General features: G+C 66.8%; 45 protein-coding genes, 1 pseudogene and 1 riboswitch (1 of these 47 running past the window's edge). Of the genes and pseudogenes, 27 read left to right on the forward strand and 19 right to left on the reverse strand.

Annotation, left to right across the window (positions count from 1 at the left end; genetic code table 11):
* A protein-coding gene (locus HNO51_RS05825) for an ROK family protein (RefSeq protein WP_209538730.1) crosses the window boundary here: on the reverse strand, positions 1–258 show its start. The gene continues 948 nt to the left of window position 1, outside the view; 258 of the gene's 1206 nt are visible here — the first part of the coding sequence; its start codon is at positions 256–258; the stop codon falls past the left edge of the window.
* Positions 259–599: 341 nt separating this feature from the next.
* Between HNO51_RS05825 and HNO51_RS05830 the strand changes: the two genes are divergently transcribed.
* From HNO51_RS05830 to HNO51_RS05880, 11 genes are all read left to right on the forward strand, one after another.
* On the forward strand, positions 600–1370 hold the full coding sequence (locus HNO51_RS05830) for an SDR family NAD(P)-dependent oxidoreductase (RefSeq protein ID WP_209538731.1): 771 nt from the start codon (positions 600–602) through the stop codon (positions 1368–1370).
* Positions 1371–1432: 62 nt separating this feature from the next.
* A complete protein-coding gene (locus HNO51_RS05835) occupies positions 1433–2725 on the forward strand; it encodes an ABC transporter substrate-binding protein (RefSeq protein WP_209538732.1) in 1293 nt (430 codons plus the stop codon).
* A 79-nt stretch (positions 2726–2804) separates the two neighbouring features.
* A complete protein-coding gene (locus HNO51_RS05840; protein WP_209538733.1) occupies positions 2805–3737 on the forward strand; it encodes a carbohydrate ABC transporter permease in 933 nt (310 codons plus the stop codon).
* Positions 3734–4564 carry a carbohydrate ABC transporter permease gene (locus HNO51_RS05845; RefSeq protein WP_209538734.1) on the forward strand — a complete coding sequence of 277 codons (831 nt, stop codon included), beginning with the start codon at positions 3734–3736 and terminating at the stop codon, positions 4562–4564. Before HNO51_RS05840 ends, HNO51_RS05845 begins: the two co-directional genes overlap by 4 nt.
* 5 nt (positions 4565–4569) lie before the next feature.
* Positions 4570–6186 (forward strand): glycoside hydrolase family 43 protein, encoded by a 1617-nt coding sequence (locus HNO51_RS05850; RefSeq protein ID WP_209538735.1) that lies wholly within the window; start codon positions 4570–4572, stop codon positions 6184–6186.
* A gap of 97 nt (positions 6187–6283) precedes the next feature.
* A complete protein-coding gene (locus HNO51_RS05855; protein WP_209538736.1) occupies positions 6284–7324 on the forward strand; it encodes an ABC transporter ATP-binding protein in 1041 nt (346 codons plus the stop codon).
* Between the two features lie 17 nt (positions 7325–7341).
* Positions 7342–8217 (forward strand): aldose 1-epimerase, encoded by an 876-nt coding sequence (locus HNO51_RS05860; protein ID WP_209538737.1) that lies wholly within the window; start codon positions 7342–7344, stop codon positions 8215–8217.
* 107 nt (positions 8218–8324) lie between these two features.
* Positions 8325–9647, forward strand: a complete 1323-nt coding sequence (gene lamB / locus HNO51_RS05865) for a maltoporin (protein WP_209538738.1) — start codon at positions 8325–8327, stop codon at positions 9645–9647.
* 80 nt (positions 9648–9727) lie between these two features.
* Entirely contained in the window at positions 9728–11131 is a 1404-nt protein-coding gene (locus tag HNO51_RS05870; RefSeq protein ID WP_209538739.1) for a sugar porter family MFS transporter, read from the forward strand.
* Positions 11132–11220: 89 nt separating this feature from the next.
* Positions 11221–13020 (forward strand): IlvD/Edd family dehydratase, encoded by a 1800-nt coding sequence (locus tag HNO51_RS05875; protein WP_209539176.1) that lies wholly within the window; start codon positions 11221–11223, stop codon positions 13018–13020.
* A gap of 34 nt (positions 13021–13054) precedes the next feature.
* Positions 13055–13951 (forward strand): SMP-30/gluconolactonase/LRE family protein, encoded by an 897-nt coding sequence (locus HNO51_RS05880; RefSeq protein ID WP_209538740.1) that lies wholly within the window; start codon positions 13055–13057, stop codon positions 13949–13951.
* On the opposite strand, the gene argE is transcribed toward HNO51_RS05880, so the two are convergent.
* Positions 13948–15102, reverse strand: coding sequence for an acetylornithine deacetylase (gene argE, locus HNO51_RS05885; RefSeq protein ID WP_209538741.1), 1155 nt, complete (start codon positions 15100–15102; stop codon positions 13948–13950). The genes HNO51_RS05880 and argE overlap by 4 nt on opposite strands.
* Before the next feature lie 232 nt (positions 15103–15334).
* Here argE and katG point away from each other — a divergent pair, with 232 nt between their 5' ends.
* A complete protein-coding gene (gene katG / locus HNO51_RS05890; RefSeq protein WP_209538742.1) occupies positions 15335–17560 on the forward strand; it encodes a catalase/peroxidase HPI in 2226 nt (741 codons plus the stop codon).
* A gap of 171 nt (positions 17561–17731) precedes the next feature.
* Here katG and HNO51_RS05895 read toward each other — a convergent pair whose 3' ends face one another.
* The 3 genes from HNO51_RS05895 to HNO51_RS05905 form a co-directional block, all read right to left on the reverse strand.
* Complete coding sequence (locus tag HNO51_RS05895) at positions 17732–18100, reverse strand: YciI family protein (RefSeq protein ID WP_197450109.1); 369 nt, start codon at positions 18098–18100, stop codon at positions 17732–17734.
* An 85-nt stretch (positions 18101–18185) separates the two neighbouring features.
* Positions 18186–21488 carry an AAA family ATPase gene (locus tag HNO51_RS05900; protein ID WP_209538743.1) on the reverse strand — a complete coding sequence of 1101 codons (3303 nt, stop codon included), beginning with the start codon at positions 21486–21488 and terminating at the stop codon, positions 18186–18188.
* Positions 21485–22777, reverse strand: coding sequence for an exonuclease SbcCD subunit D C-terminal domain-containing protein (locus HNO51_RS05905; RefSeq protein ID WP_209538744.1), 1293 nt, complete (start codon positions 22775–22777; stop codon positions 21485–21487). The genes HNO51_RS05900 and HNO51_RS05905 overlap by 4 nt, the downstream gene beginning before the upstream one ends.
* Positions 22778–22847: 70 nt before the next feature.
* On the opposite strand from HNO51_RS05905, the gene nfi reads away from it, so the two are divergent.
* Together nfi and HNO51_RS05915 are read left to right on the forward strand one after the other, a co-directional pair.
* Positions 22848–23549, forward strand: coding sequence for a deoxyribonuclease V (gene nfi / locus HNO51_RS05910; protein ID WP_197450112.1), 702 nt, complete (start codon positions 22848–22850; stop codon positions 23547–23549).
* Positions 23550–23607: 58 nt separating this feature from the next.
* Positions 23608–24171: a DUF1415 domain-containing protein gene (locus HNO51_RS05915; RefSeq protein WP_209538745.1), complete on the forward strand. Its 564-nt coding sequence runs from the start codon at positions 23608–23610 to the stop codon at positions 24169–24171.
* On the opposite strand, the gene HNO51_RS05920 is transcribed toward HNO51_RS05915, so the two are convergent.
* Entirely contained in the window at positions 24168–25055 is an 888-nt protein-coding gene (locus HNO51_RS05920; protein ID WP_197450114.1) for an aldo/keto reductase, read from the reverse strand. The two genes, HNO51_RS05915 and HNO51_RS05920, sit on opposite strands and share 4 nt — an antisense overlap.
* A 147-nt stretch (positions 25056–25202) precedes the next feature.
* On the opposite strand from HNO51_RS05920, the gene HNO51_RS05925 reads away from it, so the two are divergent.
* Entirely contained in the window at positions 25203–25634 is a 432-nt protein-coding gene (locus HNO51_RS05925) for an OsmC family protein (RefSeq protein WP_197450115.1), read from the forward strand.
* A gap of 52 nt (positions 25635–25686) precedes the next feature.
* Here HNO51_RS05925 and HNO51_RS05930 read toward each other — a convergent pair.
* Together HNO51_RS05930 and HNO51_RS05935 are read right to left on the reverse strand one after the other, a co-directional pair.
* Positions 25687–26365, reverse strand: a pseudogene (locus tag HNO51_RS05930) (gamma-glutamyl-gamma-aminobutyrate hydrolase family protein).
* Positions 26362–27381, reverse strand: a complete 1020-nt coding sequence (locus tag HNO51_RS05935) for an amidoligase family protein (protein ID WP_197450117.1) — start codon at positions 27379–27381, stop codon at positions 26362–26364. The pseudogene HNO51_RS05930 and the gene HNO51_RS05935 overlap by 4 nt, the downstream one beginning before the upstream one ends.
* Positions 27382–27510: 129 nt before the next feature.
* On the opposite strand from HNO51_RS05935, the gene HNO51_RS05940 reads away from it, so the two are divergent.
* The 3 genes from HNO51_RS05940 (at position 27511) to HNO51_RS05950 (ending at position 32339) form a co-directional block, all read left to right on the forward strand.
* Complete coding sequence (locus HNO51_RS05940; protein WP_209538746.1) at positions 27511–29853, forward strand: mechanosensitive ion channel family protein; 2343 nt, start codon at positions 27511–27513, stop codon at positions 29851–29853.
* A gap of 125 nt (positions 29854–29978) precedes the next feature.
* Positions 29979–31487, forward strand: coding sequence for a hypothetical protein (locus tag HNO51_RS05945; RefSeq protein WP_209538747.1), 1509 nt, complete (start codon positions 29979–29981; stop codon positions 31485–31487).
* Between the two features lie 156 nt (positions 31488–31643).
* On the forward strand, positions 31644–32339 hold the full coding sequence (locus tag HNO51_RS05950; protein ID WP_197450120.1) for a CBS domain-containing protein: 696 nt from the start codon (positions 31644–31646) through the stop codon (positions 32337–32339).
* 76 nt (positions 32340–32415) lie between these two features.
* Here HNO51_RS05950 and HNO51_RS05955 read toward each other — a convergent pair whose 3' ends face one another.
* Together HNO51_RS05955 and HNO51_RS05960 are read right to left on the reverse strand one after the other, a co-directional pair.
* Entirely contained in the window at positions 32416–33540 is a 1125-nt protein-coding gene (locus HNO51_RS05955; protein ID WP_197450121.1) for an aminotransferase class V-fold PLP-dependent enzyme, read from the reverse strand.
* Between the two features lie 190 nt (positions 33541–33730).
* Positions 33731–34333, reverse strand: a complete 603-nt coding sequence (locus HNO51_RS05960) for a class I SAM-dependent methyltransferase (RefSeq protein WP_197450122.1) — start codon at positions 34331–34333, stop codon at positions 33731–33733.
* 290 nt (positions 34334–34623) lie between these two features.
* Between HNO51_RS05960 and HNO51_RS05965 the strand changes: the two genes are divergently transcribed.
* The 5 genes from HNO51_RS05965 (at position 34624) to thiO (ending at position 40356) form a co-directional block, all read left to right on the forward strand.
* Positions 34624–35745: an ABC transporter ATP-binding protein gene (locus HNO51_RS05965; RefSeq protein ID WP_209538748.1), complete on the forward strand. Its 1122-nt coding sequence runs from the start codon at positions 34624–34626 to the stop codon at positions 35743–35745.
* A 69-nt stretch (positions 35746–35814) separates the two neighbouring features.
* Positions 35815–36876, forward strand: a complete 1062-nt coding sequence (locus tag HNO51_RS05970; protein WP_209538749.1) for an ABC transporter substrate-binding protein — start codon at positions 35815–35817, stop codon at positions 36874–36876.
* A gap of 96 nt (positions 36877–36972) precedes the next feature.
* Positions 36973–38238 (forward strand): ABC transporter permease, encoded by a 1266-nt coding sequence (locus HNO51_RS05975; RefSeq protein WP_197450125.1) that lies wholly within the window; start codon positions 36973–36975, stop codon positions 38236–38238.
* Between the two features lie 3 nt (positions 38239–38241).
* Complete coding sequence (locus tag HNO51_RS05980) at positions 38242–39066, forward strand: ABC transporter permease (protein ID WP_197450126.1); 825 nt, start codon at positions 38242–38244, stop codon at positions 39064–39066.
* Positions 39067–39171: 105 nt separating this feature from the next.
* Positions 39172–40356 (forward strand): glycine oxidase ThiO, encoded by a 1185-nt coding sequence (thiO, locus tag HNO51_RS05985; protein WP_197450127.1) that lies wholly within the window; start codon positions 39172–39174, stop codon positions 40354–40356.
* On the opposite strand, the gene pta is transcribed toward thiO, so the two are convergent.
* A complete protein-coding gene (gene pta / locus HNO51_RS05990) occupies positions 40282–42456 on the reverse strand; it encodes a phosphate acetyltransferase (protein ID WP_209538750.1) in 2175 nt (724 codons plus the stop codon). The genes thiO and pta overlap by 75 nt on opposite strands.
* Positions 42453–43631 (reverse strand): acetate/propionate family kinase, encoded by a 1179-nt coding sequence (locus HNO51_RS05995; RefSeq protein ID WP_197450129.1) that lies wholly within the window; start codon positions 43629–43631, stop codon positions 42453–42455. The genes pta and HNO51_RS05995 overlap by 4 nt, the downstream gene beginning before the upstream one ends.
* Before the next feature lie 160 nt (positions 43632–43791).
* Between HNO51_RS05995 and HNO51_RS06000 the strand changes: the two genes are divergently transcribed.
* Positions 43792–44721, forward strand: a complete 930-nt coding sequence (locus tag HNO51_RS06000) for an EamA family transporter (protein WP_197450130.1) — start codon at positions 43792–43794, stop codon at positions 44719–44721.
* Between the two features lie 112 nt (positions 44722–44833).
* Positions 44834–45337 carry a porin family protein gene (locus HNO51_RS06005; RefSeq protein ID WP_197450131.1) on the forward strand — a complete coding sequence of 168 codons (504 nt, stop codon included), beginning with the start codon at positions 44834–44836 and terminating at the stop codon, positions 45335–45337.
* 61 nt (positions 45338–45398) lie between these two features.
* On the opposite strand, the gene HNO51_RS06010 is transcribed toward HNO51_RS06005, so the two are convergent.
* The 7 genes from HNO51_RS06010 to HNO51_RS06040 form a co-directional block, all read right to left on the reverse strand.
* Positions 45399–46661, reverse strand: a complete 1263-nt coding sequence (locus HNO51_RS06010; protein ID WP_209538751.1) for a PDDEXK family nuclease — start codon at positions 46659–46661, stop codon at positions 45399–45401.
* Between the two features lie 135 nt (positions 46662–46796).
* Positions 46797–48686: a phosphomethylpyrimidine synthase ThiC gene (thiC, locus tag HNO51_RS06015; RefSeq protein WP_209538752.1), complete on the reverse strand. Its 1890-nt coding sequence runs from the start codon at positions 48684–48686 to the stop codon at positions 46797–46799.
* A gap of 39 nt (positions 48687–48725) precedes the next feature.
* The gene (gene tenA / locus HNO51_RS06020) at positions 48726–49394 is read right to left on the reverse strand and encodes a thiaminase II (RefSeq protein ID WP_197450134.1); all 669 of its coding nucleotides are present in this window, start codon (positions 49392–49394) and stop codon (positions 48726–48728) included.
* 79 nt (positions 49395–49473) lie between these two features.
* Positions 49474–49605: riboswitch (TPP riboswitch) on the reverse strand.
* A 52-nt stretch (positions 49606–49657) separates the two neighbouring features.
* Complete coding sequence (locus tag HNO51_RS06025; RefSeq protein WP_209538753.1) at positions 49658–53023, reverse strand: hypothetical protein; 3366 nt, start codon at positions 53021–53023, stop codon at positions 49658–49660.
* A gap of 60 nt (positions 53024–53083) precedes the next feature.
* Positions 53084–54013: a lysophospholipid acyltransferase family protein gene (locus HNO51_RS06030; protein WP_197450136.1), complete on the reverse strand. Its 930-nt coding sequence runs from the start codon at positions 54011–54013 to the stop codon at positions 53084–53086.
* A 3-nt stretch (positions 54014–54016) separates the two neighbouring features.
* Complete coding sequence (locus HNO51_RS06035) at positions 54017–54391, reverse strand: DUF4870 family protein (protein WP_197450137.1); 375 nt, start codon at positions 54389–54391, stop codon at positions 54017–54019.
* A 67-nt stretch (positions 54392–54458) separates the two neighbouring features.
* Positions 54459–54851, reverse strand: coding sequence for a VOC family protein (locus HNO51_RS06040; protein ID WP_197450138.1), 393 nt, complete (start codon positions 54849–54851; stop codon positions 54459–54461).
* Between the two features lie 67 nt (positions 54852–54918).
* Here HNO51_RS06040 and HNO51_RS06045 point away from each other — a divergent pair, with 67 nt between their 5' ends.
* Complete coding sequence (locus tag HNO51_RS06045) at positions 54919–55563, forward strand: class I SAM-dependent methyltransferase (protein ID WP_197450139.1); 645 nt, start codon at positions 54919–54921, stop codon at positions 55561–55563.
* Between the two features lie 130 nt (positions 55564–55693).
* Complete coding sequence (locus tag HNO51_RS06050) at positions 55694–57133, forward strand: YfcC family protein (RefSeq protein ID WP_197450140.1); 1440 nt, start codon at positions 55694–55696, stop codon at positions 57131–57133.
* Positions 57134–57189: the final 56 nt, after the last annotated feature.

Consider the following 57189-nt stretch of genomic DNA (forward strand, 5'->3'; position numbering starts at 1 on the left):
CTCCTCGTTGAGGTGCAAGGCGCGGCCCGGGCGGCCGCCACTGCTCTTCTGCAGTTCGCCCTCGCGCAGCCAGCCCTGGTGCAGCAGCGACTGCACGCCGGCGCCCACGGTGGCCTTGGTCAACTGGGCCTGGGTGGCAATGTCGGCGCGGGTCAGCCCCGGGGTGCGGCGCACCAGCTCGAGGATGGCACTGCGATTGAGCCGCTTGAGAAAATGGAGGTCGCCCGCCTTGTGCTGCTGCTGGTAGCTGGTTGACATAGATGAACGAGGCCTTGCAGTCCGCACACCGAAGGGCGCAGCGGAGGAAAACGGATGAAGCCGGACGCCTTGATGTCGTGCCCCGATAATGCCATTCGGCGATGGGGCGCGCGAGGGCTTCGCCTCGGCATTCCTGGCATCTGTGTCGAGAGTTGGTTCCAAGCCTAAACGAATTGCTCTGCCTCGGCCACGCCGGAAGTACGTCCCTGGTTCTGGCGACAAAGGCAGATGAAGATGATTTAGAAGGAAAAAGCGGCGCCATCGACTAACGTCTCATTGTCGCATTCTGATGAGGTGTCCACTCTCTAGTTAGTAAATAGAAAAAACTAAGTGGAGAAGGCATGAACAACGACGCGGCGCGTTATCCCAGTCTCGATCAGCGAGTGGTCTTCATTACCGGTGGCGGTAGCGGCATCGGTGCGGCGCTGACCCGGGCATTTCATCTGCAGGGGGCCCGAGTCGCTTTTGTCGACATCGACGATGCCGCCAGCCAGGCGCTGGTGGAGGCGCTGCAGGCGGAGACGGGAAGGGCGCCGCGCTATCGCCGCTGCGACATTCGCGATGTCGAGGCCCTGCAGTCGGCCATTGCCGAGGTGGGCCGCGAGCTCGGCCCCATCCATACCCTGGTCAACAACGCCGCCAACGACGATCGCCACACCTGGCAGGAGGTCGATGTGGCCTACTGGGACGAGCGCATGTCGCTCAACCTGCGGCCAATGTTCTTCGCCGCCCAAGCGGCAGCACACCAGATGATCGAGGCCGGCGGCGGCAGCATCGTCAACTTCGGCTCGATCAGTGTGCAGATGGCCATTGCCGACCTTTCTGCCTACGTCACGGCCAAGGCCGCCGTGCACGGGCTGACCCGCAGCCTGGCACGTGACCTCGGAGGCTACAACATCCGCGTCAATACCTTGGTGCCCGGTTCGGTGCTAACCGAGCGCCAGTTGGAAAAGTGGATCGGCCCCGAGGAAGAAGCATCGATCCAGGCTCACCAGTGCCTGAAATTGCGACTCGAACCGCAGCATATCGCTCCTCCCGTGCTGTTCCTGGCCAGCGCCGAGAGCGCGGCGATTACCGGGCAGGAGCTCGTCGTCGACGGCGGCTGGGGTTGAGCCGCGAACATTTACTCAACTGAGGTGCATTCATGCGCTTACAACACAACAAGGAGCTCGCCATGCACACTTACCAATACCAACTGCCCGGGTCGCTGCGCGCCAAGCGCTGGTTGGCGGCGGCGGTAGCTTTTTCCACCGGCTTGGCGGCATGCGCCGCAGCGGCCGACACCACCGTGCGTGTCCTGCGCGTCGAGATCAGCGATGTCGAGAAACAGTACTACGACGATGTCGTCGCCGAATACGAAGCGCAGAACCCGGACGTCGAGGTGGTGTTCGAGTACATCGCCAACGAGGCCTACAAGACGCGCCTGCCGACCCTGCTGCAGTCCGACCAGCGCCCCGACATCTTCTACAGCTGGGGCGGCGAAGGGCTGCGCGACCAGGTCGAGGCGGGTTTCGTGCGCGACCTCACCGAGGCGATGCAGGACGGTTGGCAGGATCTCTATCCCGAGTCGGCCGTGCGCGCCTTTACCCTTGACGATCGCGTCTACGGCGCGCCGCTTTATGCCACTGTGGTGGGCTTCTGGGCCAACACCGCGCTGACCGAACAGGCCGGGGTCGACATCGAGGCCATCGAGACCTGGGAAGACCTGGAGCAGGCCGTGGTCGCCCTGCGTGAAAGCGGCATCACGCCCGCCGTGGTGGGCGGCAAGGATGGCTGGCCGATGCACTTCTACTGGGGCTATCTGGCCACGCGCCTGGCCGGCGGCGAGGGCATCGAGGCGGCCAAGCAGGGCGACAACGGCGGCTTCGAGGGCGAGCCCTTCGTACAGGCCGGCGAGCTGCTCCAGGCGTTCGTCGAGCTCGACCCCTTCCAGTCGGGTTTCATGTCGACCTCCTACGAGCGGGCCAGCGCCATGTTCGGTGATGGTGAGGCGGCCCTGCACCTGATGGGCGACTGGGACTACATCCCCTCCAAGGAACGCTCCGCGACGGGAGAGGGCGTGCCCGACGAGGATCTCGAATTCATTCGCTTTCCCCGCGTCGAGGGCGGGGAGGGCAACGACGACAGCTTCGGTGGCATGAACGGCTTCGCCGTGACCCGCGACGCCTCCGACGAAGCGGTGGACTTCCTGCGCTTCCTGCTCAACGAGGAGAACCAGCGCGAAGCCGCCCGGCTCGGCATCTTCGTGCCGGTGGCCAATGGCTCCGAGGAGGAGCTCGACACGCCCTATGCGCGCAAGGTCGCCGAGATCCTCAGCGAATCGAACTTCCACCAGGTGTTCCTCGACCAGGCGTTGGGCACCTCGGTTGGTGCCACGGTCAACGATATCAGCGGCGACCTGGCCCAGGGCGAGATCACGCCCGAGGAGGCGGCCGCCCAGGTCGAAGAAGCGTGGATGTTCCGCTGAAACGGTTCGCTGAAACATGCGTACGCCCGGTGCTGCACTCACGCCGCGCCGGGCCATATCCTCTGGAACGGTATATGCCATGACCACCATGACCCGACCCGCCGTGCACAAGAGAAGCAATGCCGACCGCTTGCGGCAAGGGTTGGCCAGCGGAAAGTTCACCGCCGTGCTGATCCTGCTGCCGCCGGCGCTGATCCTGTTCTCGCTGTTCGTCATCCTGCCGCTGGCCGATGCGGCCTACTACAGCGTCTTCTCGTGGAACGGCTACGGCACGCCGAGCAACTTCGTCGGCACCCAGAACTACACGCGCCTGCTCGACCATTCGGTGTTCCATACCGCGCTGTGGAATACCGCCAAGCTGATTCTCGTCTCACTGATCATCCAGATGCCGCTGGCCCTGGGCCTGGCCCTGCTGGTGTATCGCAAGACACCCACGAATACCCTGTTCCGCCTGGTGTTCTTCCTGCCCTACATTCTCGCCGAAGTCGCTGCGGGGCTGATCTGGAGCTTCGTCTTCGATGGCGACTACGGCATCACCGCCTTCATGTTCCAGGCCCTGGGGCAGGAGTCGGTCTATGTGCTGGCGGACCGGCAGTGGGCCTTCCCGGCAATCATGACGGTGATCGTGTGGAAGTACTTCGGCTTCCACATGATGATCTACATCGCCGCGCTGCAGAGCGTGCCCAAGGACCTGATCGAGGCGGCCAAGCTGGAGGGCGCCAAGCCGCGCCAGGTGGCGCTGTTCGTGCAGATACCGCTGATCAAGCACGCCATCGTGGTGAGCGGCTTCTTCGCCATCATCGGCTCGCTGCAGATCTTCGACATCATCATTCCCATGACCAACGGCGGGCCCTCGAACTCGACCCACACCATCGTCACCTATCTCTATACCTTCGGCCTGTCGCGACTCAACATCGGCTTCGGTAGCGCCGCCGCCGTGGTGTTGTTCGTGCTCGCCATCGGCATCGCGCTGTTCTACCAGCGCGCCACGGCGAAGGAGGAGCGGGCATGAGCGGCGCTACTACTACCCGCAACACGCTGCGTGTGATCGTGCTGATCCTGGTGGCCAGCCTGGTCATCGGCCCGCTGCTGGCTTCCTTCTTCGGCGGCTTCAAGAGCAACGCCGAGCTGCGCACCAACCCGCTGGGATTGCCGGATACCTGGAATGCGGAGAACTACGTCGCGATCTTTCTCGACGGCACCTTCTGGCGCTACCTGGGCAACTCGTTCCTCATCTCGTCGATGACGGTATTGCTGACCCTGGTGGTGGGCGCGGCGGCGGCCTACGTGTTCTCGCAGATTCGCTTCTTCGGCTCGAAGATGATCCTTTCCTACCTGCTGCTGGGGCTGATGTTTCCCTTCGCCGCGGCGATCCTGCCGCTGTTCATCAAGGTACGCGACCTGGGGCTGCTGGACACCTACTGGGCGGTGATCCTGCCGCAGACCGCCTTCGGCCTGTCGCTGGCGATCCTGCTGTTCAAGGCATTCTTCGACCAGCTGCCCCGCGAACTGTTCGAGGCCGCCTACGTCGACGGCTGCAGTTACCTGCGCTTCTTCTGGTCGTTCACCCTGCCGCTGTCGACGCCGATCCTGGCCACGGTGGGCGTGTTCGTCTTCGTGCAGAGCTGGAACAACTTCCTGCTGCCGCTGGTGGTGCTCAACGACCGCTCCATCTACACCTGGCCGCTCGGCATGATGCAGTTCCAGGGCGAGTACCTGACCCAGTGGAACATGATCCTGGCGTTCGTGACGCTGACCATCACGCCGGCGGTGATCTTCTTCCTCGCCGCGCAGAAATACATCGTGGCCGGGCTGACCGGCGGCTCCGTCAAGGGATGACACCGATGACCGATACCCTCCGCAACCCGATTCTCGCCGGCTTCAACCCCGACCCCTCGATCTGCCGGGTCGGCGAGGACTACTACATCGCCACCTCCACCTTCGAGTGGTACCCCGGCGTGCAGATCCACCATTCCCAGGATCTGGTCAACTGGCGGCTGGCGAGCCGGCCGCTGGCCCGCGCCGCCCAGCTCGACATGCGCGGCAACCCCGACTCCTGCGGCATCTGGGCGCCGTGCCTGTCTTACGCCGACGGTCAGTTCTGGCTGATCTACACCGACATGAAGCGCTACGAGGGCAACTTCAAGGACGGCCACAACTATCTGGTCACCGCGCCCGCCATCGAGGGGCCCTGGAGCGACCCGGTGTATCTCAACTCCAGCGGCTTCGACCCTTCGCTGTTTCACGATGACGACGGCCGCAAGTGGCTGGTCAACCTCAAGTGGGACTATCGCCAGCAGGAGGGAGGCGACCGCTTCGGCGGCATCCTGCTGCAGGAGTACGACGTCGAGCGCAGGCGGCTGGTCGGCCCGATCCGCAACATCTTCGCCGGCACCGAGATGAAGCTCACCGAGGGGCCGCACCTCTACCGCCGTGATGGCTGGTACCACCTGCTGGTAGCCGAGGGCGGCACAGGCTACGACCACGCCGTGACCATGGCGCGCTCCCGTGAGATCGCCGGCCCCTATGAGGTGCACCCGGACAACCCGGTGCTGACCACACGCCAAGACCCGGACAACCCGCTGCAGCGCGCCGGCCATGCCGATCTGGTCGATACGCCGGAGGGCGAGACCTATATGGTGCACCTGTGCAGTCGCCCACTGCCCGGTACGCGGCGCTCGCCGCTGGGGCGCGAGACGGCCATCCAGAAAGTCGAGTGGGGCGAAGATGGCTGGTTGCGTCTGGCCCAGGGCGGCAACACGCCTGCGCTGGAAGTGGCCGTCCCTGGTGCCGAGAACGGCGCGCTGCAGCAGGCCCCAGCCGAGGAGGAGCGCTACACCTTCGCGCCTGGTTTGCTGCCAGGGGACTTCCAGTGGCTACGCACGCCCGAACCCGAGCGGCTGTTCTCCCTGGACGCGCGGCCCGGCTACCTGCGCCTTTTCGGTCGCGAGTCGGTGGGCTCCTGGTTCGAGCAGGCCTTGGTGGCCCGGCGTCAGGACAGCTGGCACTGCAGCGCCGAGACCGAACTCGAGTTCGAGCCGGAGGACATCCAGCAGCTCGCCGGGCTGATCGCTTACTACAACCGCTTCAAGTTCCACTATCTCGCGGTGAGCCTGAACGATGAGGGTGACAAGGTGCTGAGCGTGATGAGCTGCCACGACGAGTGGCCCAGCGGGCGGCTCGACATCGCCGAGGCCGGCGTGACCCTCGAACCCGACCTGCCGGTGCGTCTCGGCCTCGACATTCGCGAGCGCGAGCTGCAGTTCCGCTTCGCCCAGGGCAGCGCCGGGTGGCAGCCGATCGGCCCGGTGCTGGACGCCGGGCTGCTCTCGGACGAAGGCAGCGGTCGCGCCCACGGCTACTTCACCGGCAACTTCCTGGGCATGGCGGCTCATGACATCAGCGGGCGCGCCGCGCCGGCGGACTTCGCCGCGTTCCGCTATCGCCGCAATGCCTGCTGAACCCGATTTTCGCCTACGACAAACACAACCGGCGCCAAGGGAACCGCTGAACAAATCGTAGGCATTTGTGCAGTGTTCCCCCAGACGAGAGCACACTATGGCTGACGTAACCCTGGTCGACATCGAGAAGACCTTCCGTGGCAAGACCACGGTGATCCCCAACCTCAACCTGCACATCGAGGACGGCTCCTTCACCGTGCTGGTGGGTCCCTCCGGCTGCGGCAAGTCGACGCTGCTGCGCATGATCGCCGGGCTCGAGACGGTGACCCGCGGCGCCATCTCCATCGGCGGGCGCGACGTCACCACCGCCGAGCCCAGCGAGCGCAACATCGCCATGGTGTTCCAGTCCTACGCGCTCTATCCGCACATGACGGTGGCGCACAACATCGATTTCGGCATGCGCCTGGCCAAGGTGCCCGCCGAGGAGCGCAAGGCCAAGGTGGCCGAGGCGGCGCGCCTGCTCAACCTGGAGGAGCTGCTCGAGCGCAAGCCGGCCGAACTCTCCGGCGGCCAACGCCAGCGCGTGGCCATCGGTCGCGCCATCGTGCGCAACCCCGGCGTGTTCCTGTTCGACGAGCCGCTCTCCAACCTCGATGCCGCACTGCGCAACCGCATGCGCGTGGAACTGGCCGAGCTGCACCAGCGCCTCGACGCCACCATGGTCTACGTCACCCATGACCAGGTCGAGGCGATGACCTTGGCCGACTGCATCGTGGTGATGAATGCCGGTCGCATCGAACAGGTGGGTACGCCGATGACGCTCTATCAGCGCCCCGAGACGCTGTTCGTCGCCGGCTTCATCGGCTCGCCCAAGATGAACCTGATCGAAGGTCGGGTCGCGGAGGCCTACGGCGCCACCACGCTCGGCATTCGCCCCGAGCATCTCGAGGTCAGCCGCGAGGCAGGGGAGTGGCAGAGCCGTGTGAGAGTGGTCGAGATGCTCGGCGCCGACGCCTTCGCCTATGTCGACAGCGACGCCACCGGCCCGCTGACCGTGCGCCTGCCCGGCGATGCCGAGGTTCGCAGCGGGGATGTGCTCTACCTGACGCCGCGCCATGAGTTGCTGCATGGCTACGACGCCGATGGCCAGCGCCTGCCGGAGGAGACCCTGGTCCGGTCCCAGGCCAGTATGGCCTGAGTAGGGAGCGAAACGTCATGACGATCACTCTCGACAGCGGAATCCTGCGACTCACGGTGAACCCTGACGTCGGTGGCGCCGTGGTGCGTTTGGACAGGCTGACCGAAGGCGGCCCCGAGCCGTTGATGCGCCCCGGCAGCGCTGGCGAACGCGATCCGAATCGGCTGGCCATGTACCCGCTGGTGCCATGGTCCAACCGAATCGGTGGGGGCGGTTTCCGCTGGCATGGGCAGGATTATCGGCTGGCAACCAACCTGCCCGGCGAGCCGCTGCCGATCCACGGCGACGGCTGGCAGCAGGTCTGGCAGGTGGAGTCTCAGGCGCAGCACGAACTGCGCTTGGCGCTGCGTTCGTGTGAACAGCCGCCTTTCGACTACCGGGCGGAGCTGACCTATCGCCTGGAGAGCGATGCACTCGAGGTGACTCTCTCCGTGACCCATCTGGGCGAGAGCCCAGCCCCCTACGGCCTGGGGCTGCACCCCTGGTTTCCGCGCAGCGCCGGGGCAAGAGTCGAGGCCGCCGCCGAGGGCGTGTGGGAGGTCGATGACGACCAACTGCCGACCGAGTGGCGCCGGCTCTTACCCAGTGAGCCCTGGGATTTTTCCCGCGGCGCGGCACTTCCCACAGGCAAGATCGACAATCTCTTCACCGGCTGGAACGGGCAGGCCGTGCTGCGCTGGCGCGACCGCGGCTTGGTGCTCGAGGTAAGCGCCGACACCTCGCGCTACCTGGTGTTCTCGCCGGGCGAGCAGGCCGACTTCTTCTGCTTCGAGCCGGTTTCCCACGAGGTCGACGCGCACCGCGGTGGCGACCCGCAGCGCCAAGGCCTGGTCGAGCTGGGCGCAGGGGAGTCTCTCTCGATGCGCTGCCGTTTCCGCTGTCTCGCCAGCTAAATCCACCTCGTTGATACCAAGGAGCCCATCACTTACCTCGATCACTTAGTTCAGAGTTATTACCAACAATAAGTAGCATCGATGCATCATTCACAAGGAGCACAATAATGAAAACGCCACGTCACGCAGCACATCCCTTGGCCCGTCTGGGGCTGATCGGGCTCGGTTGCCTCGCCTTCGGCACCGCCCAGGCGCAGGAAGACTTCCTCTCCGGCATCGACTTCACCGGCTATGCACGGTCCGGCATCGGCAATACCGCAGGCGGGGGCGATCAGGCCTGCTTCCGGGCCAATGGCGCCGGGGCCAAGTACCGCCTGGGCAACGAGTGCGAAACCTATGCCGAGCTGGGCTGGGGCGCCACGCTGTTTGAAGAGGGCGACAGGTCGTTCTACTTCAATAGCATGGTGGGTTATTTCACCAACCAGGTGAACGACTCCGAGGACACCGAGGTGTCCCTGCGCCAGCTGTACGTGCAGGGTCACAATGTGATCGATGGCCTGCCCGGCGCCAGCCTATGGGCGGGCAAGCGCTTCTATCGCCGCCACGACGTACACATCAACGACTTCTTCTATTGGGACTCCACCGGCCCCGGCGGCGGTATCGAGAACATCGACGTGGGCACCGGCAAGCTGCACCTGGCGTGGATGCGCGCCACGGGCACCGACGATACCGAGTACCCCGATGCCGACAATCGCATCTCCAACGACACCCTCGATATCCGTTGGTCCGACATTCCCGTCAACCGCGATGGCACGCTGGTGCTGGGCTACAACTACGGCCGCGCACAGCTGAGCGAAGCCCAGGAGGCCTACTACGGCGATAGCGAGGCCGAAAGGGGCCACATGTTCACCATCCAGCACGAGCAGAGCAACTGGTTCGGCGGCTCCAACAAGCTGGCGCTACAGTACGCCACCGACGGCATCATCAACGCCGGCAACGGTCAGGGGCGCATGAATGCCGGCGTCTCCCCGGACGTGCCCGGCGGTGAGATGTGGCGCGTCATCAACCACGGCAATGTGTGGCTCGCCCCCGACAGGTTCGATCTGCTGTATGCGGCCATCGTCGAGGAGAAGCGCTTCGACGACGACTCCGGGGCCACCTGGATCTCAGCGGGCCTACGTCCGACCTACTACTGGACGAACCACCTGAGCACGGCGCTGGAGCTCGGCCATGACTATGTCGATCCCGAGAACGGCGACGACAGCCGTCGCCTGACCAAGCTGACCCTGGCCCAGCAATGGTCCGCGGGGGTGGGCGGCTTCGCGCGCCCGGTCATCCGTGTCTTCGCCACCTATGCCGACTGGAACGGGGACGCCTTCCAGGCCGATCGCACCAGCCGCGCCATCGATGCGGGGGCGGCGGGGGATGCCATTGAAATCGACGACAACGACGGTCTCACCTTCGGCGTGCAGATGGACGTGTGGTGGTAGAGAGCGTTCGAGTAACCCTTCATCGCGGGGCTTCCTCGCCTTGGCGCCCGCTCGGGCGCCCTTTTTCCGGAGTACTCGTCATGCAACGCAAAATAATGAGTCGTTCGGCCTATATCTTCATGATCTGTTGTATCGCCGCCATCGGCGGCTTCCTGTTCGGCTTCGATAGCGGCGTGATCAACGGTACCGTCGACGGCCTGCAGGCCGCATTCGGCTCCGACAGCGTGGGTACCGGTTTCAACGTCGCCTCGATGCTGCTGGGCTGCGCTGTCGGCGCCTTCTTCGCCGGGCGCCTGGCGGACCGCTTCGGCCGCCGCACGCTGTTGATCGTGGCCGCCGTCTTCTTCCTCGTCAGCGCCTGGGGCTCGGGCATCGCTGCAGGCTCCCTGGAGTTCGTGATCTATCGTGTACTGGGCGGCATGGCGGTGGGTGCCGCTAGCGTGATGACACCGGCCTATATCAGTGAAGTGGCGCCTGCCGCCTATCGCGGCCGGCTAGCCACCATCCAGCAGGTGGCGATCATCTCGGGGCTGTTCGTGGCCTTTCTCAGCAACTACGTGCTGGCGCACCTGTCCGGCTCGGCGATGGTCGAGCTGTGGCTGGGCTTTGCCACCTGGCGCTGGATGTTCTGGATCGAGCTGTTGCCGGCGGCGGTGTTCCTGGTGGCGCTGCTGTTCATTCCCGAAAGCCCGCGCTACCTGATCAGCAGCGGCAAGCCGGGCGAGGCGCGGCGCGTGCTGGGTCTTGTCATGCCGGAAGGCGAAGTGAGCGCCAAGCTGACAGAGATCGACGCGACCCTGTCGCGTGATCACAAGCCGCGCCTGCGCGACGTGCTCGATCGCGCCACCGGCAAGGTGCACGGCATCGTCTGGGTAGGCATTGGGTTGGCGGTGTTCCAGCAGTTGGTGGGCATCAACGTGGTGTTCTACTACGGTGCGGTGCTGTGGCAGTCGGTGGGTTTCTCCGAAGGCGATGCGCTGCTGATCAACGTTATCTCGGGGGCGGTGAGCATCGGCGCCTGCCTGCTCGCCATCGCCTTGATCGACAAGATCGGGCGCAAGCCTCTGCTGTGGGCGGGCTCGGTAGGCATGGCGCTGACCCTGGCCAGCATGGCCTATGCCTTCTCCACGGCGAGCCTGGTCGACGGCAGCCTGCGCCTCGGTGACGACATGGGCGTCTTTGCGCTGCTCTCGGCCAATGCCTATGTGTTCTTCTTCAACGTCTCCTGGGGGCCGGTGATGTGGGTGATGCTGGGCGAGATGTTCCCCAACCAGATGCGCGGCTCGGGCCTGGCCATCGCGGGGTTGTTCCAGTGGCTGGCCAACTTCGGCATCACCATGACCTTCCCCATCATGCTGGCTTCGATCGGTCTGGCCGGCGCCTACGGCTTCTACGCCCTGTGCGCGGTGGTGTCGGTGTTTTTCGTGCTGCGACTGGTCAGGGAGACCCGGGGCAAGGAGCTCGAGGAGATGGCCTATGAATGACGCCACGGCCCCATGTCGTGTATCACTATGCCCACGACCAAGGACAATCCGGCCAAGACAAGACCGCCGACTCGCATGAGGATCGCGACATGACCGACCGCAAGATCACGCCCGACCAGCTGCGCTCGCGCTGGTGGTTCGACAATCCCGAATCGCCGGGCACCACGGCGCTGTGCATCGAGCGCTACATGAACTACGGCATCACCCTGGAGGAGCTCGCCAGCGGCAAGCCGATCATCGGCATCTGCCAGTCGGGCTCCGACCTGACGCCGTGCAACCGCCACCACATCGAGCTGGTCAAGCGGGTCAAGGACGGCATTCGTGCCGCCGGCGGGGTGCCGTTCGAGTTCCCGCTACACCCGATCCACGAAAACGCGCGGCGGCCCACCGCCGCGCTCGACCGCAACCTGGCCTACCTGGGCCTGGTCGAGGTGCTGCACGGCTACCCGCTCGACGGGGTGGTGCTCACCACCGGCTGCGACAAGACCACCCCGGCGAGCCTGATGGCCGCCGCGACGGTCAACATTCCCGCCATCGTGCTTTCCGGCGGGCCAATGCTCAACGGCTGGCGCGGGCCGGATCGGGTCGGCTCCGGCACCATCATCTGGGAGCTGCGCAAGCGGCTCGCGGCCGGCGACATCGACTATGCCGAGTTCCTCGCCCGGGCCACCGATTCGGCCCCATCGGTGGGGCACTGCAACACCATGGGCACCGCCTCGACCATGAACTCCATGGCCGAGGCGCTGGGCATGAGCCTGCCCGGCTCGGCGATGATCCCGGCGCCCTACAAGGAGCGCGCGATCGTGGCCTACGACACCGGCACGCGCATCGTCGACATGGTGTGGCAGGACCTGCGCCCCAGCGACATCCTAACCCGCGAGGCGTTCGAGAACGCCATCGTGGTGTGCTCGGCGCTGGGCGGCTCCTCCAACGCGCCGATCCATATCAACGCCATCGCCCGACACTCGGGCGTCGAGCTGACCAACGACGACTGGCAGGCGCTGGGCCATGCCATCCCGCTGCTGGCCAACGTGATGCCTGCCGGGGCCTATCTCTCCGAGGAGTTCCATCGCGCCGGCGGCGTGCCGGCGGTGGTCAACGAGCTGCTCGGCGCCGGCAAGCTGCATGGGGAGGCGCTCACCGTCAACGGCCGCACGCTGGCCGACAATGTGGCGGGCTGCGAGACCCAGGATCCCGAGGTGATCCGCCGCTACGACAACCCGCTGGTCGAGCAGGCCGGCTTCCTCAATCTCAAGGGCAACCTGTTCGACTCGGCGCTGATGAAGACCAGCGTGATTTCCGCCGACTTTCGTGCGCGCTTCCTCTCCAACCCCGATGATCCCAACGCCTTCGAGGGCAAGGTGGTGGTGTTCGACGGCTCGGAGGACTACCACGCGCGTATCGACGACCCGGCTCTCGGCATCGACGAACACACCATCCTGGTGATGCGCGGTGCCGGGCCGGTGGGGCATCCCGGCGGCGCCGAGGTGGTCAACATGCAGCCGCCCGAGGCGCTGATCAAGCGCGGCATCGAGTCGCTGCCGTGCCTGGGCGACGGGCGGCAGTCGGGCACCTCGGGCTCGCCGTCGATCCTCAACGCCGCCCCCGAGGCGGCCACCGGCGGTGGCCTGGCGCTGCTCGAGGATGGCGACCGCCTGCGCGTCGACCTGAATCGCGGCGAGGTGCGCCTGCTGATCGAGGACGCCGAGATACAGGCGCGACGCGAGCGGCTGGAGAAGCAGGGCGGCTACCGCTACCCCGACCACCAGACGCCATGGCAGGAGATCCAGCGCACCTTGGTGGAACCGCTCGACCGCGGCATGACGCTGGCGGGGGCTACCAAGTACCGCGACGTGGCACGCCAGAGCCCGCCGCGCGACAATCATTGAGGCGATGGATGACGTGACAGGCAAGGGAGGTCATATGCCAGAGGGCAGCATTGAAGTGGCGGTAAAGCTAGACATGAGCCTGGGCGAGAGCCCGGTATGGTCGGTGGAGCGCCAGACGCTCTACTGGGCCGATATCAATAACGGCCATGTCTACGCCTGGCAACCGCAGGTGGGCGGAACACCGACGCGCACCGAGCTGGGCGAGAAGGTGGGCTGCGTGGCGCTTGCCGATTCCGGGCTGGTGGCCGCCGCCGCGTCGGGCATCCTGCGCCTGCCCGAGAGCGGCGAGCCCGAGCGGCTGGTGGCCAACCCTGAGTGGAAGAAAGCGCAGCAGGCGGGGCAGGGCAACCGCTTCAACGACGGTCGCTGCGACGCTGCCGGGCGGCTGTGGGTGGGCACTATCGCCAGCGACGAGGCGAGCCCCACGGCGGCGCTCTACTGCCTCGACCGGGACGAGTTCACGCCGCGATTAACGGACATCCGCATCTCCAACGGCCTCGCCTTCAGCCCCGACCGGCGCTGGCTCTACCACACCGACTCGCCGAGCCGGCGCATCCTGCGCTACCCCTTCGACGTCGACAGCGGCACCCTGGGGGAGGGAGAGACCTGGGTCGACCTGGAGACGCTGGGGCTGCCCGGCGTGCCCGACGGCGCGGCGGTGGACAGCGAAGGTTGCTACTGGAGTGCGCTCTACGACGGCGGTCGCATCGTGCGCTTCTCGCCCGAGGGCGAACTGGTGGCGGAGCACCCGGTGCCGTGCCCGCACCCGACCATGGTGGCCTTCGGCGGGCCCGATCTGCGCACGCTCTACATCACCACCGCGACCCAGCACCTGGACGCCGAGGGCAAGGCGCGCTGGCCGCAGGCCGGCAGCCTGCTGCAGATGCGGACTGGCGTGGCGGGGCTTGCCGAGCCCGGCTTCGGCAGTTAACGGCTGGCCAGCCGTTGCCCCAGCGCCTGCATGAAGCGGCTGCCCGCCGCGAGCTGCTCGAGCTCGATGTATTCGTCGGGCTGGTGGGCCTGGCGAATGCTGCCGGGGCCGCAGATCACGGTGGGTAGCCCCACGCGCTGGAACTGACCGGCCTCGGTGGCGTAGGCCACCGCGCCGCTAGGCTGCTCGCCGAGCAGCTCGCGGCACAGGCCGAGCACCTCGGCGTTGTTGTCGTCGGCCAGCGCCGGCACGGTGAGGTTGAGCGCTTCGGTGACGATGCTCGTCTCGGGAGCGCGGCGCTGCATCTCGGCCTCGAGTTCGGCTGCGTAGTCGTTCACCCTGCCGAGCAGTTCCTCGACGCGGTCGCCGGGGAGGTGGCGGATCTCCCATTCGAAGGTGCACTCGCGGGCCATGATGTTGATCGCGGTGCCGCCGGCGATCTTGCCCACGTGCAGGCTGGAGTGGGCGACGTTGAAGGCCTCGTCGACACGGCCCTCGGCGCGCAGCTCGGCCATCACGTCCTCGATCTTCGTCACCAGCCGTGCGGCGACGTGGATCGCCGACACGCCCTGATCGACCTGGCTGGAGTGAGAGGCGCGGCCGGTCACCGTGGTGCGCAGGTTGGTGGCGCCCTTGTGCGCCACCACCGGCTGCATCAGGGTTGGCTCGCCGACGATCACCGCCGCCGGGCGGGGGTGGTCGGCCATCAGCCGCTCGATCATGCGCGGCGCGCCGATGCAGCCCACCTCCTCGTCGTAGGAGAAGGCCAGGTAGATCGGCTTGTCCAAGCCGCGCTCCAGCCACTCGGGCAGCTCGGCCAGGGCGCAGGCGATGAAACCCTTCATGTCGCAGGTGCCGCGCCCGTAGAGCTTGCCGTCGCCCTTGTCGACCAGGGTGAACGGGTCGGTGGACCAGGGCTGTCCGTCGACCGGCACCACGTCGGTGTGGCCCGACAGCACCACGCCGCCTTCCACCGCCGGCCCGATGCGCGCCAGCAGGTTGGCCTTCTTGCCGTCGTCGCTCTCCACCCGCCAGTGCTTCACGCCGTGCTCGTCGAGGTAGCCCTCGATGAAGGCGATCAGGTCGAGGTTGGAATCGCGCGACACGGTGGCAAAGCCTACCAGGCGTTCGAGCATCTCGGCGGCAGTCATGATTCTCTCCTTCGGGGGCATGCCTGAAGCCTAACACGCCTGCAGCTCGCAACGGATGGTCGTCTTCGGCCTGGCATGACGAAAGGCTGGCTCAATCGAATGTGGTGGTGTTATTGAAATTGGCTATTGCTGCGGTGTGGAAAATCAAGTCTCTCTCTTTCGATTGCGCTGATATACCTGTTCTCACGAGACAGCCACATTGCACGACAACACGTCACAAAGGGAGAGCGTCATGGACCAGAAAGTCGACAGCAGCGCAGGCAAGTGCCCCGTCATGCACGGGTCACGCACAAGACATGGGGACAAGGGCAACGCCACACACGACTGGTGGCCCAACCAGCTCAATCTGAACATTCTTCACCAGCATGCGCCCAAGTCCAACCCGCTGGGGGCGGATTTCGATTACGCCGAGGCGTTCAAGTCACTCGACCTTCCCGCCGTCAAGCAAGACCTCGAGGCGCTGATGACCGACTCCCAGGAGTGGTGGCCGGCCGACTATGGCCACTACGGTCCGCTGTTCATCCGCATGGCCTGGCACAGCGCCGGCAGCTACCGGGTGGGCGACGGCCGCGGCGGGGCGGGCACCGGCACTCAGCGCTTCGCGCCGCTCAACAGCTGGCCCGACAACGGCAACCTCGACAAGGCGCGCCGCCTGCTGTGGCCGATCAAGCGCAAGTACGGCAACAAGCTCTCCTGGGCCGATCTCTACATCCTGGCGGGCAACGTCGCCCTGGAATCCATGGGCTTCAAGACCTTCGGTTTCGCCGGTGGCCGCGAGGACGTCTACCAGCCGGAAGAGGACATCTACTGGGGCGCCGAGGACGAGTGGCTGGCCGACAGCGGCCATGCCAAGAGCCGCTATTCCGGTGAACGCGAGCTGGAGAACCCGCTGGCCGCGGTGCAGATGGGTCTCATCTACGTCAACCCGGAAGGACCGGACGGCAATCCGGATCCACTGGCGTCGGCCAGGGACATCCGCGACACCTTCGCTCGCATGGCGATGAACGACCACGAGACGGTGGCCCTGACCGCCGGCGGCCACACCTTCGGCAAGGCCCATGGCGCCGGCGATCCGGTCAACGTGGGGCCTGAGCCGGAGGCGGCGCCCATGGAGGAGATGGGCTTCGGATGGAAGAGCCGCTACAAGAGCGGCAAGGGCCGCGACACCATCACCAGCGGCCTCGAGGGCGCCTGGACCCCGACGCCGACGAAGTGGGACATGAGCTACTTCGACGTGCTGTTCGGCTACGAGTGGGAGCTCACCACCAGCCCGGCGGGCGCCAAGCAGTGGGTGCCCAAGAACCTGGCCGAGAAGGACATGGCGCCGGATGCCGAGGATGCCTCGAAGCGTGTGGGCATCATGATGTCCACCGCCGACATGGCGATGCGCGAGGACCCGGAGTACCGCAGGATCGCCGAGCACTTCCACAACCACCCGGACGAGTTTGCCGACGCCTTCGCCCGCGCCTGGTTCAAGCTGACCCACCGCGACATGGGCCCGAAGGCACGCTACCTCGGCCCGGAAGTGCCGACCGAGGAGCTGATCTGGCAGGACCCGGTGCCCGCCGTGGACCATGAGCTGATCGATGCCCGGGACATCGCCAGCCTCAAGAGCAAGATCCTCGGTTCCGGGCTGAGCGTCGCCGAGCTGGTCTACACCGCCTGGTCGTCCGCCTCCACCTTCCGCGGCTCCGACATGCGCGGCGGGGCCAACGGCGCGCGCATTCGCCTGGCGCCGCAGAAGGATTGGGAAGCCAACCAGCCCGAGCAGCTGGCCAAGGTGCTCAGGACGCTGGAGAGCATCCAGGGCGACTTCAATGCGCTCCAGTCCGGCGGCAAGCGGGTATCGCTGGCCGACCTGATCGTGCTGGGCGGTGCCGCCGCCATCGAGAAGGCGGCCAGGGACGCCGGCCATGCCATCGAAGTACCGTTCACGCCGGGCCGCACCGACGCCAGCGCCGAGCAGACCGACGCCGAGTCGTTCGAGTGGCTGCGCCCCGAGGCCGACGGCTTCCGCAACTACCGCCGCGCTCGCTTCACCGTCTCCGACGAGGAAATGCTGATCGACAAGGCGCAACTGCTGGGGCTCAGCGCACCGGAGATGACCGTGCTGCTGGGTGGGCTGCGGGTGCTCGAGGCCAACTACGGCGACTCGCGCCACGGCGTGTTTACCGATCGCCCCGGCACCCTGACCAACGACTTCTTCGTCAACCTGGTCGACATGGGCACCCGGTGGCAGCCGGCCACGGCGGAGGCCGACGTGTTCGAGGGACGCGACCGCAAGAGTGGCGAGCTGAAGTGGACCGGCACCCGGGTCGACCTGGTGTTCGGCTCCAACTCGCAGCTGCGCGCCATCAGCGAGATCTATGCCCAGGACGACGCCAAGGAGAAGTTCGTCAACGACTTCGTCGCCGCCTGGAACAAGGTGATGAACGTGGACCGCTTCGACCTGGCGTGAGCCAGGAAACGCACCGTAATGAGACAGTGGCGCCCCGGCAACGGGGCGTTCTTATTCGTTGACGAAACGCATTTTTTCGACACGTCATGCCAACATGTCGATGTGATAAACATGTCTCTCAAACATGTTTAAAAAATCCGTTTTTTTCGACACGTCCTCTGGATAACCCGCTCAGTAGCGGCTTTCGGGTCTCAATTCCTCCTCGACGGGCCTCACCTCGATGGTGCCAAGTCGCGCTGACGGCCAGCCGGCAGCAATCTCCAAGGCTTCCTCTTGTGACGCGACCTCGATCAGGAAGAAGCCGCCTAGCTGCTCCTTGGTCTCGGCAAAGGGCCCATCGGTCATGATGAGTTCGTCATCACGAATTCTCAGGGTGTGAGCCTTGGTGGCGCTCTGCAGGGCGTTGGTCAGGACCAGCTTGCCTTGTCTCTGCAGGTCGGCCACATACTCCAGGGTTTCCTGTAGTAGCTCATGCCACTGGGCCTCCGTCATTTCGCTGAATATTCGCTCTTCCTCATAGGCGAGACAGAGATACTTCATGAGAGACCCTCATGTTGGGAATGCTGTCCGGTAGAAGATGGCGCACGGGATGGGCCGGCGCAATGGGCCGTGAAGGGCGCGGACGTCAAAGGCTAACCAACCTGGCCCGGCTCGTGCCATTGCCCAGCGGTTCCACCTGGATCTGTACCGGAATGCGCTCGTGCATTTCCTGAACGTGGGAGATCACGCCGACGCGGCGGCCGAGGGCCTGCAGGCCGTCGAGAGCTTCCATGGCCAGTGCCAGTGACTGCGGGTCGAGGCTGCCGAAGCCTTCGTCGATGAACAGCGATTCGATGGTGAGCTCGCCCGAAGCCATGGAGGCGAGCCCCAGGGCCAGCGCCAGCGAGACGAGGAAGGTCTCGCCGCCCGAGAGCGAGTGCACCGAGCGGCGCTCGTCGCCCATGTCGTGGTCCACCACCAGCATGCCGAGTTCGCTGCCGCCGCGGGTCAGCCGGTAGCGTCGGCTGAGGCCGCCGAGGTGAGCGTTGGCGTGCTCCAGCAGCTGGTCGAGATTGTAGGCCTGAGCGATACGACGGAAGGTCTTGCCGTCGGCGGAGCCGATCAGCTCGCTGATACGCGCCCAGCGCGCATGCTCGGTGCGGGCCGTTTCCAGCTCGGCCTGGCCCTCCTGCTGGCGCGCGCGGCGGCGGTCGTCGTCGCGCAGGGCATGAACCGCGTCGTCACGCGCCTGCTGGGCGTGTTCCACCTTAGGCGCCAGGGCCTGCCGTTCGGCGACGAGTGCCTCCCGGCGATTGGCGATCTCCGCTTCGACCTCTTCACCCAGTAGCGCATCGTCGCTGTCGTCATTGGCCAGCGCCTGCCCGTGGCGATGCTCGAGCAGGGCGCGGCGCCGCTCGCCAAGGCTTGCCTCGGTGCGCTGGCATGCCTCGTCGGCCTCATTCAGTTCACGCTCCTCGCGCTCGGCTTCCGCCTCGGGCTGTGCCAGCAGCCGGGCCAGCGTGGCATCGTCCAGCTGTGGATGGGCCTGGCGCCAGTCGGCCAGCTCCCGCTCCAGCGAGGCGCCTTCCTGGACGAGCTGCTCGATGCGCTGGGCCTCGTGGATGGCCTGCTGGGAGAGCCGCGCCTGTTCCCGCTCGGCACCATGGCAGCGCTCGATGGCCTGTTCGCGCTGCTGACGGGCCGACTCCTGGCGCGCCTCCAGCTGCTGCTGCCAGGCATCGACGGAAGGCTGTTCACCGAGCAGGGCTTGGAGGGTAGCGGCCACCTCGCTGCGCTGGCGGCGCAAGGGAGGCAGCCGTTGTGCTTGCTTGTTCAGCTCCGCTTCGAGCGCGGCCCGCCTGGCCTCGAGCTGGGCGAGGGCGAGCTCGCCCTGGCGCAGGGCATCCTCGAGCGGGACCAGCTCGGCCTCGGCGCGGGTCAGCGCCTGGAGCGTGCGTTCGCCATGCTCACGCTCGCCATCGCACTCCCGGCGCTGGTATGCCAGCCAGGCGTTGCGTTCGGCGGCGTCGATGGCATTGAGTTCGGCGTGGAGCGGGTGCTCGATCAGGGCTTGCTGTGCCTGAGCCAGGCGACTATTGGCCTGCTGTAGTTCCTGGCGACAGCGGGCCAGCGCTGCCAGGACGGCGCGGTATTCGCCCTCGAGTTCGTTGCGTGCCAACTGGGCCTGCTCGAAGGCCTGCCTGGCCTCGGTCAGCTGCTGCTCTTCCTGCGCCTGTTGGGCGGCGAGCTGCGCTGCCTCGGGCGTGGCTGGGGGCTGATGGCGGAAGGGGTGGTCCAGCCCGCCGCAGACCGGGCAGGGCTCGCCTTCATGGAGTGTTTCACGCAGGCGTGCCACGCTCTCGCTGCGGGCGGCGCGGCTGCGTTCGACGAAGTCGCGCAGCGTGGTGTAGTGACGTTCCCGCTCGTCGAGCCGTTCCCGGGCGGCCTTGCCTTGGGTGACCAGTTCGGCCTGGCGCGCTTCGTCGTCGCTGGTCTGCTTGGCCAGCTGCTGCCGGGCCTGCTCGGCGCGGCAGGCCTCCTGCCATCGCCCTTCCAGCTCGCTCAGCGCCAGGCTTCGCCGAGCGGCTCGGTCGTGAGCCTGCTGGGCTGCCTGGCGTGCCGCGTCGAGTCGTTCATGGCTGCCCACCAATTGGCGCAGCGCAGCCTGCCACTCGTCGCGTTTGCGCTTGTGTTCGAGCTGCCTGGCGTCGGCTTCCCTGCGCTGCTCGGCCAGTCGCTCGGCCTGTTGCCGGCAGTCGCGATGCTGCGACTCGAGTTCGTCCAGCTGTTGGTCCAGAGTGACGAGTGACTGGGTCTGTTCCCGGGCCTGGCGCAGGGCGGGTTCGGCTTGCTGGCGTGCCTGAGTGGCAACCTCCAATTGTCGTGCAGCCTGGTCCCGCGCCTGTTCGGCAGCCCCTTGGGCGGCCTTGGCCTGTTCGAGGGCCTTGAGGGTCTGGCGGTGGGTGTCCTCCAGTGCAGCGATCTCGTGAGGCAGTGCGACCTGACGCAGCAGGCGGTGGCGCTGAGGCGCGAGCAGGCGGCGGCATTCTCGGTCGGCTCGAGCGTCGGCAAGCGAGTGCCAGCGCGCTTCGGTATCGCGCTGCTGCCGTAGCCCTTCGGCGTAAGCCTGGCGCAGCCGGTCGTCGCTGACATGCCACTGCTGGCGAGCTTCCAGGCTTTGGTTCTGTCGCTGCAGGGTGGCCAGTTCGGTCTCGGCTTGTTTGGCGGCCTGCTCGAGCTCGGCGCGGGCCTCAGGCTCGGCGGGCAGGTCGTCGGCGAGCCGGGCCTGAAGGGCATCGACGCGCTTCTTCGCTTCGCTGGCACGGCGATAGGCGGCCATGGAGATCCGCGAATACTCGGCGGTGCCGGTCAGGCGCTCCAGCAGGTCGCTGCGCTCGTTGTCGTCGGCCTTGAGGAAGGCGGCGAACTCGCTCTGGGCCAGCAGCACGGCGCGGGTGAACTGGTCGAAGGTGAGGCCCAGGCGCTCCGGCAGCAGGCGGTCGAACTCGCGCTTCTGGGCGGTGAGCAGGCGATCGTCGTCGAGATCGCGCAGCGACTGCTCCGCGGTCTGCAGGCGTCCGCCGGCCTTGTCCCGGGCGCGGCGAACGGCCCAGCGGGCACGGTAGCGGCGCCCGTCGCGGCCGAGGAAGTCGACCTCGGCATGGCCACTGGCGGTACCCCGGCGCAGCAGAGTGCGCGGGTCGGCGGTGCTCACCGTGTCGCCCTCCACGTCGGGTAGCGGGGCGTCGCGTACCGGCGCCTGGCGCAGCCGCGGGGTGTTGCCGTAGAGCGCCAGGCACAGGGCGTCGAGCAGGGTGCTCTTGCCGGCCCCGGTGGGACCGGTGATAGCGAACAGGCCGGCGGCATCGAGCGGCGGCGTGGTGAAGTCGAGTTCTAGCGGGCCGGGCAGGGAGGCCAGGTTGGCCAGGCGCAGGGCGAGGATCTTCATGGGCGGCCCTCCGTGCCTGCGTCTTCCGTTTTGCCGTCGAGCACGTCCTGCAGCAGCCGGTCGAAGTCGGCCATGACCTCGGCCTCGGGGGTCTCGCCCCAATGCGCTTCCCAGGTCCGTTCGAACAACTTGCGTGGCCCCAACTGTTCCAGGTCGACCCGCTCCGACGCCGGTCCGCCCTCGTGCTGGGGCAGGCGGCGTTCCAGGCGCAGCAGGCGCAGCGCCTTGCCCTCCAGCACGGCTTCGACCCGGGCGCGCAGGTCGGGCATCGGGGCGCTGAGTGCGACACGCACTTCCAGCCAGGGCCAGCGCTCGCGCGGCAGGGTCGGGTCGTCGGGCAGTGCCTCGAGTTCGGCCAGCACGGCATCGAGTTCATTGGGGCCGACACGATGCATGGCCACCGGGCGCGGCACGGGGATCGCTTCCGTGGCGGCGAGGGTTTCGCCCTGAAGCACCGCCTCCACCACCTGATGAGGATAAGTTACCTCGCTGAAGTCGAGTGGCAGGGGGCTGCCGCTGTAGCGGATGCGCGCCTCGCCGACCTGCTGCGCACGGTGCAGGTGGCCCAGGGCCACATAGGCGATGTCGGCGGGAAAGAGGCCGGCGGAGATCGACTCCTCGCCGCCAATGACGATGGGACGTTCGCTGGCCTCGGAAACGGCGGCACCGTACAGGTGGGCGTGGCTCATGGCCACCAGCGCCTGGCCGGGTAGGCGACGCTCGCGGGCGGCCGCGATCAGCTGCTCGTGGACGCGGGAGATACCGGCGACGTAGTCGTTGCGTGGCGCGTCGTTGTGCGGCTCGCCTTCGCTGACGTCGGCACGGGCCAGGCCGTGACCGGTGACCTCGGCGGGGCGCAGGAAGGGCAGTGCCAGGCACCAGGCGCAGGTTTCGCCAGCGGCATCGGTGAGCGGAACCAGCAGGCGCTCGGTATCGAGCGCGCCATCGTCGAGCCAGCTCACCCGGCCCAGGGCATGGGTGCGCAGGCGGCGCATCAGCGGCGCCGGCAGCTCGATGCGGTTGCCGCTGTCATGGTTGCCGGCGATCAGCACGATATCCAGCATCGGCAGGCGCTCGTGGGCGGCAACGATGAAGTCGTAGAGCAGCGCCTGCGCCTGCAGCGACGGGTTGACCACATCGAAGACGTCACCGGCGACGAGCAGCGCGTCGGCCTCGCGTTCGACGAGGGTCTCGAGCAGCCAGTCGAGGAAGGCGCGATGTTCGGCGTGGCGCTCCTGGCCGTGGAAAGTCTGGCCCAGGTGCCAGTCGGCGGTATGGAGGATTTTCATCGTATCCCTTGCGGCTTTGGCCTGAGGCGATAGTCTACGCGAGACCCAGGGAGGAAACAGGAGGACAGGGATGCCCGCAGAGACGCTTCACGACTGGAATCTGAGCCCCGAGGAGGCCATCGCGCTGCAGAAGCGCATGGCCGGTCGCATCGAGCGCGAGGATCGGCTGGGGCCGGTGCGCCATATCGCCGGCGTCGACATCGGCTTCGAGCAGGGCGGCGAGATCACCCGGGCGGCGGTGGTGGTGCTGGCCTGGCCCGGCGACCCGCTTGCCGGACTGGAGATCGTGGAACAAGTGGTGCACCGCGAGCCGACCCGCATGCCCTACATTCCCGGGCTGCTCTCCTTCCGCGAGATTCCGGCGGCGCTGGAAGCCTTCGGCCAGCTTGTGACACGCCCCGAACTGGTGATGGTCGACGGCCAGGGCATCGCCCATCCTCGGCGTCTCGGCGTCGCCTCCCACCTGGGGCTGTGGCTCGACCTGCCGACCATCGGCGTGGCCAAGTCGCGCCTGTGCGGCGTACATGACGAAGTACCCGAGGCGCGCGGCGAGTCGACACCGCTGCGCCATCGCGGCGAGACCATCGGCGCGGTGCTGCGCACGCGGGTGGGCGTCAAGCCGCTGTTCGTCTCGCTGGGGCATCGCATCAGCCTCGAGACCTCGCTCGACTGGGTGGTGAAATGCCTGGGCCGAACCAAGCTGCCGGAGCCGACCCGGCTGGCCGATCGGCTGGCCTCCCGGCGGGGACCCTTGCCACGACCGGCGGATTGAAGCCGCGCCCGGCATCGGCTCGGGTATACTGGCTCTCCACCATCACCCGAGCCTGCCAATGCCTGACTCCCTGACGCCCGCCTGCGCCGCCACCCGTGCCTGGGTGGAAGGCTTCGTCATCGCCCATAACGTTTGCCCCTTTGCCCGGCGGGAGTTCGTAAGCGATTCCATCCGTTTCGTCGAGGTAGCGGCGAACGGGTGGGAGCCAGCGCTGGAGGCGATGATCGAGGAGTGCCGCCGGCTCGACGCCACGCCCGGGATCGAGACCACGCTGATGATCTTGCGCCCGGGGCTCGAGGATTTCGACGACTATCTCGACTTCCTCGCCGTGGCCGAGGGGCTGCTGGTCGAGCAAGGCTACGAGGGGGTCTATCAGCTTGCCAGCTTTCATCCCGACTACTGCTTCGAAGGCGCGGCGGAGGACGATCCGGCCAACTTCACCAATCGCTCGCCCTGGCCCATGCTGCACCTGCTGCGCGAAGCGGGCCTGGAGCGCGCCCTGGCCCACTATCCCGACCCCGAGGCGATTCCCGAGCGCAACATCGAGGCGATGCGCCGGCTCGGCAGTGAACGCCTGGCCGCCGCGCTGGCGGCGCTGCAAGCCAGGGTCGACAAGCGCTAGACGATATCCAGCGGCTCCTTGCGATCCGGCGCCGGAAAGGCTTCGTCGAGCCGGGCCAAGGTAGCGTCATCGAGTTCAACCGTCAGCGCCCCGGCATTCTGTTCGACGTGCTGCGGCTGGACCGCCTTGGGAATGGCGATGACGTCGCGCTCGCCCTCCACGGGGCGGATCGTCCAGGCCAGCAGCAGCTGAGCGGGGGTGACGCCGAGCCCGTCGGCTACTTCTCTCACCACCGGGTGGCCGAACAGATCCTGGCGCAGCTTGCCGGCCTGCGCCAGCGGGCAGTAGGCCATCAGCGGCATGCCGAGGCGCCGCATCAAGGGGCGCAGGGCGTACTCGGTGCCGCGCGAGCCCAGATGGTAGAGCACCTGGTTGACGGCGCAGTCGCTGCCGCCGGGCAGGGCGTGCAGCGTCTCGATTTCGTCCGCGTCGAAATTGGAGACGCCGAAGCGGCGAATCTTGCCCTGCTCGCGCAGCCGCTCGAACGCCTCCAGGGTCTCCTCGAGCGGAATATCACCGGGCCAATGGAGCAGGTAGAGGTCGAGGCGGTCGGTGCCGAGCCGCGTCAGGCTGCGCTCGCAGGCGGCGATGGCACTGTCGCGACCGGCGTTCCACGGATAGACCTTGGAGACCAAAAAGGCCTGGTCGCGGCGGCCGGCGAGCGCCTCGCCGACCACCTCCTCGGCGCCGCCGTCGGCATACATCTCAGCGGTGTCGATCAACGTCAGGCCCAGCTCCAGGCCGTGCTGCAGGGCCCGCACCTCGTCGCGACGAGGCGCCAGGCCCTCGCCCATGTACCAGGTGCCCTGGCCGATGGCCGGCAGGCGGATGGCGGCCTCACTGACGGTGGCGGTCAGGGTGACATGAGGAGATTGTCGAGACATGATGGCGGCCTTTGTGGAAAAAGTTTCCATAATGTTGCGTCAAGGGGGATGGCGAAGACAAGGCCATGCGCTATGGTGAGGGAGGGCAGCGCGCAACGGCGTTGCTCTTCAATCCTATGGCCAGTTCTCTACAAGGAGTCGACCCACATGAGCATCAAGAAAACCGGTAGCGCTGTCTGGGAGGGTAGCCTGAAAGAAGGCAAGGGTCAGGTCTCGACCGAGAGTGGCACGATCAAGGATGCGCCCTACAGTTTCGGCAAGCGCTTCGAGGGCGAGCCCGGCTCCAATCCCGAGGAACTGATCGGCGCGGCGCACGCCAGCTGCTACTCCATGGCGCTGTCGATGATCATGGGCGAGGCCGGCCTGACCCCCGAGCGTATCGCCACCGAGGCGGCCGTGACCCTCGAGCAGGACGCCGGCGGCTTCAGCATCACCAGGATCCATCTCACCACCCGGGTACGCAGCCCCGGTACCGATGCCGATGCCTTCCACGGCGCGGCCGAAAAGGCCAAGGAAGGGTGCCCGGTCTCCAAGCTGTTCAAGGCCGAGATCACCCTGGACGCCGCGTTGGAAAACTGAATCCCCCAGCGTTGCGCGGCCACCCTCGGGTGGCCGCACTGGTTTCGGGCGCCTAGATCGCGGGCATGGCCTGGCGCGCCGCCTCGACCAGGGAGCGAACCAGACGTTGCTGGGGGCGGTTGAAGAGCAGCCACTCCGGGTGCCATTGCACGCCGATCAGGAACTCGTGCTCGCGCGATTCGATGCCCTGGACCAGGCCATCGCGGTCGCGGGCAACGATGTCGATGCCGCGCCCGGCTTCCTGCACCGCCTGATGGTGCAGGCTGTTGATGCGGCACCAGCTCACCTTGAGGATGCGTCGCAGCTGGGTATCGGGCGCGATGTCCACCGTCTTGCGCGGCAGAACGGTGCGCCGACGCTTGAGCCCTTCGTGAGTGGTATAGATGTCGGGGTCCAGGGTGCCGCCGAGGTGGACGTTGAGCATCTGGGCGCCGCGGCAGATCCCCAGGACCGGCTTGCCCTGCGGGATGAAGCGTTCCATCAGCTCGAGTTCGAGTTCGTCGCGCTGGGGGTCGAGGCGTACGTCGAGCTGCACCTCGCCGCCGTAGAGGTGGGCCTGGATGTCATCGCCACCGCCGATGATCAGACCGTCGAGCGCCTCGGGCAGCGGTCGGGAAGGGGGAGAGGCGAAGCGGCCGGCCGCCGTGTCGCCACACGGCGAACCAGTCGAACCACCAGGCGATGCGACTCTTGTCATCCGACGTGGTGATACCGATGAGCGGGCGCGTCATGAGGGCGAGCGGACCTCCTTGATCCAGTTCCGCAGCCTGCCCACCATGCGGGTCATGAGCGACTGCGTGTGCAGATTGACGTAGCGGCTGGCGCGTCCGTCGAGTTCCTTGCGATCGGCGGCGAGTCGCTCCACCGCCACCCAGCGATTCCACTCCACCACGGCGCCCCAGCCGCGCTGGGACAGCTGGGCATTGGGCAAGCGGTAATGGTACGTGGGGCGTGGCTTGATCAGGTTGTTGCGGAACAGCTCGTCCGGGTAGTCGGGGCACAGGTGGGCGAACAGCGGGTAGAGATCCAGTTCGCGGTTACGCGTGGGGTTGAAGCTGATGTAATCGGCGATCAGCGTATCGAGATCGGGGGCGTAGTCGGGGTCGAGCACCTTGAGCGCATAGTGCTTGGGGAAGGGGTTGGCGTGCGGCAGTACTTCCCGCGTGATGTCGATGTCGATCTCCTTGCGCAACCAGGCCGCCATGAGCAGGAAGGCGCGGAAATGTCGAAGGATGGCCTCGGGTTCCAGGCTGGCGGCCTCGGGGTTGAGGTGCAGGCCGAAGCCATACAGCAGGCTGGCATCGGTGCCCTTGGCGCCATGGGCGTGAAGAGCCGCGAACAGCGCGTCGAGCTCGGCGAGCTCGTTCCAGGGCACCGGTGGGCAGACGATCTCGGTCGGCACCAGGCCGGTCACGACGTCGCCGATCAGTTCGCGGGTCTTGTTGTGAAAGTCCAGCCGCATCTGGTGGCGTTGGCGCTCCCATTCGGTGTCATGGCGCGGCAATGCCTCCAGCAGCCTGGCATCGGGGTGGGCATACTGGGTGTCGAGCTCGATGACGAAGTCTCCCCAGCGGGTGGCTTCGACTCGCAGCCGATGGGGGCTGACCAGCTTCAGTTCGCCACCGAACAGGTTGCGTACCAGCTCACCGGTCTGTTGAGGGGGGAGCCCGGCAAACTCGATTTCGGCGCCAACCCGTCGGGTCCTACCCTGGACATTCAGAGGCTCGGGTGGTGATTGCGGCAGCATGAAGGCATCCTGTGCGACTCGAGAGTCTGAACGCCAGCCTAGCACAGTGCGGCGACAAGACCGCAGGGAGCACCGCTGGCCGGCTGTTGTCCCAGGCACATGGCAAACGGAACGAGGGAGTGTCGATCGATGCCAGGAGCTTTTCCCCCGCGCAGTGGCGCCGCGTACTGGCGAGTGGCGATTCGCATCGGGCTGCTGCTGCTGCTGCTGCTGGCCTGGGCGGTCCCCGCGAACGCCCAACTCTCGCTCGGCGGGCTGGGGCAGGAGGAGCAGACCCAGGAGACTCCCCACGACGCCGAGACGTTTCAGCAATCGCTCGATGACGTGATCACCACGCTGGAGGATGACGAGCGCCGTGGCGCCCTGCTCGACGAGCTGCGCGAGATTCGCCAGGTCCACGAGGGCGGCAGCGCCGAGGATTCCATTCAGCGCCAGGGGCTGCTCGGCGCCTTGGCCGAGACCTTCAGCGAGCTGGGCGACCAGGCCGAGGCCGGCGAGTCGCCGCTCGACGACTGGCGGCGCCAACTGGAGCAGGGCTGGGCGGGGCTCAGCGAGCTGGTGGTGGAGACCGGCACCGGCGAGATCGCGCGCTTCGCCGTCCACAGTGCGGTGCTGCTGGGCATCTGGGCCGGCGCGCTGGTCATTCTGGTTGCCCTGGGCAGGCTGCTGTTCGTGCGTCAGGGCTTGCCGCTCGACCTGCCGCGGGAGCCGCGCGGCTGGCTGCTGGCGCTGCACTTCCTGCGCCGCATGCTGCCCTGGGCGCTCGCCTTCGTCCTGACCATGGGGTTGGTCCAGGTACTGCCTCCCAGCCCGGGGCGCACCCTGGCCCTCATCTTCACCTACCTGGCGCTGTGCGGTCGTACCCTGTCGGTGGTCGTGGAGTGCGTGGTGTCGGTGTTCACTCGCGGGCATCGCTTCCCCGCGGTCGTGATCCTGCAGCAGCGGGGTCTGCGCCTGCTGTTCGTGATCGGCGCGCTGATTGCGCTCGGCGATGCGCTCAATGCAGAGCGGCTCTCCTTGATCGTGGGAGAGGAACCGGCGGCGCTGGGCTCGGTGTTCGCCAACATGCTGGCAGCGCTGCTCAGCATCCGTTTCATCTTCAGGTTCAAGCGTCCGATCAAGCACTTGATCCGTAACCGTTCCTGGCGCGTGCGCCGCGAAGGTGGCACCGCCATCGAACTGGCGCGCGTCGTCGGCGAGCTCTGGCACGTGCCGGCGTTGCTGATCGTCGTGGTCTCGTTGCTGGCGATCTTCGTCACCGTGGGGGATGTGGGGACTGCATTGGCGCGCTCGATCATCTCGGCGGCGCTGCTGGTGTCGACCCTGGTGGTCACCGGCCTGATCCAGCGCCACAGCGAGCGACGCAGCCGGCGCCGCCGCATCAGCGAGTACCGTCGCCGCCTCGAGCGCGTCGGCTATGCGCTCTCTCATATGGTGGCGTGGATCGTCTTTGCCGAGCTGTCGCTGCAGGTGTGGGGCGGCTCGCTGTTCGGCCTGGGCCGCGAGGGCGTGGCCGGGGTGCGTATCGGCCAGGCCCTGCTGGCGCTGGGCTTCACCGTGCTGCTGGCCTGGCTGGCGTGGATCTTCGCCGATACCGCCATCCAGCGTGCGCTGGTCTCTTCCGCCCGTTCGCGGGGACGGCGCGTCAACCAGGCCCGCGCCCAGACCATCACGCCGATGATCCGCAACGTGATATTCGCCACCATCGTGCTGATCGCCGCCATCGTCGGGTTGGCCAACCTGGGGGTCAACGTCACGCCGCTGCTGGCCGGTGCCGGCGTCATCGGTCTGGCCGTGGGCTTCGGCGCCCAGACCCTGGTGCAGGACCTGATCACCGGTATCTTCATCATCGTCGAGGATTCGCTGGCGGTGGACGACTTCGTCCAGATCAACGGTCACATGGGTACGGTCGAGGGGCTGACCCTGCGCACGGTGCGCCTGCGCGACCTGGACGGCATCCTGCACATCATTACCTTCAGCGCCATCCAGTCGATCCACAACATGTCGCGGCACTTCGGTATCGCGCTGATGCGCATCCGCATACCGCACACCATGAAGATCGACGATGCCATCTCCTTGATGCAGGAGACCGCGCAAGAGCTGCGCCAGGATCCGATGATGCGACATTACATCTGGTCGCCGCTGGAGATGCAGGGCGTCGACCGTTTCGACGAAGGCGCCGCCGTGCTGCGCATGCGTTTTCGCACCGCGCCGGTCATGCAATGGGACGTGGCGCGTGCCTTCAACCTGCTGCTCAAACAGCGCATGGAACAGCAGGGCTTGGACCTCGGCATGCCGCGCCTGAGCGTGAGCATGGAGGGCCAGCCTGGCGATGCCATGGCAAACGGGGAACCGGAAGGCGGCGATACGGCGCCCCCACGCGATGCCAAGGGGCGAGCACCGGGGGAAGCCGGCATCGCCGATCCCGAAGGCGCGACCAACCCGCAGCGAGCCTCGCCGGACTCCTCGTGAACAGCGGCGCGAAGGCGCGTGTCGTTGCCCGAAGCCGGTCCGAGATGGAAAGCAGGGCGGCATTGCCCGTACTATGAAAATTACTTGGTCCGTCAATGGCCTCCGGTACAAGGAGCTGCGCCGACGTGATTACCGTCGAACGCAAGGATAGCTTCCATCTCAAGGTCTCCCGCGTGCTGCAGGAGGAGACCTCGCATCGGCTGGATCTCTTCCTGTTCGTACCTGGAGAGCTCGGTCTCAACGAACATGTCATCTCCGAGGATGCGTTCTACTACAGTGCGATCCACGTCAAGCGGACCTATTACAGCGACAAGCACCACCTGCCGCTGGTGCTCAGCCGCCTGGCCAGCCGCGGCCGGCTGAGCAGCGAGCAGTACCGCCTGAGCCTGAGCCTTTATGCCTATCAGTATGTGGTGGCCCTCGAGCGGGCGACGCAGTCGCTGCTGGATACCGCCAGGCGCGTACAGCAGGCCGAGCGCCATGCCGAAACGGCCGAGCGAGGCGAGGCGCCGGGTGGCGAGACGAATGGCGCCGGCGGCGGCGAGACGCAGGAACGCATCGTGGCGGCCGGCTTGCAGGAGCGCCTCGAGGAGCTGTGCGAACTGGCCCAGGGCATCCTGCGGCGCCTGCGCCGCAACCAGCCGAGCGAGGAGAGCCTGCACAAGTACTACGCCAATATCGACAACTACCTGTCGTGGTTCACCGAGCAGCGCCTGCTGGCGCTGGTCGCCCACTTGCCGCGGGGGCGCGACTACCGCACCATTCGCGAGCGCCTGCTGGAGATCGGCCAGGCCGAGGCCGCTCACCGCGAGCTGGCCGAATACAACGCCAGCCGCGTCGTGCGCGACCCCACGCGCATGTCCAACAAGATGCGCCTGCTGCGGCGGCTCATCGAGTACCCGGTCACCCTCAAGCAGCAGAGCCAGGAGCTGGGCGGCGCGGAGCAGAAGGCGGTCAAGGGGTTGGCCACCGGCGTGGTGATGATCTTCGTCTCGCTGGGGCTGCTGCAGGCCCGCGACACCGTGGGCAACGTCACTGCCCTGTTCGTGCTGGCCATGGCGGTACTGTACGCCATGCGCGAGGTGTTCAAGGACGACCTGCGCAACACCCTGTGGCGCTGGTTGCGCAAGGGGCGCCCCAAGTGGCGGCGCCAATACTTCGATGCGACCAGCAACGAGCTGGTGGGGCGCCAGCTCGAGTGGTTCGACTACAAGCGTTTCGGCAAGCTCGACGAGCAGATCCAGCGGGTGCGCATGCGCAACGTGGCTCAGCGCGAGGAGGTGGTGCTGCACTACCGTTCCAGCTCGCGCATGTCGCCGACGCGCTTTCTCAGCGGTTACGAGAAGACCCGCGAGACCGTCTCGCTCGACCTGTCGCAGCTGACCCGGCTGATGGACAAGGGCAGCCACCGCGTCTATCGCCTCAAGGACGGTCAGGTCACCCGGGAGTCGGTGGAGAAGCGACACCTGCTCAACCTGGTGATACGCGAGGAGGGCGCCAATGCCGAACCCCTGCTGCAGCGCTGGAAGATCGTCATGAGCCGTTCGCGGGTCGTCGACGTGGTCAAGGTGCACCAGGAGGGAGGCAAGCCCGGGGAGCAGGACGATGCTCAGGTTGAGCCTCATGTCGTGTAACGCGATATGACTTCGACATTGTTCCAGGTCAAGTCGAAGCCAAGGCCGGTTTGCTAGTGTCAAGGGGTGCGGCGAATTGTGACACTCGCCAAGTCGAACTAGATTTCAAGTTAGGTCGGCCTCAACCCTGATCGCTCCCTTTACGGAGGTGCTGCCATGCAAGCCGTTGATGTCATGACTCCCAAAGTGATAACCGTATCGCCCGACGCCGACGTTCGGGAGATTGCACGCCTCCTGCTCGAGAACAACATCAGCGCCGTGCCCGTCGTGGATGCAGAGGAGAGGGTCCTCGGCATCGTCAGCGAGGGTGACCTGATGCGTCGTGTCGGGAGCGGCAGCGAGCAGAGCAAGTCTTGGTGGCTGAAGGCGTTCTTCACCGGGGGCAACAGTGCCAGCGAGTACGTCAAGACCCACGCCCGCAAGGCGCACGAGATCATGACCCGCGACCCCATCACCATCGGCGAGGACGAGTCGCTGCAGCGCGTGGCCAAGCTGCTGGAGAAGCATCACATCAAGCGGGTGCCGGTCGTACGTGACGGCAGGCTGGTGGGCATCGTCAGCCGTGCCAACCTGCTGCGAGGCTTCTCGGCCACGGCGCCCGATGCGCAGACGTCGGTCACCACCGACGATCGCCAGATTCGCGATGCCATCCTCAAGGAGGTGGACGAGAACACCGGGGTCTGGGTCGATCGCATCAACGTCATCGTCACCGAGGGTGTGGTGCAGGTCTGGGGGCTGGTCGAGAGTCAGGAGGAGAAGATGGCCGTCCAGGTCGCCGCCGAGAACACGCCCGGCGTGAAGTCGGTGGAGAACAACCTGGGCATGGTGCCCCGCGGCGTAGGGCATTTCTGAGGCGAAGCCGGCAGTGGAATGCAAGCGGGGCGGCCGGGCGGCCGCCCCGCTTGCGTCGTGTGCCGTGGCGGCGAGCTCAGCCGATCCGCTCGAGCGCCGCCTCCAGGTTGGCCAGGCTGCGCTCGGGAGCGTGCAGCTTGTCGAGCCCGAACAGGCCGATACGGAAGGCGCGATAATCGTCGCCTTCGTCGCACATCAGCGGCACGCCACCGGCGACCTGGAGGCCGGCAGCGGCAAACTTGGCCACGATATCGGCGTCGTCGGTGTAGCAGACCACCACGCCCGGCGCCTCGAAGCCGGGCGCCGCCACGCTGCGGTAGCCGTAGCGCGCCAGCAGTTCACGCGCGCCGCGACCCAGCGCCCACTGCTCCTCGCATACCCGATCGAAGCCGTAGTCGGCGGTCTCTTGCATGATGTCCCGCAGCCGCGCCAGGCCGTCGGTGGGCATCGTGGCATGGTAGGCGTGGCCGCCGTTCTCATAGGTCTCCATGATCGAGAGCCACTTGCGCAGATCGCAGGCGAAGCTGGTGCTGACGGTCCGCTCGATGCGCTCGCGGGCCGCTTCGGAGAGCATCACCATGCCGCAGCAGGGCAGACCGCTCCAGCCTTTCTGGGGGGCGCTGACCAGCACGTCGATGCCGAGCTCGACCATGTCCACCCACAGCGTGCCCGAGGCGATGCCGTCGAGCACGAACAGCCCATCGACCTCGTGCACCGCCGCCGCGACCCGCTTCAGGTAATCGTCGGGCAACAGCAGGCCGGCGGAGGTCTCGACATGGGGCGCGAATACGACCCCTGGCCGTTCTTCGCGGATGGTGCGCTCGACCTCCTCGATGGGCGCCGGAGCGAAAGGGGAGTGCGGATCCTGCGGGTCCGGACGGCGCGCCTTGAGCACCGTGGTCGAGGTGGCGATGGCGCCCATCTCCAGGATCTGCGACCAGCGATAGCTGAACTGGCCGTTGCGGATGATCAGGCAGTGCCGGTTGGTGGCGAACTGGCGGGCCACGGCCTCCATGCCGAAGGTGCCGCTGCCGGGCACGATCACGGCGCTGCGAGCCCGATAGACCCGCTTGAGCGTCGACGAGACGTCGCGCATCACGCCCTGGAAGCGCTGGGACATGTGGTTGAGCGAACGGTCCGTGTAGACCACCGAGTATTCGAGCAGGCCATCGGGGTCGACGTCAGGCAACAGGCCGGGCATGGGTTTCTCCCTTGGGGTGCATGGCTGAATGAAATTTCAAGCCAATGAGGATATGCCCTTTCCAGGCATCGAACCAGCGCAGGCTGGCCGGCGTGTGCACGGCGTGGCCGAGGCGGTAATGGCATCGGGACGAATCGGGCGGGGTTCCACTACCGCAGGCCAGATGGCCTGCGGCGCCGCCTACGGTGGTTCACTTGTGGCAGAAGTAGACTCTTGCCGGCGGGATGTTGATGGGTTCGAAGGCGCTCTCCACGCGCGAGAAGGTCTGGCGCAGGTCGGAGGAGACCTTGGGCGAGAACTGGTAGATCAGCATGGACCCCTTGGGTGCCAGTGCCGCCTGGCTGCCTGCGAGGATACGTGCCCGGCAGGCGGCTGGCATGGTGCTGAACGGAAGGCCTGCCACCACGTAATCGGCCGCGGGCAGGCCCAACCGCTCCAGCTCGGCTTCGATCGTTTCGGCCGAGCCGGCAATCACCTTCAAGCGTGGATCGGACAGCGTGCGGTTGAGGTAGTCGACGAAGTCGCCATTGGTCTCGATGACCACTAGCGTGGCGTCTGGATGCAGGCGGTGGAGGATCTCCTGGGTGATGGTGCCCACGCCGGGCCCGTATTCGACGATGACTCGCGCTCGCTCCCAGTCGACCGGTTCCAGCAGGCGGCGTATGAGAAAGGAGGAACTGGGAATGATCGAGCCCAGCATGCGGGGATGCTTGAAGAAGTTGCGGGCGAATAGCGACAGTTGAGCCCGTCGCTCGGGGCCTGCCACGACCGAGGGTCGCTCTTGGACCGCCATGGGCATTCCTCCTTCAGTTTTTGCTGAACATGCCTCCACTCTAGGCCAGCCTGGGCCGGCGTGAAAGGACGGGATAGGGCGGGGTGGTGCGTCGTCCCCTCGACGGCCACCCACCGAACCGCCGGCGGGTGGAGCAGGCGGTCTCCTTCCGTTGAATTAGTGCTAAAGAAGGGTGTGGAATATACTTGACGAGCGAGGTGGCGATGTTTAGCTTGAATGGAGAAACTTTGTGTAAACGTCTAATAATAATTGACGCGTCACACCTCTACGCTTTTGCCCCGGGTAAAACGATGCCTCACAACAAGATCAGCGAATCGAGTGCCCATCCCTCCCAAGCGTTGATTACCTTCGAAGGGGTACAAAAGACCTACGATGGCGAGATTCTGGTCGTCAAGGACCTCAACCTGACGATTCGTCAGGGGGAGTTCGTGACGCTGCTTGGCCCCTCCGGCTCGGGCAAGACCACCTGCCTGATGATGCTGGCCGGCTTCGAGGTGCCCACCAGCGGCGACATCTTCCTGCGCGATCAGCGTCTCAACAGCGTGCCGCCCCACAAGCGCAACTTCGGCATGGTGTTCCAGAACTATGCGCTGTTTCCGCATATGACGGTGGAAGAGAATATCCGTTACCCGCTCAAGACGCGCAAGATGCCGGCCGTGGAAGCTGACCGCAAGGTGGCGCGTATTCTCGACATGATCCAGCTGCGCGATTTCGCCAGGCGTCGTCCCACCCAGCTCTCCGGGGGCCAGCAGCAGCGCGTGGCACTGGCTCGCTCGCTGGTGTTCGAGCCGCAGCTGGTGCTGATGGACGAACCGCTGGGGGCGCTGGACAAGCAGCTACGCGAGCAGATGCAGCTGGAGATCAAACACCTCCACGAGCAGTTGGGTCTCACCGTGGTCTTCGTCACCCATGACCAGAGCGAGGCGTTGACCATGTCCGATCGCGTGGCGGTGTTCAACGACGGCGTCATCCAGCAGATCGACACGCCGAGCAACCTCTACGAACATCCCGCCAACGCTTTCGTCGCCCAGTTCATCGGCGAGAACAACACCTTGCCGGGGCGCATCGAAACCGTGGAGGGAAGCCGCTGCCGGGCGCGCTTCGGCGACGGCTACAGCACCGGGGCGCTGATCGCTCCCGACCTGACGGCGGGAGACCCCACGCGGCTGTCGATCCGCCCCGAGCGGGTCAAGCTCAACGGCTCCGCCCAGGGGCTGCCCAATCGCCTGCAGGCCCGCGTGCGTGAGTTCATCTACCTGGGTGACCACCTGCGGGTGCGCTGCGAGTTGGCCGGCAACGACGAATTCATGGCCCGTGTGCCGGTGGACGATTTCGATGGCAACATGCAGCCGGGCGATCTCGTGGAGCTCGGCTGGCGAGACGAGGACGTGCGCGCACTCGATGCCTCCTGAGACCCAGGAAGGCGCCCACGCCGACCGCAACATATCAATAACAAGGCCATCCAGGCCGGGAGAAGATACATGACGCACCATCGCTTTCCACTGTCCCGCATCAGCCGCGGCGCCGCCATCGCCAGCCTCGCCACCCTCGGCCTGGCGGTGTCGGCCAGCGCCCAGGCGTTGACCGTGATCTCTTTCGGCGGCGCCTCTGGCGAGGCCATGCAGAAGGCCTACTACGGCCCCTTCACCGAGCAGACCGGCATCGACCTGACCCCGGGCGACTACAACGGCGAGCTGTCGCGCATTCGCGCCATGGTCGAAACCGGCAACGTGAGCTGGGACCTGGTGGAGATGGAATCGCCCGAACTGGTGCGCGGCTGCTTCGAAGGGTTGTTCGAGCCCATCGACTGGCAGCGCCTGGGGCTGGGTGACCAGCTGATCGATGCGGCGTTCGACGAGTGCGGCGTGGGTACCTTCGTCTGGTCGACGGTGCTCGCCTACGACGCCGATGCGCTTGATGCCGCGCCGACCTCCTGGGCCGACTTCTGGGACGTCGAGAGGTTTCCGGGCACCCGTGGGCTGCGCCGCGGCGCCAAGTACACCCTTGAGTTCGCGCTGATGGCCGACGGCGTCGCCGTCGATGAGGTATATGAGGTGCTGAGGACCCCGGAAGGCGTCGATCGCGCCTTCGCCAAGCTCGACGAGCTCAAGGACCATATCCAGTGGTGGGAGGCCGGCGCACAGCCGCCCCAGTGGCTGGTGGCGGGCGACGTGGCAATGACCTCGGCCTACAACGGGCGCATCGCCGCTGCCCAGGAGGAGGGCAGCAACCTCGAGATCGTCTGGGACGAGAGCCTCTATGACCTCGACTACTGGGCCATCGTGGCCGGCAGTGAACATGTCGACGAGGCCTACCAGTTCATCGAGTTCGCCAGCCAGCCCGAGAACCAGGCGGTCTATTCCAGCGAGATTCCCTACGGTCCGGTGCACCCCGCCGCCATCGAGCAGTTGGACGATGCCCAGGCCCGACGCATGCCGACCCACGAGGAGAACATGGCCGGGGCGCTGGCCATCGACACCGGCTTCTGGGTCGATCATGGCGAAGAGCTCGAGCAGCGCTTCAGCGCCTGGGCGGCGCGCTGAGGAAGGGGAGGCAGCGGCTCTTGCCGCTGCCATGCTGAGTGCGTCGGCGGTCCCGGCTCGGACTGGGGCCGCCGCGCGAGATTCTTGGGGAAGGCGATGTCCGCGAACCTGACGGCCACCCTGGCGTCGACGAAGCCTGGAGGCAATCTCAAGGCGCAGCTGCGCCGCGCCGAACGCCTGCGCAAGCTGAAGGCCATCGGCCTGGTGGCTCCCCTGGCGCTGTTCCTGATCGTCGTGTTCGTCGTGCCCATCGGCAGCATGCTGTGGCGCAGCGTCGACAATACCGAGCTGGATGCGGTGATGCCGCTCACGGCGCAGGGGTTGCGCGACTGGGATGGCACCGGGTTGCCGGACAATGCCACCCTGGCGGCCTTCGCCGCCGAGCTGCGCGATTCCCGCCAGGGAGGCGGCCTGGGTCGCATCGGGCGGCGCCTCAACTACGAGGATACCCGCTACCGTGGCCTGCTGATGACGACCTTGCGCGGCCTGCCAGCCCCCGGGGAGGTCGACACCGATACCGACTGGGCCGCGATACTGAGCGAGATCGACCCCGCCTGGGGCGAGACCGACACCTGGCTTGGTATCCAGCGTGCCGCGCCCACCACGACCGATCGCTACCTGCTGGCCTCGCTCGACCTGGAGCGCGGCGCCGAGGGCGGGATCCAGCGCATCGACAGTCAGGACCGAGTCTTTCTCTCGGTTTTCCAGCGTACTATGGTGATCGCCGGCGGGGTGACCCTGATCTGCCTGGCATTGGGCTTTCCGCTGGCCTACCTGCTGGCCACGCTGCCGGCCAGGACCAGCAACCTGTTGATGATCCTGGTCTTGCTACCGTTCTGGACCTCGCTGCTGGTGCGCACCGCCTCCTGGATCATCCTGCTGCAATCCAACGGGCTGGTGAACCAGGGCCTGATCAACATCGGGCTGATCGACTCGCCGTTGCAGCTGGTGTTCAACCGGATCGGGGTCTTCTTCGCCATGGTGCACATCCTGCTGCCGTTCATGGTGCTGCCGCTGTACAGCGTGATGAAGGGCATCTCACCGAGCTACCAGCGCGCCGCGATATCGCTCGGTGCCCACCCCTTCGCCGCCTTCTGGCAGGTCTACGTGCCGCAGACCATTTCCGGCGTGGCGGCGGGTACCATCCTGGTCTTCATCATGGCGCTCGGTTACTACATCACCCCGGCGCTGGTGGGCGGGCCTGCCGACCAGATGGTCAGCTACTACGTGGCCTACTACACCAACACCACCAACAACTGGGGCATGGCCGCGGCGCTGGGCAGCCTGCTGCTGGTGATCACGCTGTTGCTCTATCTGGTTTACCACCGCCTGGTGAACCGCAAGCAACTGATCAGGAGCTGAACCATGGCGCTACCCCCCTATGCCTCGCCGGTGGAGAGAGTGTGGTTCTGGACGTTTCGCCTGTTCTGCGGCCTGGTTCTGCTGTTCCTGATTGCGCCGGTGCTGGTGATCGTGCCGCTGTCGTTCAGCAGCGGCTCCTTCCTCACCTACCCGCTGCCGGGCTTCTCGCTGCGCTGGTATGAAGCCATTTTCACGTCGTCGGCGTGGATGGCGGCGCTGAAGAACAGCCTGATCGTGGCGCCGCTGGCCACGCTGCTGGCCATGCTCTTCGGTACCCTGGCGGCGGTGGGGCTCAACCGCGCCGAGTTTCCCGGCAAGGGGCTGATCGTGGCGCTGCTCATCTCGCCCATGGTGGTGCCGCTGGTGATCGTCGCGGTGGGCATGTACTTCTTCTTCGCCCAGGTGGGGCTGCTCAACTCCTATACCGGCCTGGTGCTGGCGCATACGGTGCTGGGCGTGCCCTTCGTGGTGATCACCGTCAACGCTACGCTGCAGGGCTTCGACTTCAACCAGATGCGCGCCGGGGCGAGCCTCGGCGCCGACCCGGTGCGGGTGTTCTTCACCGTGGTGCTGCCGCAGATCGTGCCGGGGGTGGTCTCGGGCGGGCTGTTCGCCTTCGCCACCTCGTTCGACGAGGTGGTGGTGGCGCTGTTCATCGCCAGCCCCACCGAGCGTACGCTGCCGATCCAGATGTTCTCCGGCATTCGCGAGAACATCAGCCCGGCAATCGCCGCCATGGCCACCATCCTGATCCTGATCTCGACGCTGCTTTTGGTTACCATGGAGCTGCTGCGACGGCGCAGCGAGAGACTGAAGGGGAATCCCTGAGCCACTCGCCGCATTCGTCTGTCACTGCGCCCCGTTCTGCGGGGCGCAGGCGTGTCGGTGCCCGGGGGTGAAGGCGCTCGGGCACGTGAGAGTCGGAGTCCCTGCGTGAACGATTTCCTGATCATCGGTGGTGGCGTCATCGGCATGCTGACCGCCAGCCAACTGGCCGAGGCCGGCCACGGCGTCACCTTGGTGGAGCGTGGCCGCTGTGGCCAGGAAGCCTCCTGGGCCGGCGGCGGCATCGTCTCGCCACTCTACCCCTGGCGCTACAGCGAGCCGGTATCGCAGCTGGCGCGTCATGCCGAGCGTGAATACGGCGTGCTGGCAGCGCACCTGTTCGACACCACCGGGATCGACATCGAGTATCGCCAGAAGGGGCTGCTCTACCTCCGCGTGGACGACGGAGAGCGGGCATTCGCCTGGGCGCAGCGACAGGGCTGGCCGCTGGAGCGAGTGGAGGCGTCTTTCATCTATGCCAAGGAGCCCTGGCTGGGCGAAGGGATTCACGACGGCCTGTGGATGCCGACCCTGGGCAGCGTGCGCAACCCGCGGCTGTGCCGAGCGCTGCGCGCACGGCTGGAAGCACTGCCCAATGTCGAGGTGGTGGAGCAGGCCGCGGTGCAGCGGCTCGTCGTCGAGCGCGGGCGTGCCTGCGGTGTCGAGACCGTGCAGGGGCGCATCGCTGCCGGTCGGGTGATACTGTGCGGCGGGGCCTGGAGCGGGGCGCTGCTCGCCGAGCACGACGTGGCGCTGCCGGTGCGGCCGGTCAAGGGTCAGATGATGCTCTTCACCACGCCGCCGATGCCGGGCGGCCGCCAGCTGCTCGAACGCGTGGTGCTGGCCGACGGGCGCTACCTGATTCCCCGCGGCGACGGCCGGGTGCTGGTCGGTTCGACGCTGGAGCAGGTCGACTTCGACAAGCGCACCACCGAGGAGGCGCGCGATTCGCTGTGGCAGAGCGCCGTGGCCATGTTGCCGGCCCTGGCCGAGTGCGAGGTCGAACACCACTGGGCCGGACTGCGCCCGGGGGCGCCGGACGGCATTCCGTTCATTGGCGCCGTGCCCGGCCTCGAGGGGCTCTACGTCAACGCGGGGCACTACCGCAACGGTCTGGTGCTGGCGCCGGCGGCGACCCGGCTGCTCGTCGATCTGCTGCTGGAGCGCGACCCGCTCGTCGACCCCTCGCCCTATCGCCCGGGCCGGCGCCGGGCGCGTTCAGCTGCGCTGTGCGGCCTGGATCGCGGTCAGGGCGATGGTGTAGACGATGTCGTCGACCAGGGCACCGCGTGAGAGGTCATTGACCGGCTTGTTGAGGCCCTGCAGCATCGGGCCCACGCTGACCACCCGGGCGCTGCGCTGCACCGCCTTGTAGGTGGTGTTGCCGGTGTTGAGGTCGGGAAAGACGAACACCGTGGCACGGCCGGCCACGGGAGAGTCCGGCGCCTTCTGCCGGCCGACGCTCTCGATGGCGGCGGCGTCGTACTGCAGCGGGCCGTCGATCAAGAGGTCCGGCGCCAGCTCGCGGGCCAGGCGCGTGGCCTGGCGCACCTTGTCGACGTCGGCGCCGCTGCCCGACTCGCCGGTGGAGTAGCTGATCATCGCCACCCGCGGCTCGATGCCGAAGGCCTGGGCGGAGCGGGCGCTCTGGATGGCGATCTCGGCCAGTGCCTCGGCATCGGGATCGGGATTGACCGCGCAATCGCCGTAGACCACCACCTGTTCCGGCAGCAGCATGAAGAAGATCGACGACACCTGGCGATAGCCGGGGGAGGTCTTGATCAGCTGGAAGGCGGGGCGCACGGTGTTGGCGGTGGTATGGATGGCCCCGGACACCAGCCCGTCGACCTCGTCGAGCTGCAGCATCATGGTGCCGAGCACCACGTTGTCCTGCAGCTGGTCCTCCGCGGTCAGCTCATTCACCTTGCCGCGACGGCGTTCCACCATGGCGGCCACGTAGCGGCTGCGGATCTGCTCGGGGTCGAGGATCTCGAGCCCTTCCGGCAGCTCGATCCCGCGGTTGCGCGCCACCTCCTCGACCTCCTCGCGACGGGCCAGCAGTACGCAGTGGGCGATGCCGCGACGCTGGCAGATCGCCGCGGCTTCCACGGTGCGAGGCTCGTTGCCCTCGGGCAGGATGATGCGCCGGCTGGCGCGCTGGGCCAGCTTGACCAGCTGGTGACGAAACGCCGAGGGCGACAGGCGGCGGGTGAAGCCGCGGCTCAGGTGATCCTTGAGCCACTGCAGGTCCAGGTGGCCGGCGACGAAGCGCGTCACCTGCTCGGCACGCTCCAGGTCGTCCATGGGAATGTCGTTGCCCATGCGGCCCAGGTTCTTGGCCGTGGTGAAGCTGTCGGTATCCACCGCCAGCACCGGCATGCCGGTCTTCAGCGCCGGCCGGCACATCTCGATCATGTTGTCGTTGGGCATGAAGCCGTTGGTCAGCAGCACGCCGGCCATGGGCACCCCGTTCATGGTGGCCAGCGCCGAGGCCAGCACGATATCGTCGCGGTCGCCGGAGGTGACGATCAGGCTGCCGGGGCGGAACACGTGCAGGGCGTTGGCGGCGCTGCGGGCACACAGGCTGGTGGAGAGCACCCGCCGGTTGGCGGCGTCGCCCTCGTTGAGGAAGCGCGCGTCGAGGGCTCGCGCCACGTCGACCACCCGCGGCGCGGTCAGCGCCGGGTTGTAGGGCACCACGCCGATCAGGTGGAAGCGGTCGGTGGCCAGTGCCGGCGAGTGGCGGCGCAGCTCGGCGAGAAAGGCATCGTCGAGGGCGACACTGCTGGTGCCGGGGGCGAGCGCCGGCTCCTCGGCGCCGGGCAGGTTCTGCATGCGCATCAGGATGCAGCCCAGGGTGCGCGCCGAGCCCACGCCGCCGAAGGCGCGGGCGTGCATGTCGAGCTGCTCCGCCAGCGCCTCGGGAGCGGCGGCGTCACCGCTGCCGACCAGGATGGTGCGTGCGTTGAGCGCATGGGCAAGGTGGGCATTGAGCTGGGTGGCGTAGGTGCCGTGGGCGGTGGGCACCACGCCCTCCACTACGATCAGGTCCGGTGTGATGCCGTCGTGGCTGCCTGCGACCTCGTCGAACAGCTCGATGACCTCTTCCATCAGCACGTCGAGACGATCCTGACGCAGCAGGCGCTCCATGTCGGCCTGGGCGATGGGCGCCGGTGGGCGCAGTCCGAGAGTGCTACCGACCAGCGCCGTGGAGCGGTCGGGACCGGGGCCGTTGAGCTCGTCCTGACGGAACGGCTTGAAGAAGCCGGTCTTGAGGCCGATGGTGTCGAGGGCCTGCATCAGGCCGAGGCTGGCCGAAGTCAGGCCGACGCCGACACCGGTCGGCACCATCAAAAGAACCTGGGTCTGTGGGCGGGTGTCGTGCGGTGTCATGCGTTGGCCTCATCCAGTCGCTGGCGGGTTTCGGTGGCGATCTGTCCCTCCTCGTCGGTGGGTATGACCCACAGCTGGCGCCCCCCGGCATCGATACGCCCCTCGCGTCCGCGGGTCGTCTCGCTGTTGACGGTGCGGTTGAGCTGCAGGCCGAAGTGGGGCAGCAGGCCGATGATCCGCTCGCGCACACGGGCGGAGTTCTCGCCGATGCCGCCAGTGAAGACCAGGCCGTCGAGGCGCGGCAGGGCGCAGGAGAGGGCGGCCAGCGACTTGGCGATGCGGTAGCAGAACACCTCGATGGCCAGCGCCGCGCCGGCATGCCCATGCGCCTCGGCCGTCTCCAGCTCACGCATGTCGTTGGTCAGCCCCGAGAGCCCCAGCAGGCCGCTGTTGCGGTTGAGCACCTCGTCGATGCGCTCGAGCGACCAGCCGAGCTGGCGCGACAGATGCGCGTGCAGGCCGGGGTCGACGTCGCCGCTGCGCGTGCCCATCGCCACGCCCTCCAGCGGGGTCAGTCCCATGCTGGTGTCGAGGCTCTCGCCCTGCCACACGGCACAAGTGGAGCAGCCGTTGCCCAGGTGGGCGGTGAGCCAGCCGCCACCCTCGAGCCCGCCGAGCCGGTCGGCACGCCGGCTGACGTAGGCGTGACTGGTGCCGTGAAAGCCGTAGCGGCGAATGGCGTGGTCACGGTAGAGCGCGTCCGGCAGCGCATAGCGGTAGGCCCGCTCCGGCAGGCTCTGGTGGAAGGCGGTGTCGAACACCGCCACCTGGGGCAGGTCGGGGAACAGCCGGCGCGTGGCGACCACCCCCGCCAGGTTGGCCGGGTTGTGCAGCGGCGCCAGCGCCGAAGTGCGCTCGATCGCCTCGACCACGTCGTCATCGATCAGGACGGCGCGAGTGAAGCGCTCTCCGCCGTGAACGATGCGGTGTCCCACCGCGACCGGCCGGTGCCCCTCCAGGCGCTCGAGAATGGCTTCCAGCGCATGGGTATGCCCCGCATCGCCGAGAGCCTGCGCAAAGGCGTCGCCACGGCTGTCGATGCCCGTGAGCCGGGCGTCACCGCTGCCCAGGCGCTCCGCCAGCCCGGCCAGGCGCGGCTGATCCGGCACGGACGGCACCAGGGCATATTTGATCGACGACGAACCGCAATTGATGACCAGGACCGGGGCGTTCATCGGGGCTCCGCATGAGATGGGTGTAGAGGCAGGATAGACGTAAGACTTTAGTCTATCATCCAGGTGGTGTCCGCGGTGCTGCTTCAGGTCAAGGCGGCCTTTATTAGTCGTCTATCGAAAATGCTGGCATGCTGACGGCTCCCGACCGCAGGAAACCGCCATGTCGACTGACACCGCGGCGCTTGGCAGCGCATCGCTGCTGCCGCGCCATCTCGCCGTATTACTGCTGGCCACCGTTGCCACCCTGTTCGCCGGTAATCATGTCGCGGCCCGCCTGGCCTTCGACGAGGGCACCGGGCTGCTGCTCGCCGTGCTGGTGCGCTCGGCCGCGGCGCTCGTCGTGCTGATGGCGCTCTTCCTGTGGCAGGGCAAGCGCCTGGCGCTTCCGGCCGGCTCGCGCCCCTGGCAGCTGCTGGCGGGGCTGATGGTCGCGATTCAGAGCCTGTGTCTCTATTCGGCGGTGGCGCGGATCCCGGTCGTCGTGGCGCTGTTGTTGATGAACACCTTTCCCATTCAGCTGGCTTTGATCACCTGGGCGCTGGGCGGGCCGCGCCCGACACTGCGCGCGGCGCTGATCATGGCGGCGATCCTGGTGGGCCTGGTGGTGGTGCTCGACGTCCCGACCTGGCTGGCGAGCCCCGCGACGCTCGGGCCGGCGTGGCTGCCCGGCGTGGCGTTCGGGCTGGGGGCGGCCACGGCCTTTTCGGTCGCTCTGTGGGTCACCGAACATCACCTGGGCCAGGTGGGCAGTACCCTGCGCAGCCTGCTGACCATGCTCACGGTATTCGTCGTGATGCTCGTAGCCGGCACTCTGCAACTGGTACCGGGCGGCATGGCGCTGCCCGGCAGCGGCAGCGGCTGGGCAGCGCTGGTGGCACTGGCGCTACTCTACAGCGTGGCTTTTTCGGTGCTGTTCATCAGCGTGCCGCGGCTGGAGATGGCGCGCAACGCGCCGGTAATGAACGTCGAACCGGTCGCTTCGCTGCTGCTGGGCTACCTGGTGCTGGGGCAGATGCTGTCGGTCACGCAGCTGGTCGGCGGGGCCATCGTGCTGGGGGGTATCGTGGTGCTCAGCCTGTCGCCGCGCTGAGTCAGCGTCGGCGCCGAGCCTGGTACGGGACGATTCGTCTTGCGCGTATCCCGACTCTGTACCAGACTTGGAGTCGGTGTATGGAAACACTGTTTCTTAATGGAGGTACGATATGAGACTGCTTGCCGTTTCCACCGCTGCGCTGCTCACCGCGGCCTTCGCTTCCTCGGCCCAGGCCCAGCAGTATCAGATGCCGATGTACCCCCGCGCCTATGCCGGCGCCGATGCCATGTTCTGGGAGCTCGACCCCGAGCAGGGCTCTTCGGCCGACTCCGTGGGCCTGCGCCTCAACGGCGGCGCGCAGTTCAACGACTACTTCGGCGCCGAGGCCCACCTGGGCACCGGCGGCTCCGAAGGCTCGACCGAACTGGATTATCTGGTGGGCGCCTATGCCAAGGGTATCCTGCCGGTTTCCCAGGAGTTTCGCCTCTACGGCCTGGCGGGCTTCACCGAGGTGGACTTCGATGCCGACCGCGAGAGCGGTTTCTCCTACGGTGGTGGCGCCGAGTTCGACATAGCGCCCAACCTGGCCGTCGGCGCCGACTACATGCGCTACCTGGACAAGTCCGACTACACCTTCGACGCCGCCAGCGTCGGGGTTCGCTATCGCTTCTGAGGCGCCTGCCGTAACGTCCCGACCAGCCCCCGTGGCCGATGCCATGGGGGCGTCTTCGTCGTTAGCGGCTCGATGCGCTTCCCGGCCACCTTCCCTGCTCCTTCCAGCCTGCCAGCAGGTCGGGGAGATGCTTGAGCTCCCGGTTTTCGACGACTTCGACCTGCAGGCCCTGCAGGCGCTGCAGCTCGGTGAGCCGCTGCCGGGAGGTATCGAACTCACCGCAGGCCAGCAGCACCCGGGTGGCGGCAAGCCCTGCCGAATGGTTGAGCATGCCGTGCAACCGCTTCAGACCCTGCTCGACACAGGTTCTGGTCCCGGGCCGGGCGATGAGGGATTCGATGAACAGCAACTGGTTGCGTTCCACGGCCAGGCAGTCCGATACCACGGGTTCGCCGTTGTGCTGGCCGCTCAGGTCGAGAATGTGGGCCTCGCTGCAGACGCGCGACAGCCCGGCCTCCCGGGCGCTGAGCCAGGTATACTCCGTCAGCCAGCCCCCGCCCAGGTAGCGTCCAGCCTCCACGGAATCGATGTCGACGACCTCCGGCGCGTCGCTTGACCAGCGCAGCAGGCCGGCCTCATGCAGGGCCTTCAGCGCATCGGTGGCGGGAAAGTTCGGCGCGGCCTTGAGCCATTGCCGCTCGGCGCCGGGCCGGAGCCGGGCCCCCGATTGTCGGTTGACGCTCTCCAGCACGCCTCCCTCGCCGTGGACCATGTCGTGCAGTTCACCGAGCAGGACGGCCAGGCGATCGGCATGGTGGGCGAGATAGCGGGTGAGAGACTTGCGCTGGGCGCAGGCCTGGCGCCAGTCGTCGCTGTCGGAGAGTGCCCGGACACGCTTGCGGCCGTTGGCCTGCAGGTAACGGTCGACGTCCAGCACCGGCTCGATGGCCATGACCTCGGGAGCGGAGTCCGGGCCGTCACAGGCCATGCGGTAGAGCGCACCGGCCTGAATGTCCACGTATAGCCAGTCGGCGGAACAGCGCCGCATGGCCTGCTGGAACAGCAGGGCGATGAGCGTGCTGCAGCCGCCGGCATCCAGGGTCACCGAGAGGGTGGGCGTGTCGAACTGCTGGCGATACAGGGTCTCGGCCAGTTCGTCGGCATAGCGGGCACAGCGATCGGGTTCGTCGGCGGGAAGTCTGGGGTGTGTCTCGATCGCGGTGCCGGGGGGCAGCTCGTGACGCAGCAGGATCGCCAGCCGCTCGGTCGCCTGGGGGGGGGATTGGCAGGGTATCAGCACGATCCGCTGTGGGCGCAACTGCAGAATGGGAATGAGGCTTACCTCGGGGCGCTCGGTCACCAGCGCGACGTGCAGGTGTGACATGGGCTCGCTCCCTCCGCACTTCTCCTTGCATATTTCTACAGGCTACATCCGAGCGCTCCATGCTGTCGCCTGTGGCGACAAAAAAACACGCCGGCGCTTGGCCGGCGTGATCGTCTTGCGACAAGGTCGCGGTGCTCACACCTCCTTGTAGAGTTCCGCACCTTGCCGGCGGAACTTCTCCGCCTGTTCCTCCATGCCCTTCATCACCGCGTCCGCGTCGCCGTCGAGGCCGTGCTCGGCGGCGTAGTCGCGCACCTCCTGGGTGATCTTCATGGAGCAGAACTTGGGTCCGCACATGGAGCAGAAGTGGGCGACCTTGGCGGAGTCCTTGGGCAGGGTCTCGTCGTGGTACTCGCGCGCGGTATCCGGGTCGAGGCCGAGGTTGAATTGATCCTCCCAACGGAACTCGAAGCGCGCCTTGGACAGGGCATTGTCGCGGCGCTGGGCGGCCGGGTGACCCTTGGCCAGGTCGGCGGCATGGGCGGCGATCTTGTAGGTGATGATGCCGGTCTTGACGTCGTCCTTGTTGGGCAGCCCGAGGTGCTCCTTGGGCGTCACGTAGCAGAGCATGGCGCAGCCGTACCAGCCGATCATCGCCGCGCCGATGCCGGAGGTGATGTGATCGTAGCCCGGGGCGATGTCGGTGACCAGCGGGCCGAGGGTGTAGAACGGCGCCTCGTCGCAGTACTCCAGCTGCTTGTCCATGTTCTCCTTGACCAGGTGCATGGGCACGTGGCCGGGGCCCTCGATCATCACCTGCACGTCGTGCTTCCAGGCGATGCGGGTCAGTTCGCCCAGGGTCTTGAGCTCGGCCATCTGCGCCTCGTCGTTGGCGTCGGCCACCGAGCCCGGGCGCAGGCCGTCGCCCAGCGAGAAGGCGACATCGTACTGCTTGCAGATCTCGCAGATCTCCTCGAAGTGGGTGTAGAGGAAGCTCTCCTGGTGGTGGAACAGGCACCACTTGGCCATGATCGAGCCGCCACGGGAGACGATGCCGGTGACGCGCTTGGCGGTCAGCGGCACGTAGCGCAGCAGCACCCCGGCGTGGATGGTGAAGTAGTCCACGCCCTGCTCGGCCTGCTCGATCAGGGTGTCGCGGAACACCTCCCAGGTAAGATTCTCGGCCACGCCGTTGACCTTCTCCAGGGCCTGGTAGATCGGCACCGTGCCGATCGGCACCGGCGAGTTGCGGATGATCCACTCGCGGGTCTCGTGGATGTTCTGGCCGGTGGAGAGGTCCATGATGGTGTCCGCCCCCCAGCGGATGCCCCAGGTCATCTTATCGACTTCCTCCTCGATGGAGGAGGTCACCGCCGAATTGCCCAGGTTGCCGTTGATCTTCACCAGAAAGTTGCGGCCGATGATCATCGGCTCGGACTCGGGGTGGTTGATGTTGCAGGGGATGATTGCCCGGCCGGCGGCTACCTCGGCGCGCACAAACTCCGGCGTGATCTCTTCGGGTAGCCTGGCGCCGAAACCCTGGCCGGCATGCTGATGGCCGAGGATGCGCTCCACTTCTGCCGTACCCAACGCCTGCCGACGCTGGTTCTCGCGAATGGCGATGAACTCCATCTCCGGCGTGACGATGCCCTGGCGGGCGTAGTGCAGCTGGGTGACGTTCTTCCCCGCTTTGGCGCGCCTGGGCGTGCGGGTCAGGTCGAAGCGCAGCGGGGCGAGCATGGGGTCGCTGGCGCGGCGCTTGCCGTACTCGGAGGTGGGGCCGTCGAGGAACTCGGTGTCGCCGCGCTCCTCGATCCAGGCGCGGCGCAGCTCGGGCAGGCCGCGGCGCAAATCATTGCTGGCCGCCGGGTCGGTGTAGGGGCCGGAGGTATCGTAGACCAGCAGCGGTGGGTTCTCCTCGTCTGCACCGGAGGTCTTGGTCGGCGACAGGCTGATCTCGCGGAAGGGCACGCGGATGTCGGGTCGCGAGCCTTCGACGTAGACCTTGCGCGAGCCGGGCAGCGGCTGGATGGCGGCTTCGTCGACCTTGGCGGTCTCGGCGAGGAAGTGGGCGGTCTTGCTCATGGGTTAGGATCCTTGATGGTTGTTGTCGGTCAGGGGGCGTCAGAGGCTGTGGTCGAGCCCCATCTGCCAGAAATCGATCTCGAGCCGGGTGGCATCGCGGAACACCTCGGCCAGCTCGGCGAAGCGCGCCGGGGTGACGTCGGCCAGGCGGGCGTCGAGCCACTCGAGCTCGGCACGCATGGCGACCTGGAAGTCGTCGCTTGCGTACATGGCGATCCAGGCGTCATAGGGATTGGCGTCGCCGCGCACGGTATCCGGCTGGGCGTTCAGCCAGTTGGCGATCTCGCCGTAGCCCACCAGGCAGGGGGCCAGCGCCACGTGGAGGTCGAGCAGGTCGCCACGGTTGCCGGTATCGAGTACGTAGCGGGTATAGGCCAGGGTGGCCCTGGCCTCGGGCAGCGCGGCCAGCTCCGCCTCGGTGATGCCCCACTCGCGGCAGTAGCCCACGTGGAGCTCGAGCTCCACGTCGAGAATCGCCTTGAGCCCCTCATGGGCCTGGCGCAGATCACTCAGGGTGCGGCTCTTGTAGGCGGCCAGGGCGTAGGCGCGGGCGAAGTGGATCAGGAACAGGTAGTCCTGCTGCAGGTAGTGGCGAAAGGCGCCTTCGTCGAGGGTGCCGCTGCCCAGCCGGCGCACGAAGCCGTGCTCGATGTAGGCGCGCCAGTCGTCGTGGCAGGCGTCGGTCAGGTCGGTAAAGCGATAGCCCATCTGGCCTCCGGTGTGAAAGGATCCGGAGTGCGGGCGAAGGGGAGAAGAGTGGGACAGGGCTGAGAAGGGAATACTGGCGCCCTGGTCACCGCTTGATTCCTACGCCGGTACGAGCCGGATCAGGTTCAACGGGCCCCGCCGTGACGACACTCTGATTCAGAATATCGTATGGCGATCTCAGCCGGTTCCACCGGCACCCCGTCAAGCGTTGTGGCCAGTCTAGCAGGTCGTTGGCCGCTTTCCAGCCATACGTACCCCTTGGCTCATTCGGTCGGCACCTCCAGGCGTTCGAACCAGGTCTCGCTATCGGGCAGCGTCAGCTCGCTGGCGGGTTGGCCGCCGGCATACCACGACCGGGCGTTGCGCAACTGCCAGCGGCGGCGTTCGCCATCCAGTTCGATGCCCAGCCGCAGCGGCCCATAGCGGGCAAAGGCGCGGCCAGCCAGATGCGAGTCGCGCAGGGCGAGGTTGGCCAGCAGCTCCAGACGCTCGCCGGCCTGCACGGCGATGTTCTCCACTCGGACGGTATCGTCGTTCAGCATCACTCTCGCCTCGCCGTGCACCTCGCCCAGCGTCAGGCGTTCGCGCAGCCAGCGCCGCTCCCGGGCGGCATCGACGAGCAGGCGGACCAGCAAGCCGCTGTCGCGCATGGCCAGGTCGAGCCGGGCGTCGAGGGCCAACGGTGTTTCCCAGCGCATGTTGCCTTCGGGCACGTCGAGCCGGGCCCACCAGCCACGGGTGAGGTTGCCGCCGTCATCGGTCAGGTGCACGTTCTCGAGGCCCAGTCGAGAGCCGGAGATATCGAAGGTGAGGGTCTCCAGGTCGCCATCGGCGAGGCGGGTTGCCAGGTGCAGTTCGCCTTCGAGAATCTGGTCATGTAGCGCGAGGCGGGCCTGGGGCGCCCGCAGTTCCAGGTGGCCGGCGGCGCTCATGCCATCCAGGTGCAGTTGGGCGGCGAGGCGTGCTTGGCCTTCGATCAGGCTGATGCCACCACCCTCCGGCAGGTAGGCGTTGAAGGCCGCGAGGTCTGGCGCCACCACGTGGGGCATGTCGATGTGCGTGCTCAGTTGGCGAAGGCCCTCGGGCAGCCCGAAGTGGCGCGCCCGGCTGCGAAGCTCCAGCAGGCGCCCTTCGATCAGCGCACCCTCGGTCTCCTGGCGGCGCAGGCCGAAGCGGGGCAGGCTGAGATGCAGCGTGGCGCCGGGATCGGTGACCTCCAACTCGAGCGAGCCGTCGCCGAAGGCCTCGTAGTGCAGGAAACGGGCGGCGAGTCGGTCGGAGTGGGCCTCGAGCCGGCTACCGGATGAGGGCATCCCCTCGGCAAAATGGAGGTCGGCGCGCAACCTGCCGCTGCCCTGCACCGACAGGCCTTGCTCCTCGGGCAGGAGAGCATTGAGGAAACCGAGTCGGTCGAGCAGGCCGTCCAGCCGCAGCGTGCCGGCCAGCGGCCTGCGGTGTGCTTCGCGCCCGGGCCAGTCGAGGCCGCCTCGCAGGCGTGCCTGGCGGGCCACCAGCAGGGTGCGCAGTGTCTCGCCGTCGTTCGCCGAGGCGATCATTTCCACCCGGCTGCCGGAGAAGTCCAGCAACTGGCGGGCCGGGTCGAGATCGCGCAATGCCAGGGTGGCGTCCAATGCACCTCGGAACGATGTTCCCCGCAGACGACCATGAATGGCATCGCCCGCCAGGCTGATGCGCCCCCGCCCACGTGCCTCCTCTAGTGTGAGAGATCCGTCGCTGCTGGCCTGGCCGCCGTCCAGCTGCAGCGGCACGCCCTCCGGTAGATAGGCGTTGAGTACGCTCGCATCGGGGATGCGGGCGTCGTGCCAAGTCACTCGCGCCGTGGGGGAGTGAGCGATCCTCTGCGTGATCGGAAGCGTGGCAGTCAGCGCCAGGTGATCGGCCTGGAAGAGCCGACGAGCATCGCTCAAGCGGGTGAGGTCCACATCGTTGACGGCGAGGTCGTCGCTCGCCTCGGGATGGGGCTCGCCGGCTTGCACAGCGATGAGAAGCTCCCCCTCGCCGCGAGCGTGGTGGCCGAGGAAGCGAGCGCCGAGCGCTTCGGAACGTACCTCCAGTCGACTCCCTTCCTGCGGCTGCCCGTGGCGCACGTGCAGCGTGCCAGAAAGCCGGCCGCCTCCCTCCAGCCCGAGGTCGAGCCCGTCGAACAGTTCGGTCAGGATAGGGTCGAGCACGCCGAGATTGGCAAGGCGACCGTGCAGGGCCAGTTCCGCCGACCAGGACGGATCGCCCTTGAGCAGGCTACCGCCGTTCAGCGCTCTCCATGCCTGTGGCGCGCGAACGCGAGCGGTGGGCAGCGCCAGCGTCGTGGTGAGCGGCTGCACCTCGCCCGGGGCGGCGGCCTCCAGGTCGAGGCGGGTACCCGAGACATTTACCACGCCACGGGTCACGTCGAGTTCGGCGATGGGCAGGTGCAGGTCGAGCCGTCCTCTCAGCGGCTGCTCGCCGAGACGCAGGGCGATGCGGTCGCCGCTCAGATCGAAGCTGCCGGAGAGGCGTTCGGCGTCGTAGGCGAGCCCGCCCTGCAGCCTTGCCGAGCCGCCCTTCAGCTCGAGCGGTACCGGTGGCGGGAGATAGTGATCGAAGGCGGCGATGTCCGGCGCTTCAGCGTCGTGCCAGCGTAGTTCGGCATGCTGGAGCTCGTCCGGCGGCGCATGCAGGTGCAGCCCGGCAGTCTCGAGCGTTAGCCGGAAACCCTCGCCGTTCAGCAGGGCAGGCCGAGAAGCGGCGCCGGGCGTGGCATCGCGCATGGTGATGGCGCCGAGGGCAAGGGCGAGACGGGCGTGCTCTTCGACGTTGACTTCCACTGTGCCACTGCCGTCGACCCGGTAACGAGTGCCACCCTCGAGCCAGCGCCGCTCGTCGAGCTGGACGGAAAGGCGAGGGGAGTCCAGGCGCAGGCGGCTGCCCGGCTGCACCTCGCCGTTCACGACGGTCAGTTCGACTTCGAGAACACCGTGGCCGCCGATCTGTAGCCAGCCCAGGTCGGCGAGGTAGGGGTTGAAGAGGTCGTAGGCGTCGCTTCGGCCGGCCAGGTCAAGGGAGCCGGAGATGAAGCGCGCCGCCTGGCTACCGGCATGGTCCTTCAACGCCAGCGGGGCGAGTTCGAGGTCGGCGTCAAGCGCCACGCTCTCCACCAGTGGCGTATCGTCCTGAAAGATGGTGGCTCGTTCCCACTGCCCTGCCATGGCTTTCGCGGCCAGCTCACCGTCACGCCAGACGACGCCGCTCAGGTGCAGGTGGCCGCTGCCCCGCAGGCGGTACGCACCCAGGCGAACCTGGCGAACGCCCTCGGCGTCGAGGCGATGAAGGCGCAGCTGGCGATTCAGCAGCGAGGCAGGTGAAAGCACCAGGCTGGCGCGCTCGGCCACGAGCGCGTAGCGGCGCCCGCCGCCAGTGCCGGACAGGCGGGGCTCGGTGATCGTGAGGTGGCCGGGAAAGAGCGTCCAGGCGCGCTTCCACTCGAGCGCGATCCGTGGCTCACGGTCGAACTGGCGGCGGGCCCAGTCGCTGGCGAGCAGGGCGTTGGCGACAGCCAGATAGAGCACATACAGTGTCGCCGCGAACGTGACAAACCCTGCCAGCGCCCCGAGTGGCGTGGTTCGGGTCATGCGCGGCTCCCTCGTCCCTGAGGCATGCAATCTCCTCGCTGCGAACGGCGGTAGGGCCGTTCAGTAGAGGCGGTACGTCTTGTGATTCGGTACGCCCTGCTGCTCCTCGATGACCTTGCGGTAGCGCTTGTACTCCCACTGGTACTGGGCCGGATCCAGGGCGATGGCGTCCTCCACGCAGGCGTTGACACCGGTGGCCGATTGCGTCTCGTCGGTCGAGTAGACGCGCTCGTCGGCGGCGAGGAAGTGGATCGCGAAGCCGCGGCCGGGAAGACGCCGGGCCACGCCGGTGACCACCCGGGCGTCGGTGCGCGCGACCAGCTTGGGCAGCAGAGTCGCGGTGTAGGCCAGGCGATGGTAGAAGGGGGCGAACACGCCGCTGCCCCAGTCGGGCTCCTGGTCCGGCAGGATGCCGACGGCCTCGCTGCGCTTGAGCGCCTTGAGCAGGGCCGCGACGCCACGCGGGTTGGTCGGTACCAGGCTCGCGCCCATGCGCTCTCTGCCCTGGCGTATCACCGGGTCGAGTTCGGCGATCTTGGGCGGCTCGTACATGGCGGTGAACGGAAAGTGACTCGAGAGCCAGAAGTTGAGCACCTCCCAGTTGCCGAAGTGCGGGGCCAGGACGATGACGCCGCGCCCCTCGGCGCGGGCTTCGTCGAGCAGTTCGCGGCCGTGAATCTCGAGAATCGACCCTTCGACCCGCTGCGGCTCGCCCATCCAGGCGAAGCCCAGTTCGAGCATGGTGGCGGTGGAGTGGGTCAGGCTCTGCCGGGCGAGCCGGCGACGTTCGGTTGCGCCCTGGTCGGGGTAGACCTCGGCGAGGTTGGTTTCGGTGACCTCGCGTTCGCGGCGGCTGAAGCGATGCACCAGCGGGCCGGCGATGCGGGCCAGCCGCCAGAGCATGGCGGGACGGTAGCGGGCCAGGATATGCCACAGCATGGCGATGGCACGGCCCTGCACGGTGGCGGTGGGTGGCTGCGGCTCGCTCATGGCTCAGATCAGCCAGGCATCCACATTGTCGGGGGCACGCTGCTCCTGCAGGCGCTTGATGCCCTTGACGCAGCGAATCACCAGCCAGACGACCACCACCAGCCAGGTCACGAAGCCGATCAATACCAGCATCAGCAGCGCAGAAATGGCGAAGTAGAGCAGCGCGAGCCAGAAGGTGCGGATCTGGTAGCGATAGTGCTCATCGAACCAATGGGGTCCCTCACCGCGATAGACGTAGGCGATCACCACGCCGACCAGCATGGTCAGGCCGCCGGTGACGATGCCTGCCAGGAACAGCGCATAGACGACGATGGGCAGGGTGGTGTCGGGCGCGCCGCCCGAATCGATGACGCTGCGGCTCTCGGGACTTTCGTTCATGAGGCATCCAGTCGTTCATGGTTTGCGTCAATGATACCGGCCGTGGGCGACATTGCCAGGGAGGCGTCTATTCGAGCGCCTCCTTGAGCGGGCGGCTGATCTCCAGCAAGTTGCCATCGGGGTCGCGCAGATAGAGCGACTCGATAGGGCCGTTGGCGCCTTGGCGGGTGACCGGGCCGAGCTCGACTTCGACATCCAGCGCCGCCAGGTGGCGCTGGACCTCGTCCAGCGGCAGCAGGCTGCGCAGGCACAGGTCGAGGCTGCCCGGCGTGGGGGTGGCGGCGCGCGGCTCGATGTCGGTGGCCGTCCAATGCAGGCGCAGGGCGATGTCGCCGAGCATCAGGTCGACTCGCTCGCGATCGCGATAGCGCACCTCGAGCCCGAGCACACGGGAGTAGAAGTCCACGGCGCGGGAAATGTCGGTCACGGTGATGACCAGGTGGTCCAGACCTGACAGCATTGCCGGCCTCCTCGTTGTGATGCGGTTTCTGTAAGCTATGGTTCGCCAGGCCCAAAAGGATACGACGATGCCGACCTGCCCGCTATGCGCATCCCCCGATTCGCGACTTTTTCACCGCGACGCGAGGCGCGACTACTACCGTTGCGGGAACTGCCGGCTGGCATTCGTACCACCGGAGCAGCACCTGTCGCCCGAGCAGGAAAAAGCGGTCTACGACCAGCACGAGAACCACCCCGACGATCCCGGCTACCGGCGCTTCCTGGCACGGTTGTTCGTGCCCCTGCGCAGTCGTCTGACGCCGGGTGCCCGTGGCCTCGACTTCGGTGCCGGCCCCGGCCCGACGTTGTCGCTGATGTTCGAGGAGGCGGGCCACCCCATGGCGATCTACGATCCGTTCTACGCGCCGGACCCCGCCGTGCTTGAGCGCCGCTACGATTTCGTTACCGCCACCGAGGTGGTGGAGCACCTGTTCGAGCCGGGCCGTGAGCTCGAGCGTCTTGCGGCCATGCTGCCCGAAGGGGGCTGGCTGGGGCTGATGACCAAGCGCATGACCGACGAGGCGGCCTTCGCCCGCTGGCACTACATCCTCGACCCCACCCATGTGTGTTTTTTCAGCGAGGCGAGCTTCGAGTGGCTGGCGCAGCGGCTCGGCATGAGCGTCGAGTTTCCCGCTGCGGACGTGGCGCTGCTCCAGCAGCGTTCGGTTCGCTGAGGTTCTTGATGCCCATCAATTTTCCCTTGCCGCGACTGACCTAGAGTCATAGGGCAGGCAAGCGTGTCCGCAGTCTTGCTGCGCTTGGCGGACATGTCCCGCACAGCATGGCGATGCCAGGGGAGGGAACATGGGTAACGCGGAGGTGGTAGCCAGTAAGAGCGAGAAGCGGTTTTGTTTTCCGACGGCCTTTACCATTCTGTTCGGCTTGACGATCCTGGCGGCGGTACTGACCTGGATCGTGCCGGCAGGTCAGTACGAGAGGGTATACGACGAGTCGCTGGGGCGCGAGGTCACCCTGGTGGGTAGCTATCAGCAGGTCGAGGCCAACCCGCAGAATGCCTGGGACGTGCTGATGGCGCCCGTAGCGGGCCTGTACGACCCCGGCAGCTACGAGGCCAACGCGATCGACGTTGCCCTGTTCGTTCTGATCATTGGGGGCTTCATCGGCGTAGTCACGGCCACCGGTGCCATCGATGCCGGTATCGGGCGTGCCATGAAGCGTATGGCAGGCCACGAAAAGTGGATGATTCCGCTGCTGATGGGGCTCTTCGCTCTGGGCGGCACGACGTATGGAATGGCCGAGGAGACGCTGGCCTTCTACATGCTGTTGATCCCCATCATCATTGCCGCGGGATACGACTCGGTGACGGCAGTGGCGATCATTCTGTTGGGGGCGGGGGTCGGGGTGCTGGGCTCGACGGTCAACGCCTTTGCCACGGTCATCGCCTCCGATGCTGCCGGCATACCCTTCACCGACGGTCTGACCCTCAGGTTGATGATCCTGGTGCTGTGCTTCGTCGCCACCGTCCTCTATGTGATGCGCTACGCGGCCAAGGTCAAACGAAACCCCGAGGTTTCCATCGTCGGCGACCAGCGCGAAGCGGATCGAGAATATTTCCTGAGCCAGCGGAGCGCGGAAGAACTTCCTTTCACGCGTACTCGCATGCTGGTGCTCGCCCTATTTGCCGCCACTTTCCTGATCATGGTGTGGGGAGTGCTGATGGCCGGCTGGTGGATGGGAGAGATGACGGCGCTGTTCCTGGCGTCCAGTCTGGTCATCGGCGTGACGGCTCGCCTGGGAGAGGCGCGTTTCGTGGAGTCTTTCGTCGGCGGAGCCAAAGAGCTGCTGGGCGTGGCACTGATCATCGGTCTGGCGCGGGGTATCGTGGTCATCATGGATGCCGGCCTCATCACCGATACCATCCTGCATTGGTCCGAGGAGCGGGTGAGCGGCCTTTCCAACGTTGCCTTCATCAACGTCATGTACTGGCTGCAAATCATGATGTCGTTCTTCGTTCCCTCTTCCTCGGGGTTGGCCGTAATGAGCATGCCCGTGCTGGCACCTATGGCCGACTTTGCGGGAGTAGGGCGAGACCTGGTCGTGACGGCCTACCAATCCGCGAATGGCCTGGTCAACCTGATCAATCCGACCTTTGCCGTGGTCATGGGGGCGTTGGCGATAGGGCGTGTGCCCTATGAACGCTGGCTGCGCTTCATGTGGCCGCTGCTGGTGATTCTTACTCTGGTCATCCTCGGCTGTCTGAGTCTGGCGGCAATGCTGGGGTGAGGCACTGCAAGGTATCGAATCAGGCGTGCACGGCCGCCTGCCAGTTCGAGGCGTAA

This window comes from Billgrantia sulfidoxydans (genome assembly GCF_017868775.1).
In the GTDB taxonomy this organism is placed as follows: domain Bacteria; phylum Pseudomonadota; class Gammaproteobacteria; order Pseudomonadales; family Halomonadaceae; genus Halomonas; species Halomonas sulfidoxydans.

Excerpts from the sequence above, each read along its gene's own strand:
- HNO51_RS05830 (WP_209538731.1), top strand. The coding sequence starts at position 600 with ATGAACAACGACGCGGCGCGTTATCCCAGTCTCGATCAGCGAGTGGTC.
- HNO51_RS05835 (WP_209538732.1), top strand. The coding sequence starts at position 1,433 with ATGCACACTTACCAATACCAACTGCCCGGGTCGCTGCGCGCCAAGCGC.
- HNO51_RS05840 (WP_209538733.1), top strand. The coding sequence starts at position 2,805 with ATGACCACCATGACCCGACCCGCCGTGCACAAGAGAAGCAATGCCGAC.
- HNO51_RS05845 (WP_209538734.1), top strand. The coding sequence starts at position 3,734 with ATGAGCGGCGCTACTACTACCCGCAACACGCTGCGTGTGATCGTGCTG.
- HNO51_RS05850 (WP_209538735.1), top strand. The coding sequence starts at position 4,570 with ATGACCGATACCCTCCGCAACCCGATTCTCGCCGGCTTCAACCCCGAC.
- HNO51_RS05855 (WP_209538736.1), top strand. The coding sequence starts at position 6,284 with ATGGCTGACGTAACCCTGGTCGACATCGAGAAGACCTTCCGTGGCAAG.
- HNO51_RS05860 (WP_209538737.1), top strand. The coding sequence starts at position 7,342 with ATGACGATCACTCTCGACAGCGGAATCCTGCGACTCACGGTGAACCCT.
- lamB (WP_209538738.1), top strand. The coding sequence starts at position 8,325 with ATGAAAACGCCACGTCACGCAGCACATCCCTTGGCCCGTCTGGGGCTG.
- HNO51_RS05870 (WP_209538739.1), top strand. The coding sequence starts at position 9,728 with ATGCAACGCAAAATAATGAGTCGTTCGGCCTATATCTTCATGATCTGT.
- HNO51_RS05875 (WP_209539176.1), top strand. The coding sequence starts at position 11,221 with ATGACCGACCGCAAGATCACGCCCGACCAGCTGCGCTCGCGCTGGTGG.
- HNO51_RS05880 (WP_209538740.1), top strand. The coding sequence starts at position 13,055 with ATGCCAGAGGGCAGCATTGAAGTGGCGGTAAAGCTAGACATGAGCCTG.
- argE (WP_209538741.1), bottom strand. The coding sequence starts at position 15,102 with ATGACTGCCGCCGAGATGCTCGAACGCCTGGTAGGCTTTGCCACCGTG.
- katG (WP_209538742.1), top strand. The coding sequence starts at position 15,335 with ATGGACCAGAAAGTCGACAGCAGCGCAGGCAAGTGCCCCGTCATGCAC.
- HNO51_RS05895 (WP_197450109.1), bottom strand. The coding sequence starts at position 18,100 with ATGAAGTATCTCTGTCTCGCCTATGAGGAAGAGCGAATATTCAGCGAA.
- HNO51_RS05900 (WP_209538743.1), bottom strand. The coding sequence starts at position 21,488 with ATGAAGATCCTCGCCCTGCGCCTGGCCAACCTGGCCTCCCTGCCCGGC.
- HNO51_RS05905 (WP_209538744.1), bottom strand. The coding sequence starts at position 22,777 with ATGAAAATCCTCCATACCGCCGACTGGCACCTGGGCCAGACTTTCCAC.
- nfi (WP_197450112.1), top strand. The coding sequence starts at position 22,848 with ATGCCCGCAGAGACGCTTCACGACTGGAATCTGAGCCCCGAGGAGGCC.
- HNO51_RS05915 (WP_209538745.1), top strand. The coding sequence starts at position 23,608 with ATGCCTGACTCCCTGACGCCCGCCTGCGCCGCCACCCGTGCCTGGGTG.
- HNO51_RS05920 (WP_197450114.1), bottom strand. The coding sequence starts at position 25,055 with ATGTCTCGACAATCTCCTCATGTCACCCTGACCGCCACCGTCAGTGAG.
- HNO51_RS05925 (WP_197450115.1), top strand. The coding sequence starts at position 25,203 with ATGAGCATCAAGAAAACCGGTAGCGCTGTCTGGGAGGGTAGCCTGAAA.
- HNO51_RS05935 (WP_197450117.1), bottom strand. The coding sequence starts at position 27,381 with ATGCTGCCGCAATCACCACCCGAGCCTCTGAATGTCCAGGGTAGGACC.
- HNO51_RS05940 (WP_209538746.1), top strand. The coding sequence starts at position 27,511 with ATGCCAGGAGCTTTTCCCCCGCGCAGTGGCGCCGCGTACTGGCGAGTG.
- HNO51_RS05950 (WP_197450120.1), top strand. The coding sequence starts at position 31,644 with ATGCAAGCCGTTGATGTCATGACTCCCAAAGTGATAACCGTATCGCCC.
- HNO51_RS05955 (WP_197450121.1), bottom strand. The coding sequence starts at position 33,540 with ATGCCCGGCCTGTTGCCTGACGTCGACCCCGATGGCCTGCTCGAATAC.
- HNO51_RS05960 (WP_197450122.1), bottom strand. The coding sequence starts at position 34,333 with ATGGCGGTCCAAGAGCGACCCTCGGTCGTGGCAGGCCCCGAGCGACGG.
- HNO51_RS05965 (WP_209538748.1), top strand. The coding sequence starts at position 34,624 with ATGCCTCACAACAAGATCAGCGAATCGAGTGCCCATCCCTCCCAAGCG.
- HNO51_RS05970 (WP_209538749.1), top strand. The coding sequence starts at position 35,815 with ATGACGCACCATCGCTTTCCACTGTCCCGCATCAGCCGCGGCGCCGCC.
- HNO51_RS05975 (WP_197450125.1), top strand. The coding sequence starts at position 36,973 with ATGTCCGCGAACCTGACGGCCACCCTGGCGTCGACGAAGCCTGGAGGC.
- HNO51_RS05980 (WP_197450126.1), top strand. The coding sequence starts at position 38,242 with ATGGCGCTACCCCCCTATGCCTCGCCGGTGGAGAGAGTGTGGTTCTGG.
- pta (WP_209538750.1), bottom strand. The coding sequence starts at position 42,456 with ATGACACCGCACGACACCCGCCCACAGACCCAGGTTCTTTTGATGGTG.
- HNO51_RS05995 (WP_197450129.1), bottom strand. The coding sequence starts at position 43,631 with ATGAACGCCCCGGTCCTGGTCATCAATTGCGGTTCGTCGTCGATCAAA.
- HNO51_RS06000 (WP_197450130.1), top strand. The coding sequence starts at position 43,792 with ATGTCGACTGACACCGCGGCGCTTGGCAGCGCATCGCTGCTGCCGCGC.
- HNO51_RS06005 (WP_197450131.1), top strand. The coding sequence starts at position 44,834 with ATGAGACTGCTTGCCGTTTCCACCGCTGCGCTGCTCACCGCGGCCTTC.
- HNO51_RS06010 (WP_209538751.1), bottom strand. The coding sequence starts at position 46,661 with ATGTCACACCTGCACGTCGCGCTGGTGACCGAGCGCCCCGAGGTAAGC.
- thiC (WP_209538752.1), bottom strand. The coding sequence starts at position 48,686 with ATGAGCAAGACCGCCCACTTCCTCGCCGAGACCGCCAAGGTCGACGAA.
- tenA (WP_197450134.1), bottom strand. The coding sequence starts at position 49,394 with ATGGGCTATCGCTTTACCGACCTGACCGACGCCTGCCACGACGACTGG.
- HNO51_RS06025 (WP_209538753.1), bottom strand. The coding sequence starts at position 53,023 with ATGACCCGAACCACGCCACTCGGGGCGCTGGCAGGGTTTGTCACGTTC.
- HNO51_RS06030 (WP_197450136.1), bottom strand. The coding sequence starts at position 54,013 with ATGAGCGAGCCGCAGCCACCCACCGCCACCGTGCAGGGCCGTGCCATC.
- HNO51_RS06035 (WP_197450137.1), bottom strand. The coding sequence starts at position 54,391 with ATGAACGAAAGTCCCGAGAGCCGCAGCGTCATCGATTCGGGCGGCGCG.
- HNO51_RS06040 (WP_197450138.1), bottom strand. The coding sequence starts at position 54,851 with ATGCTGTCAGGTCTGGACCACCTGGTCATCACCGTGACCGACATTTCC.
- HNO51_RS06045 (WP_197450139.1), top strand. The coding sequence starts at position 54,919 with ATGCCGACCTGCCCGCTATGCGCATCCCCCGATTCGCGACTTTTTCAC.
- HNO51_RS06050 (WP_197450140.1), top strand. The coding sequence starts at position 55,694 with ATGGGTAACGCGGAGGTGGTAGCCAGTAAGAGCGAGAAGCGGTTTTGT.